This window comes from Pseudonocardia broussonetiae (genome assembly GCF_013155125.1).
In the GTDB taxonomy this organism is placed as follows: Bacteria; Actinomycetota; Actinomycetes; order Mycobacteriales; family Pseudonocardiaceae; genus Pseudonocardia; species Pseudonocardia broussonetiae.
This window is the reverse complement of sequence record NZ_CP053564.1, coordinates 3775499-3833169: the sequence shown is the minus strand read 5'-3', so window position 1 is coordinate 3833169 and position 57671 is coordinate 3775499. Positions and strand designations below refer to the sequence as shown.

The 57671-nt window shown below is 76.3% G+C and carries 50 protein-coding genes and 2 riboswitches (2 of these 52 running past the window's edge); of the genes, 21 read left to right on the top strand and 29 right to left on the bottom strand.

What is annotated here, in order from left to right; translation table 11 throughout:
* Both HOP40_RS18885 and HOP40_RS18880 read right to left on the bottom strand, forming a co-directional pair.
* Window positions 1–247 carry the 5' portion of a HesB/IscA family protein gene (locus HOP40_RS18885; protein ID WP_172160404.1) on the bottom strand. The gene continues 116 nt to the left of window position 1, outside the view, so 247 of the gene's 363 nt are visible here — the first part of the coding sequence; it begins with the start codon at window positions 245–247; the stop codon falls past the left edge of the window.
* Window positions 248–349: 102 nt separating this feature from the next.
* On the bottom strand, window positions 350–1444 hold the full coding sequence (locus HOP40_RS18880; RefSeq protein ID WP_172160402.1) for a glycerate kinase family protein: 1095 nt from the start codon (window positions 1442–1444) through the stop codon (window positions 350–352).
* A gap of 33 nt (window positions 1445–1477) precedes the next feature.
* Here HOP40_RS18880 and HOP40_RS18875 point away from each other — a divergent pair, with 33 nt between their 5' ends.
* Window positions 1478–2107, top strand: a complete 630-nt coding sequence (locus HOP40_RS18875) for a DUF3043 domain-containing protein (RefSeq protein WP_172160400.1) — start codon at window positions 1478–1480, stop codon at window positions 2105–2107.
* A gap of 16 nt (window positions 2108–2123) precedes the next feature.
* Here HOP40_RS18875 and HOP40_RS18870 read toward each other — a convergent pair whose 3' ends face one another.
* Entirely contained in the window at window positions 2124–2321 is a 198-nt protein-coding gene (locus HOP40_RS18870; RefSeq protein WP_172160398.1) for a hypothetical protein, read from the bottom strand.
* A 17-nt stretch (window positions 2322–2338) separates the two neighbouring features.
* On the opposite strand from HOP40_RS18870, the gene HOP40_RS18865 reads away from it, so the two are divergent.
* From HOP40_RS18865 to HOP40_RS18855, 3 genes are all read left to right on the top strand, one after another.
* Window positions 2339–2860: a bifunctional adenosylcobinamide kinase/adenosylcobinamide-phosphate guanylyltransferase gene (locus HOP40_RS18865; RefSeq protein WP_338053019.1), complete on the top strand. Its 522-nt coding sequence runs from the start codon at window positions 2339–2341 to the stop codon at window positions 2858–2860.
* A gap of 946 nt (window positions 2861–3806) precedes the next feature.
* Window positions 3807–4820 carry a nicotinate-nucleotide--dimethylbenzimidazole phosphoribosyltransferase gene (locus HOP40_RS18860; protein WP_172160394.1) on the top strand — a complete coding sequence of 338 codons (1014 nt, stop codon included), beginning with the start codon at window positions 3807–3809 and terminating at the stop codon, window positions 4818–4820.
* Entirely contained in the window at window positions 4817–5545 is a 729-nt protein-coding gene (locus HOP40_RS18855) for an adenosylcobinamide-GDP ribazoletransferase (protein WP_172160392.1), read from the top strand. The genes HOP40_RS18860 and HOP40_RS18855 overlap by 4 nt, the downstream gene beginning before the upstream one ends.
* Before the next feature lie 66 nt (window positions 5546–5611).
* On the opposite strand, the gene HOP40_RS18850 is transcribed toward HOP40_RS18855, so the two are convergent.
* The 3 genes from HOP40_RS18850 to HOP40_RS18840 are packed head-to-tail and all read right to left on the bottom strand — an operon-like array spanning window position 5612 to window position 9079.
* Window positions 5612–6709: a branched-chain amino acid aminotransferase gene (locus HOP40_RS18850; RefSeq protein ID WP_172160390.1), complete on the bottom strand. Its 1098-nt coding sequence runs from the start codon at window positions 6707–6709 to the stop codon at window positions 5612–5614.
* Window positions 6710–6729: 20 nt separating this feature from the next.
* A complete protein-coding gene (gene gcvT, locus HOP40_RS18845) occupies window positions 6730–7806 on the bottom strand; it encodes a glycine cleavage system aminomethyltransferase GcvT (protein WP_172160388.1) in 1077 nt (358 codons plus the stop codon).
* 10 nt (window positions 7807–7816) lie between these two features.
* Window positions 7817–9079 (bottom strand): APC family permease, encoded by a 1263-nt coding sequence (locus HOP40_RS18840; RefSeq protein WP_240157142.1) that lies wholly within the window; start codon window positions 9077–9079, stop codon window positions 7817–7819.
* 81 nt (window positions 9080–9160) lie between these two features.
* On the opposite strand from HOP40_RS18840, the gene HOP40_RS18835 reads away from it, so the two are divergent.
* The 7 genes from HOP40_RS18835 (at window position 9161) to lipB (ending at window position 18109) form a co-directional block, all read left to right on the top strand.
* Entirely contained in the window at window positions 9161–10666 is a 1506-nt protein-coding gene (locus tag HOP40_RS18835; RefSeq protein ID WP_172160386.1) for a leucyl aminopeptidase, read from the top strand.
* 167 nt (window positions 10667–10833) lie between these two features.
* On the top strand, window positions 10834–12216 hold the full coding sequence (gene lpdA / locus HOP40_RS18830; RefSeq protein WP_172160384.1) for a dihydrolipoyl dehydrogenase: 1383 nt from the start codon (window positions 10834–10836) through the stop codon (window positions 12214–12216).
* 41 nt (window positions 12217–12257) lie between these two features.
* Window positions 12258–14132, top strand: coding sequence for a 2-oxoglutarate dehydrogenase, E2 component, dihydrolipoamide succinyltransferase (sucB, locus tag HOP40_RS18825; protein WP_172160382.1), 1875 nt, complete (start codon window positions 12258–12260; stop codon window positions 14130–14132).
* Between the two features lie 79 nt (window positions 14133–14211).
* Complete coding sequence (locus HOP40_RS18820; protein WP_172160381.1) at window positions 14212–15102, top strand: TIGR01777 family oxidoreductase; 891 nt, start codon at window positions 14212–14214, stop codon at window positions 15100–15102.
* Window positions 15099–16340, top strand: coding sequence for an NAD(P)/FAD-dependent oxidoreductase (locus HOP40_RS18815; protein ID WP_172160379.1), 1242 nt, complete (start codon window positions 15099–15101; stop codon window positions 16338–16340). The genes HOP40_RS18820 and HOP40_RS18815 overlap by 4 nt, the downstream gene beginning before the upstream one ends.
* A 20-nt stretch (window positions 16341–16360) precedes the next feature.
* Window positions 16361–17332, top strand: a complete 972-nt coding sequence (locus HOP40_RS18810) for an ABC transporter substrate-binding protein (RefSeq protein WP_172160377.1) — start codon at window positions 16361–16363, stop codon at window positions 17330–17332.
* Between the two features lie 33 nt (window positions 17333–17365).
* On the top strand, window positions 17366–18109 hold the full coding sequence (lipB, locus tag HOP40_RS18805) for a lipoyl(octanoyl) transferase LipB (protein WP_172160375.1): 744 nt from the start codon (window positions 17366–17368) through the stop codon (window positions 18107–18109).
* A gap of 51 nt (window positions 18110–18160) precedes the next feature.
* Here lipB and HOP40_RS18800 read toward each other — a convergent pair whose 3' ends face one another.
* Entirely contained in the window at window positions 18161–19096 is a 936-nt protein-coding gene (locus HOP40_RS18800; RefSeq protein WP_172160373.1) for an LLM class F420-dependent oxidoreductase, read from the bottom strand.
* Between the two features lie 30 nt (window positions 19097–19126).
* On the opposite strand from HOP40_RS18800, the gene HOP40_RS18795 reads away from it, so the two are divergent.
* Window positions 19127–20044, top strand: coding sequence for an oxidoreductase (locus HOP40_RS18795; RefSeq protein ID WP_172160371.1), 918 nt, complete (start codon window positions 19127–19129; stop codon window positions 20042–20044).
* 10 nt (window positions 20045–20054) lie between these two features.
* Window positions 20055–21059, top strand: a complete 1005-nt coding sequence (gene lipA / locus HOP40_RS18790; protein WP_172160369.1) for a lipoyl synthase — start codon at window positions 20055–20057, stop codon at window positions 21057–21059.
* Here lipA and HOP40_RS18785 read toward each other — a convergent pair whose 3' ends face one another.
* From HOP40_RS18785 to HOP40_RS18770, 4 genes are all read right to left on the bottom strand, one after another.
* Window positions 21060–21812: an MBL fold metallo-hydrolase gene (locus HOP40_RS18785; protein ID WP_172160367.1), complete on the bottom strand. Its 753-nt coding sequence runs from the start codon at window positions 21810–21812 to the stop codon at window positions 21060–21062.
* Window positions 21813–21920: 108 nt separating this feature from the next.
* Window positions 21921–23030, bottom strand: a complete 1110-nt coding sequence (locus HOP40_RS18780) for a lyase family protein (protein WP_240157140.1) — start codon at window positions 23028–23030, stop codon at window positions 21921–21923.
* An 89-nt stretch (window positions 23031–23119) separates the two neighbouring features.
* Window positions 23120–24334, bottom strand: coding sequence for a cytochrome P450 family protein (locus tag HOP40_RS18775; RefSeq protein ID WP_172160363.1), 1215 nt, complete (start codon window positions 24332–24334; stop codon window positions 23120–23122).
* A 25-nt stretch (window positions 24335–24359) separates the two neighbouring features.
* Window positions 24360–25469 carry an NAD(P)/FAD-dependent oxidoreductase gene (locus HOP40_RS18770; protein WP_172160361.1) on the bottom strand — a complete coding sequence of 370 codons (1110 nt, stop codon included), beginning with the start codon at window positions 25467–25469 and terminating at the stop codon, window positions 24360–24362.
* 202 nt (window positions 25470–25671) lie between these two features.
* On the opposite strand from HOP40_RS18770, the gene HOP40_RS18765 reads away from it, so the two are divergent.
* The 3 genes from HOP40_RS18765 to HOP40_RS18755 all read left to right on the top strand — a co-directional run bounded on the left by HOP40_RS18765 (window position 25672) and on the right by HOP40_RS18755 (window position 27916).
* The gene (locus HOP40_RS18765; RefSeq protein WP_172160359.1) at window positions 25672–25839 is read left to right on the top strand and encodes a hypothetical protein; all 168 of its coding nucleotides are present in this window, start codon (window positions 25672–25674) and stop codon (window positions 25837–25839) included.
* Window positions 25840–25949: 110 nt separating this feature from the next.
* Window positions 25950–26600 (top strand): 4'-phosphopantetheinyl transferase family protein, encoded by a 651-nt coding sequence (locus tag HOP40_RS18760; RefSeq protein WP_240157139.1) that lies wholly within the window; start codon window positions 25950–25952, stop codon window positions 26598–26600.
* Window positions 26597–27916 (top strand): DNA polymerase IV, encoded by a 1320-nt coding sequence (locus HOP40_RS18755; protein ID WP_275691299.1) that lies wholly within the window; start codon window positions 26597–26599, stop codon window positions 27914–27916. Before HOP40_RS18760 ends, HOP40_RS18755 begins: the two co-directional genes overlap by 4 nt.
* Window positions 27917–27926: 10 nt before the next feature.
* Here HOP40_RS18755 and nhaA read toward each other — a convergent pair whose 3' ends face one another.
* Window positions 27927–29267, bottom strand: coding sequence for a Na+/H+ antiporter NhaA (nhaA, locus tag HOP40_RS18750; RefSeq protein ID WP_172160355.1), 1341 nt, complete (start codon window positions 29265–29267; stop codon window positions 27927–27929).
* Window positions 29268–29287: 20 nt separating this feature from the next.
* On the opposite strand from nhaA, the gene HOP40_RS18745 reads away from it, so the two are divergent.
* Window positions 29288–29830, top strand: a complete 543-nt coding sequence (locus tag HOP40_RS18745) for a DsbA family protein (protein ID WP_275691371.1) — start codon at window positions 29288–29290, stop codon at window positions 29828–29830.
* A 33-nt stretch (window positions 29831–29863) separates the two neighbouring features.
* On the opposite strand, the gene cobT is transcribed toward HOP40_RS18745, so the two are convergent.
* The 3 genes from cobT to cobN all read right to left on the bottom strand — a co-directional run bounded on the left by cobT (window position 29864) and on the right by cobN (window position 35596).
* Window positions 29864–30934, bottom strand: coding sequence for a nicotinate-nucleotide--dimethylbenzimidazole phosphoribosyltransferase (gene cobT, locus HOP40_RS18740; protein WP_172160353.1), 1071 nt, complete (start codon window positions 30932–30934; stop codon window positions 29864–29866).
* A gap of 211 nt (window positions 30935–31145) precedes the next feature.
* Window positions 31146–31880, bottom strand: coding sequence for a precorrin-2 C(20)-methyltransferase (cobI, locus tag HOP40_RS18735; protein WP_172160351.1), 735 nt, complete (start codon window positions 31878–31880; stop codon window positions 31146–31148).
* Window positions 31877–35596, bottom strand: coding sequence for a cobaltochelatase subunit CobN (cobN, locus tag HOP40_RS18730; protein ID WP_172160349.1), 3720 nt, complete (start codon window positions 35594–35596; stop codon window positions 31877–31879). Before cobN ends, cobI begins: the two co-directional genes overlap by 4 nt.
* Window positions 35597–35654: 58 nt before the next feature.
* Window positions 35655–35780: riboswitch (cobalamin riboswitch) on the bottom strand.
* 153 nt (window positions 35781–35933) lie between these two features.
* Here cobN and HOP40_RS18725 point away from each other — a divergent pair.
* The 3 genes from HOP40_RS18725 to HOP40_RS18715 are packed head-to-tail and all read left to right on the top strand — an operon-like array spanning window position 35934 to window position 39862.
* Complete coding sequence (locus tag HOP40_RS18725) at window positions 35934–36530, top strand: hypothetical protein (protein WP_205346815.1); 597 nt, start codon at window positions 35934–35936, stop codon at window positions 36528–36530.
* Window positions 36527–38143: a hypothetical protein gene (locus HOP40_RS18720; RefSeq protein ID WP_172160347.1), complete on the top strand. Its 1617-nt coding sequence runs from the start codon at window positions 36527–36529 to the stop codon at window positions 38141–38143. Before HOP40_RS18725 ends, HOP40_RS18720 begins: the two co-directional genes overlap by 4 nt.
* 57 nt (window positions 38144–38200) lie before the next feature.
* Entirely contained in the window at window positions 38201–39862 is a 1662-nt protein-coding gene (locus tag HOP40_RS18715; protein ID WP_172160345.1) for a serine/threonine-protein kinase, read from the top strand.
* Here HOP40_RS18715 and cobA read toward each other — a convergent pair.
* The 13 genes from cobA to HOP40_RS18650 form a co-directional block, all read right to left on the bottom strand.
* Window positions 39837–41066 (bottom strand): uroporphyrinogen-III C-methyltransferase, encoded by a 1230-nt coding sequence (gene cobA / locus HOP40_RS18710; protein WP_172168560.1) that lies wholly within the window; start codon window positions 41064–41066, stop codon window positions 39837–39839. The genes HOP40_RS18715 and cobA overlap by 26 nt on opposite strands.
* The gene (locus tag HOP40_RS18705; RefSeq protein WP_205346814.1) at window positions 41066–41962 is read right to left on the bottom strand and encodes a sirohydrochlorin chelatase; all 897 of its coding nucleotides are present in this window, start codon (window positions 41960–41962) and stop codon (window positions 41066–41068) included. Before HOP40_RS18705 ends, cobA begins: the two co-directional genes overlap by 1 nt.
* On the bottom strand, window positions 41959–42540 hold the full coding sequence (locus HOP40_RS18700) for a precorrin-8X methylmutase (protein WP_172160343.1): 582 nt from the start codon (window positions 42538–42540) through the stop codon (window positions 41959–41961). Before HOP40_RS18700 ends, HOP40_RS18705 begins: the two co-directional genes overlap by 4 nt.
* Before the next feature lie 60 nt (window positions 42541–42600).
* Window positions 42601–42660, bottom strand: a riboswitch (cobalamin riboswitch).
* Between the two features lie 99 nt (window positions 42661–42759).
* The gene (cobJ, locus tag HOP40_RS18695; RefSeq protein ID WP_240157137.1) at window positions 42760–44439 is read right to left on the bottom strand and encodes a precorrin-3B C(17)-methyltransferase; all 1680 of its coding nucleotides are present in this window, start codon (window positions 44437–44439) and stop codon (window positions 42760–42762) included.
* Window positions 44436–45599: a precorrin-6y C5,15-methyltransferase (decarboxylating) subunit CbiE gene (cbiE, locus tag HOP40_RS18690; protein ID WP_172160341.1), complete on the bottom strand. Its 1164-nt coding sequence runs from the start codon at window positions 45597–45599 to the stop codon at window positions 44436–44438. The genes cobJ and cbiE overlap by 4 nt, the downstream gene beginning before the upstream one ends.
* An 88-nt stretch (window positions 45600–45687) precedes the next feature.
* Complete coding sequence (gene cobM, locus HOP40_RS18685; RefSeq protein ID WP_240157136.1) at window positions 45688–46488, bottom strand: precorrin-4 C(11)-methyltransferase; 801 nt, start codon at window positions 46486–46488, stop codon at window positions 45688–45690.
* A 574-nt stretch (window positions 46489–47062) separates the two neighbouring features.
* A complete protein-coding gene (locus tag HOP40_RS18680; RefSeq protein WP_172160337.1) occupies window positions 47063–48061 on the bottom strand; it encodes a patatin-like phospholipase family protein in 999 nt (332 codons plus the stop codon).
* Entirely contained in the window at window positions 48061–49437 is a 1377-nt protein-coding gene (locus HOP40_RS18675; RefSeq protein WP_172160335.1) for a WS/DGAT/MGAT family O-acyltransferase, read from the bottom strand. The genes HOP40_RS18680 and HOP40_RS18675 overlap by 1 nt, the downstream gene beginning before the upstream one ends.
* Window positions 49438–49458: 21 nt before the next feature.
* Window positions 49459–50811 carry a cobyrinic acid a,c-diamide synthase CobB gene (locus HOP40_RS18670; RefSeq protein WP_172160333.1) on the bottom strand — a complete coding sequence of 451 codons (1353 nt, stop codon included), beginning with the start codon at window positions 50809–50811 and terminating at the stop codon, window positions 49459–49461.
* Window positions 50808–51779 carry an aldo/keto reductase gene (locus tag HOP40_RS18665; protein ID WP_172160331.1) on the bottom strand — a complete coding sequence of 324 codons (972 nt, stop codon included), beginning with the start codon at window positions 51777–51779 and terminating at the stop codon, window positions 50808–50810. The genes HOP40_RS18670 and HOP40_RS18665 overlap by 4 nt, the downstream gene beginning before the upstream one ends.
* Window positions 51779–52393: a cob(I)yrinic acid a,c-diamide adenosyltransferase gene (cobO, locus tag HOP40_RS18660; RefSeq protein WP_172160329.1), complete on the bottom strand. Its 615-nt coding sequence runs from the start codon at window positions 52391–52393 to the stop codon at window positions 51779–51781. The genes HOP40_RS18665 and cobO overlap by 1 nt, the downstream gene beginning before the upstream one ends.
* 72 nt (window positions 52394–52465) lie before the next feature.
* Window positions 52466–54619 (bottom strand): putative cobaltochelatase, encoded by a 2154-nt coding sequence (locus HOP40_RS18655; RefSeq protein ID WP_172160327.1) that lies wholly within the window; start codon window positions 54617–54619, stop codon window positions 52466–52468.
* On the bottom strand, window positions 54616–56121 hold the full coding sequence (locus HOP40_RS18650; protein WP_172160325.1) for a cobyric acid synthase: 1506 nt from the start codon (window positions 56119–56121) through the stop codon (window positions 54616–54618). Before HOP40_RS18650 ends, HOP40_RS18655 begins: the two co-directional genes overlap by 4 nt.
* Window positions 56122–56139: 18 nt before the next feature.
* Here HOP40_RS18650 and HOP40_RS18645 point away from each other — a divergent pair, with 18 nt between their 5' ends.
* Window positions 56140–56940: an SURF1 family cytochrome oxidase biogenesis protein gene (locus HOP40_RS18645; RefSeq protein ID WP_172160323.1), complete on the top strand. Its 801-nt coding sequence runs from the start codon at window positions 56140–56142 to the stop codon at window positions 56938–56940.
* Window positions 56941–56947: 7 nt separating this feature from the next.
* Here the strand turns inward: HOP40_RS18645 and HOP40_RS18640 are convergent, their stop codons facing one another.
* On the bottom strand, window positions 56948–57671 hold the 3' portion of the coding sequence (locus HOP40_RS18640) for a cobalamin biosynthesis protein (RefSeq protein ID WP_172160321.1). The gene runs 206 nt beyond the window's last position; 724 of the gene's 930 nt are visible here — the last part of the coding sequence; its start codon lies beyond the right edge, outside the window — the gene reads right to left on this strand; it ends in the stop codon at window positions 56948–56950.

Here is a 57671-nt window from a genome sequence, read left to right as displayed (position 1 = left end):
CGCTCATCCGGTCGACCCCGACCTTGAGGCCGTGGTAGTCGCGGAACAGGTCGCCGTCCAGCGAGCGGTCGTCGAAGAACAGCTGGTAGCGCAGGCCGGCGCAGCCACCGGGCTGCACGGCGATGCGGAGGTGCATGTCGTCGCGACCCTCCTGCTCCAGCAGCGTGCGGGCCTTCAGGGCGGCGGCGTCGGTGAGCTCGACGGCGTGAGTCTCGGTCGCCGGTGTGACGGTGTTCTCGACGGTCATGGCTCTCCCAACAACGAACGGTGCGGTGCGCATTCCAGTGTAGGCCCACCTTGCGCCGAGATGCTCGCAGTGACGACCCTCACCTGGATCTTCACCGGCTCCTCATCCGCTCCACTGGCGCGCCACCCGCGCGGCGAGGGCGGACAGGGTGCCGGCGGGGTCGGCCATCGACGCCGCCACGCCGCCCGCGTCCTCGGCCACGGAGTAGGCGGAGTCGACGCCGGCCGCGCCCGCCTCGCGCCGCCCGACCGACACCTGCCCGGCCAGCACCAGGCACGGGATCCCGCGGTCGGCGGCGCCCCGGGCGACGGTGGTGACGAGCTTGCCGCGCAGCGACTGCCAGTCGAAGCTGCCCTCGCCGGTGACCGCGAGGTCGGCCGCGTCGAGCGCCGCGTCGAGCCCGACCAGCTCGCGCACCAGCCCCGCCCCCGACACCCGCCGCGCGCCCAGCGCCAGCAGCGCCGCGCCGAGCCCGCCCGCGGCGCCCGCGCCCGGCTCGTCGCGGACGTCGCGCGGGAGGAGGTCGGCGAAGGCCGCGAGCACGGCGTCGAGCTCGGCGACGGCCGCGTCGTCGGCGCCCTTCTGCGGGCCGAACACCGCGGCGGCGCCGTGCGGGCCGAGCAGGGGGTTGTCGACGTCGGCGGCCGCGACGAGCGCGATCCCGCCCAGGTCCGGTGCACCGGTGAGCCGGACCGCCCCGGCGGGCGCACCGTCGGGCAGCGGCTCCCCCGCGGCGTCCAGGGCGACGGCCCCGAGCGCGGCGAGCATGCCCGCGCCGCCGTCGGTGGTGGCCGAGCCGCCCAGCCCGACGACGACCTCCGTGACGCCGGCGTCCCGCGCGTCCGCGATGAGCTCGCCTACGCCGCGGGTGCTCGCGCGGCGCGCCGTGGCGGGCGTCCGGTCGGTCACCAGGTGCAGCCCGCAGGCCGCGGCCGACTCCACGTAGGCGGTGCCGTCGAGCTCCAGCCAGCGCGCGTCGACGGGGTCGCCGAGCGGACCGGTGACCGTCCGCGCGTGCCAGGTGCCGCCGCGCGCGGCGTGCAGGACGTCGACGAAGCCGGTGCCGCCGTCGGCGAGCGGGAGCAGCGTCAGCTCGTCGGCGGGCGCGGCCGTGCGCCAGCCCGCCTCGATCGCCCGGGCCGCGGCCGTGGCGCTGAGCGTTCCGCCGAAGGAATCCGGAGCCACGACCACCCGCACGACGGCGACACTAGTGGGCCGTAGGCTGGACCTGTGAGGTTCCTCCGCTCCAAGCCGGCCGACGACGCCACCGACGACGCGTCCTCCGGCGCGCCCACGACCGGGCCGGAGACGGTCCGCGTCGGCGGCAAGGGACGCCCCACGCCCAAGCGGCGCGAGGCCGAGACCAAGCGCCGCGGCCCGGCCCCGCCCCCGCCGCGCACCCAGCGCGAGGCCGCGAAGCTCGCCCGGGCCAACCGCCCGGACAAGTCCGTGCGCCGCGCCGAGGCCGCCGAGCGCCGCGAGCGCATGGCCGCGGGCGACGAGAAGTTCCTCATGCCGCGCGACCGCGGGCCGGTCAAGGCGTTCGTCCGCGACGTCGTCGACTCCCGGCCGCACCTCATGGGCCTGTTCATGCCACTGGCCATCATCGTGGTGCTCTCGCTGCTGGTGCCGATCCCGCAGGTGCAGTCCTACCTCAGCCTGTTCAGCCTCATCGCGCTCACCACGATGATCATCGAGGGCATCTTCCTCGGCGCCACGATCACGAAGAAGGCACGCGCCCGGTTCCCGGACGAGAAGATCAGCGGCCTGGGCACGGGCTGGTACGCCTTCACCCGCGCGTCGCAGCTGCGGCGGCTGCGGATCCCGAAGCCGCGGGTGGAGCGGGGCGCGAACCCCTAGCGTTCCTGCGGGAGCATCAGCCCTCCTGCAGGCTCATCGGGCCGTAGACCTCGGCGTCGCCGTCGAGGAGCACCACCGCGTCGACACCCGACGCGCGCAGCTCCTCCCACGTCGAGCCGAACCAGTCCTCGGCCTCCTGCTGGTCGGCGAACTCCTCGTCGGGTCCGTCGATCTCCGCCGCCTGCGCGTCCAGGTACCTCCACCGGAATGCCACGGGCCTATCGTGCACCGGTGATCACGCTGGTGCTCGGCGGCACGCGGTCGGGCAAGTCCGGGTACGCGGAGCACCTGCTCCCCGCCGATGCCCCCGTCCGCTACCTCGCCACCGCCGCCCGTCGCCCGGGCGACGCCGAGTGGGACGCCCGCCTCGACGCCCACCGGGCCCGCCGCCCGCCGGCGTGGGAGACGGTGGAGGCGCCCGACGTCCCCGCGCTCGTGCGGGCCGGCGGTGGCCCGCTGCTCGTCGACGACCTCGCCACCTGGCTCACGGGCGTCCTCGACGACACCGGCGCCTGGGACTCCCCCACCGTCCCCCCGGCCGTCGCCGAGCGGGTCGCGGCGCTGGTCGACGCGGTCGCGGCCGCCCCGGGCCGGGTGGTGCTGGTGTCGGCCGAGGTGGGACTGGGCGTGGTGCCGGCCACCCGGTCGGGCCGGGTGTTCCGCGACGAGTTGGGGGCCCTGAACGCGGCCCTGGCGGCGGTGGCGGACGAGGTCGTCCTGCTGGTGGCGGGGTTGACGGTGCGGCTGAAGTAGGCCCTCGGGCCCGCCACGCACCACGGCACTCGTTCACCGGTCCGAACTGCGCAGTTGGCCGCCGCACCCGCGCGCCCCTTCCCCGGATCCTCCGGTCGGTGATCACCGGCCGCGCTGCCCGACCACTTCACGTTGATCGCCGAGACCGCACCACCACCGCCCCCACCACGACCCCCACGTCACACTCCTGACGATCACCGCGCGCGGCACCCGACCGATCGGCCTTGATCGCCGGGACCGCACCACCACGGCCCCCGCCGCGACCCTCACTGCACACTCCTGACGATCACCGTCGAGAGGCACCACGCCGTCGCGACCTGCGCACCTCCTGGTCTCCCGCCGCCCACCCGCCGCACCATCCCCGCCGTACCTCCCCCCACCACCCCGCAGCACCACCGACCGCCGTCCACCGCCGGACCGGACTGCGCACCTGATCGCGTCTCGCGAACGTCCGGACGTGCGCGGGAGACCAGGAGCTGCGCAGTTGGCCGCGGACCCTTGCGTCCCCTCCCTCGGATCCTCCGCTCGACGACCATCGGGCCGCGTCGCCCACCACCCCACCTTGATCGCCGAGACCGCACCACCACGGCCCTCGCCGCGACCGTGACGTCACACTTTCGACGATCACCGGGTCGCCCGGCCTGACCAATCGGCCTTGATCGCCGAGACCGCACCACCACGGCCTCCGCCGCGACCCGCACGTCACACTCCCGACGATCACCGGGCCGCGGCGCCCGCCGAGACCGCACCACCACGGCCCCCACCACCACGGCCCCACCGCCGCGACCCTCGCCTCACACTCTCGGCGCCCCCCGGCCGCGGCCCCACTCCCGACGCCCCCCAGCCGCGCCCTCACCCCACCGGTGACCCGCCCCAGAACCACCCGCGCGCAGCCCGAACCCACCCCCACCCGCACCCCCCACGACCCGACCACTAGGAAGACGTCGTGGACTTCCCCGCGATCACCCCGCCCGACGCCGAGGCCCAGCGGGCCGCCGTCGCCCGGCACGCCGAGCTCGCCGTGCCGCTGGGCGGGCTGGGCCGGCTCGCCGAGCTCGGCTGCTGGCTCGCCGCCGCGCAGGGCACCTGCCCGCCGCTCCCGCCCGCGCGGCCCCGGTTGCTGGTGGTCGCGGCCGACCACGGCATCGCCGCGGCCGGTGTCTCGCGCTTCTACCCGGGCGCGACGCCCGCGCAGGTGCGGTCCGTGCGCGAGCACACCGCGCCCGTGTCGGTGCTGGCGCCGGTGAGCGGGGCGTCGATCCGGGTCGTCGACGTCGGCCTCGACCACGAGTCCACCGACCCGCACCACGTCCGCCGCGGCTCGGGCCGCATCGACTTCGAGGACGCCCTCACCGCCGAGGAGGCCGAGCGGGCGCTGGAGGCGGGACGGGCGGTCGTCGACGAGGAGGTCGACGCCGGGGCGGATCTGCTCATCCCCGCCGCGCTCGGAGTGGGGGCCACGACGCCCGCGTCGGCGCTGGTCAGCGCGCTGACCGGAGTGGAGCCGGTCGCGGTGATCGGCCGCGGCAGCGGGATCGACGACCACGGCTGGATGCGCAAGGCCGCCGCCGTCCGCGACGCCCTGCGCCGCGCCCGCCCGCACGTCCGCGAACCGCTGGTGCTGCTGCGGACCGCCGGCGGCGCCGACCTCGCCGCGCTGACCGGGATCCTGGTGCAGGCCGCGGTGCGCCGGACGCCGGTGCTCGTCGACGGGCTCGTCGTGGGCGCGGCGGCGATGGTCGCCGACGAGCTCGCGCCCGGCGCGCGCGACTGGTGGCTGGTGGCGCAGGGCTCCCCCGAACCCGCGATGGCGCTGGTCCTGGAGCACCTCAAGCTCCAGCCCGTGGCCGACCTCGGCATGCGCACCGTCGACGGCACGGGCGCCGTCACCGTCCTCCCGCTCCTGCAGATGGCGGCCCGGCTGCTGGCCGAGACCGCCACCGTCACCGACCTGGCGTGAGGGGCCTGGCCCTCGCGCTGAGCTGGCTGACGGTCCTGCCGGTCCGCACCGGCGCCCCCGACGCGCGCACCGCCGCGGCGGCGATCCGCTGGGCGCCGCTGGTCGGCGGGCTGCTCGGCGCCGCGGCGGGCGGGATCGTGCTCGGGCTGACGGCCCTCGGCGTCGTGCCGCTCGTCGCGGGCCTGCTCGCCGTCGGGTTCCTGGCGCTCGCCACCCGCGGCATGCACCTCGACGGCCTGGCCGACACCGCCGACGGCCTCGGCTGCTACGGCCCGCCCGAGCGCGCGCTCGCCGTGATGCGCGACGGCGGGGCGGGGCCGTTCGGCGTGGTCGCGCTCGTCGTCGTGCTGGGCGTGCAGGCCGCCGCGCTGGCGACGGTGCCCGACCCGCTCCTGGTCGCGCTGGCCGCCGCCGCGGGTCGCGCCGGGTTCGCCTGGGTGTGCCGGCGGGGCGTGCCCGCCGCGCGCCCGGGCGGGCTGGGCGCGACGGTCGCCGGCTCGCAGCCGTGGTGGGTGCCGGCACTCTGGTGGACGGCGCTGGCCGGGGCCGGGTTCGCGCTCGCCGGCGTCCGCGGGGTGCTGGCGGTGGTGCTCGGCGCGGGGCTGGTGGCCCTGCTGTCGTGGCACACGGCCCGCCGCTTCGGCGGCATGACCGGCGACGTGCTCGGCGCCGCCACCGAACTGGCGACGACCGTCGCGCTCGTCCTGCTCACGACCGGGCGCTGACGTGCCCTCGTGAGTGGCGATCGTGGCTGGGGCCACGGTTGCCACTCACGGGCGCGGCAGCGCAGGTCAGCGCACCAGCGTGCGCATCCAGCTGTGGGTGTCGGGCGCGGTGCCGCGCTGGATCCGGGTGAGCAGGTCGCGCAGCTTCATCGTGACCGGCCCGGGGTTGCCCCCGCCGACCACGACCTCGCCGTCGTTGTGCTTGACCATCCCGACCGGCGTGATCACCGCCGCCGTGCCGCACGCGAAGACCTCGCTGATCGCCCCGCTCGCGCAGCCGGTGAGCCACTCCTCGGCGGAGATCCTGCGCTCGGTGACCTCGCAGCCCAGCTCCTTGGCCAGCACGAGCAGGGAGTCGCGGGTGATGCCGGGCAGGATCGAGCCGCTCAGCTCGGGCGTGACGACCTCGACCGACTCGCCGGTGCCGAACACGTAGAACAGGTTCATCCCGCCCATCTCCTCGACCCACCGGTGCTCGGCGGCGTCGAGGTAGGCGACCTGCGCGCACCCGTGCTCGGTGGCCTGGGCCTGCGGCAGCAGCGACGCGGCGTAGTTGCCGCCGCACTTCGCCATGCCGGTGCCGCCCACGGCCGCGCGCGTGTAGTCGGTGCACAGCCAGACGTTGACGGGCTGCACGCCGCCCGGGAAGTACGCGCCCGCGGGCGAGGCGATGAGGACGTAGAGGTACTCCGCCGACGGCCGGACGCCGAGCCCGACCTCCGTGGCCAGCATGAACGGCCGCAGGTACACCGACTCCTCGCCGCCCGCGGGCGGCACCCAGGCCCGGTCGGCCGACAGCAGCTCGCTGAGCGAGGCGAGGAACAGCTCGTCGGGTAGCTCCGCCATCGCCAGCCGCGACGCCGACGCCCGGAAGCGCGCCGCGTTGGCCTCGGGCCGGAACGAGGCCACCGAGCCGTCGGGCTGCTGGTAGGCCTTGAGCCCCTCGAAGATCTCCTGCCCGTAGTGCAGCACCATCGACGCCGGGTCGAGGAGCAGCGGCCCGTAGGGCACGACCGACGGCGTGTGCCAGCCCTTCTCGGCGGTCCACGGGATCGTCACCATGTGGTCGGTGAAGTGCCGCCCGAAACCGGGGTCGGCGACGATGGCGGCGCGCCGCTCCTCCGGCACCGGTGACGGGTGGGGGGTGCGGGAGAACTCGGTCATGGCCGAGACGGTAGCAAGACTCAGCGCACGTGTGACGCGACGAACGGCGGCTTGACGACGGTGCACTCGAGCGCCCGGCCGCGGACGTCGACGGCCACGGTGTCGTCGAGCCCGACGCCCGACGCGGTGTCGATCAGCGCGAGCGCGATCCCGCACTTCAGCGTGGGCGAGAACGTGCCCGACGTGGTGACGCCGACGCGCTCCCCGTCGCGCAGGACGTCCATCCCCGCGCGGGGCACACCGCGCCCGGTGGCGCGCAGGCCGCGCAGCCGCCGCGCCGGCCCGGCCGCCTTCTCCGCCACGAGCGCGTCCCGGCCGCGGAACGCCGCCTTGTCCCAGCCGACGGCCCAGCCGCTGCCCGCCTGCACCGGGGAGATGTCGACGGACAGGTCCTGCCCGTGCAGCGGGTAGCCCATCTCGGTGCGCAGCGTGTCGCGCGCGCCGAGCCCGCACGGCCGGGCGCCCGCGGCGACGAGCGAGTCCCACACCGCGCCCGCGCCGTCGGCCGGCACGAGGAGCTCGTAGCCGCGCTCGCCGGTGTAGCCGGTGCGGCAGACGCGCACGTCGTCGACGTCGGTGAAGGCCATGTAGTCGAGCGCCGGCACGTCGGGCAGCACGGCGGGCAGCACCGCGTCCACGCCGGGACCCTGCACCGCGAGCACGGCGAGGTCGCGGTGCCGGTCGGTGACGGTGACGCCGGCCGGCGCGTCGGCGCGCAGGATCTCCGCCACGGCGGCGGCGTTGGCCGCGTTCGGCACGGCCAGCACCTCCTCGGGCCCGACCAGGTAGACGATGACGTCGTCGACGACCCCGCCGTCCTCGGTGCAGCACAGCGTGTACTGCGCCTGCCCCGGCCCGATCCTCCCCAGGTCGGCGCTGAACGTGCGGTTCACCAGCTCGGCCGCGCCCGGGCCGGTGATCGCGAGCTTGCCGAGGTGGCAGACGTCGAAGACCCCGACGGCCTCGCGCACCGCGGTGTGCTCGGCGACGGTGCCGTCGGCGTAGGACAGCGGCATCGACCACCCGCCGAACGCGCCGAGGGTGGCGCCGAGGGCGAGGTGGCGGTCGTGCAGCGGGCTGGTGAGGAGGTCGTCCACTCCCGCGACGCTACCGGGAGCGCTCGCCGCCCAGCACCGTGACGAGCATCCAGCCGATGGCCAGCACCACGACCGTCATCAGGACCTGCAGCACGGGCAGCAGCGCGGCGAGGGCCAGGCACAGTACGAAGCCGGTCCAGGACGTCCACATCGGCCAGCGCCGCTCGTCGGGGCGCAGGCGCAGCGCGGCGAGGTTGATCACCGCGTAGTAGACGAGGACCGAGCACGCCGACAGCGCGATGGCCGCGGCCGGACCGGCGAGCACGGCGATGACGGCGGCGACGGCGCCGCCCGCGAGGTCGGCCCGCCACGGGGTGCCGCGGCGCCCGATCACGGCCAGCGCGGCGGGCAGCTCGTCGCGCCGGGCCATCGCCAGGCCCGTGCGGCTGACCCCGACCAGCACCGACAGGAGCGCCGACCCCGCCGCCACGGCCGCGCCGACGCGCACGAGCACGCCCAGCGAGGGCGAGGGGCCGGTGTCGACGAGCGTCACCAGCGGCGTGGTCTCGGTGGCGAGCCGGTCGATGCCCAGGCCGACGATCAGCGAGATCCCGACCAGCAGGTAGGTCACCAGCGCGATCGCCAGCGCGACCTCGATGGCGCGGCGCAGCGTGCGCGAGGGGTCGCGGACCTCCTCCCCCAGCGTCGCGATGCGGGCGTACCCGGCGAAGGCGAAGAACAGCAGCCCGGCCGCGGTGAACGCCCCCAGCGGCCCGCCCGCCACCGGTTCGGGCATCTCCTCGGTGGGCACCGCGGCCACGACCGCGGTGTCGTCGCCCGCGCCGAGCAGCCCGCTGACGACGACCAGCGCGAGCACCGCCAGCGTGCCGCCGACCAGGGCGTACGCGCTGGTGGCCGTCCACCGCACGCCGGCGGTGTTCAGCCCCGTGACGACCAGGATGACGACGACCGCGGCCACCACCGGCTGCGACGGCAGCACGTAGCTGCCGAACACCCCCGCCGCCGCGGCGGCCGAGGACGTCTTCCCCGCGAGGAACGCCACCCCCGCCAGCCGCCCGGCACCGGGCGCCAGGCGCTCCCGCCCGTAGACGTACCCGCCGCCGCTCTCGGGGTGCGCGACGGCGAGGTCGGAGGTGGACCCGGCGTTGCAGGCGGCGACCACCGCGGCGAGGCCGACGGCCACCAGCAGCCACGGTCCCGCCGCGGCCGCCGCGGGCCCCCAGACGGCGAAGACCCCCGTGCCGAGCATCGCCGCGAGGCCGAGGACCACCGCGTCGGCGGTCCCCAGCCGTCTCTGCACACTTCCGGGCACCGCGACACGATGTCATCCGCCCCTGCCGACCGGACGACCGCGGCGGTGTCATTAGCATCTCGAAGAGGTCTCACCCGGCCCATGATCGAGAGGAACCCCGTGCCCACGGAACTGCAGCTCGGCAGCGGCGACCCCGCCTCCGCCACCGTCGACGCCGTCGTGATCGGCGTGCTGGCCGGCGACGGGACCCCGGTCCTCGCCCCCGGCGCCGCGGAGATCGACTCGGCCTTCGACGGCGGGCTCGCGGAGCTGCTCGCGGTGGCCGGCGCGTCCGGCAAGGCCGAGGAGGTCGTGCGCGTCCCGACCCGCGGCACGATCACCGCGCCGCTGCTCGTGGCCGTCGGCCTGGGCCCGCTCGACGACGGCGCCGAGCCCGACGCCGACGCCGTCCGCCGCGCCTCCGGGGCGGCCGCCCGCGCGCTGGCCGGCACCGGTCACGCCCTGTCGACGCTGGGCCGCCTCGACCTCGCCGCGGCCGCCGAGGGCACCCTGCTCGGCGCGTACTCCTTCACCGAGTACCGCAGCAACGGCGGCGGGAAGCCCCCGGTCGGGCGGGTCTACCTCCTCTCCGACGCCGACGGGGCCGACGACGCGCTGCGCGTCGCCACCGCGGTGGCCACGGCCGTCACCACGGCGCGCGACCTCGTCAACACCCCGCCCAACGACCTCTACCCCGCCTCGTTCGCCGACCGGGCCGTGGCGCTGGCCGAGGCGGCGGGCGTCGAGGTCGAGGTGCTCGACGAGACCGCGCTCGCCGAGGGCGGCTACGGCGGCGTGCTCGGCGTCGGCCAGGGCTCCTCGCGCAAGCCGCGCCTGGTGCGCCTGCGCTGGTCGGGCGGGGAGTCGCCGCGCGCGACGGTCGCGCTCGTCGGCAAGGGCATCACGTTCGACACCGGCGGCATCTCGATCAAGCCGGCCGCGAACATGGACCAGATGACCTCCGACATGGGCGGGGCCGCCGCCGTCATCGCGACGACGGTGCTGGCCGCGCAGCTCGGGCTGCCTGTCGCGGTCACGGCGACCGTGCCGATGGCCGAGAACATGCCGTCCGACACCGCGTACCGGCCGGGCGACGTGCTGCGGATGTACGGCGGCACGACCGTCGAGGTGCTCAACACCGACGCCGAGGGCCGGCTGATCCTGGCCGACGCGATCGCGCGCGCCGCCGAGGACGGGCCGGACTACCTCGTCGAGACCTCCACGCTGACCGGCGCGCAGCAGGTGGCGCTCGGGATGCGCACCGCGGGCGTCATGGGCAGCGAGGAGCTGCGCGACCGCGTCGCCGGGCACGCGCAGGCCACCGGCGAGGGCGGCTGGGCCATGCCGCTGCCCGAGCACCTGCGCGCCGACCTCGACTCCCGCGTCGCCGATCTCGCCAACGTCTCCGGCACCCGCTGGGGCGGCATGCTCGTGGCCGGGGTGTTCCTCTCGGAGTTCGTGCCCGAGGGCCTGCCGTGGGCGCACATCGACATCGCCGGCCCGAGCTTCCACTCCGGCGGCCCGTACGGCTACACGGCCAAGGGCGGCACCGGCGTGCCGGTCCGCACCCTGTTCGCGCTGCTCAGCGACATCGCCGAGAACGGCTGACGCCACCCGGCGAGTCCGCCGCCCTGCCCGGCACCCCCGACGCGCGGGGGTGCCGCTTCTCTCCCCGCCCGATCGGACCAGGCCCCACACGGGTGCGCCCCGGATGACAAGATGGGAAGCAGGCGGCGTGACATGCCGCGATACCTGACTTCGATAGGGAGTGTTTCGTGCCCGAGCACAACGCGGACCTGGTGATCCTCGGCGGCGGGTCGGGCGGTTACGCCTGCGCGCTGCGCGCTGCGGAGCTGGGGATGTCGGTGGTGCTGATCGAGAAGGACAAGCTCGGCGGGACCTGCCTGCACTACGGCTGCATCCCCACCAAGGCCCTGCTGCACGCGGCCGAGGTCGCCGACTCCGCCCGCGAGGGCGAGCGCATCGGCGTGCGCAGCACCTTCGACGGCATCGACATGGCGGGCGTCAACTCCTACAAGGACGGCGTGATCGCCAAGCTCTACAAGGGACTGCAGGGGCTCGTGAAGTCCCGCAAGATCACCCTCGTCGACGGCACGGGCCGCTTCGAGGGCCCGAACGCGGTCGTCGTGGGCGACGACCGGTACGTCGGCAAGAAGGTCGTGCTGGCCACCGGCAGCTACGCCAAGTCGCTCCCCGGTCTCGACATCGGCGGCCGCATCCTCACCTCCTACGAGGCGATCCACCTCGACGAGGCCCCCAAGCGGGTCGTGGTGCTCGGCGGCGGCGTCATCGGCGTCGAGTTCGCCAGCGTCTTCAAGAGCTTCGGCGCCGACGTCACCATCGTCGAGGCGCTGCCCCACCTGGTGCCCAACGAGGACGAGTTCGCGTCCAAGGCCCTGGAGCGCGCGTACCGCAAGCGCAAGATCACCTTCAAGACCGGTGTGAAGTTCACCGGCGCCAAGCAGACCGACGAGGCCGTCACGGTGTCGCTCGAGTCGGGCGAGGAGATCGAGGCCGACCTGCTGCTCGTCGCGATCGGCCGCGGCCCGAACACCGCCAACGCCGGCTACGAGGAGGCGGGCGTGACGATGGAGCGCGGCTTCGTCCTCACCGACGAGCGGCTGCGCACCAACCTGGAGAACGTCTACGCGCTGGGCGACATCGTCCCCGGCCTGCAGCTCGCGCACCGCGGCTTCGCCCAGGGGATCTTCCTCGCCGAGGACATCGCGGGCCTCAACCCGCCGGTGCTCGACGAGGCCGGCATCCCGCGCGTCACCTACTGCGAGCCCGAGGTGGCGTCGGTCGGCCTCACCGAGGCGCAGGCCAAGGAGAAGTACGGGGAGGTCGAGACGCTGGTCTACGACCTCGCCGGCAACGGCAAGTCGCAGATCCTGCAGACCCAGGGCGCCATCAAGCTGGTGAAGGCGGGCGGCAAGGGCACCGAGGGCCCGGTCGTCGGCATCCACATGGTCGGCGCCCGCGTCGGCGAGCTCATCGGCGAGGCCCAGCTGGTCTACAACTGGGACGCCCAGGCCGAGGACGTCGCTGCGCTGGTCCACGCGCACCCCACCCAGAACGAGGCCTTCGGCGAGGCGTTCCTCGCGCTCGCCGGCAAGCCCCTGCACAGCCACTCCTGACCGCTCCCCCGAACCGCGTAGAAGAAGGAGCCCCGAGAGCCATGGCGTTCTCCGTCCAGATGCCCGCGCTCGGTGAGAGCGTCACCGAGGGCACCGTCACCCGCTGGCTCAAGCAGGAGGGTGACCGGGTCGAGGTCGACGAGCCGTTGCTCGAGGTCTCCACCGACAAGGTCGACACCGAGATCCCGTCCCCCGCCGCGGGCGTGCTGCAGCGCATCGTCGCCGGCGAGGACGAGACCGTCGAGGTCGGCGGTGAGCTGGCCGTGATCGGCGACGGCGACGAGCCCGCGTCCGACGACGGCGGCGACACCCCGGCCGAGTCGGCCGTCGAGGCGCCCGCGGAGGAGGAGCCGGCCGAGGACGAGCCCGCCTCGCCGCCGAACCAGGCCGAGGAGCCGGCGGAGAAGCCGCAGGCCTCGACCAAGCCGAGCGGCTCGGGCGGCGGCACGGCGATCACGATGCCGGAGCTGGGCGAGAGCGTCACCGAGGGCACCGTCACGCGGTGGCTCAAGGAGGTCGGCGACGAGGTCGCGGTCGACGAGCCGCTGCTCGAGGTCTCCACCGACAAGGTCGACACCGAGATCCCCTCCCCGATCGCCGGCACGCTGCTGGAGATCACCGCGGCCGAGGACGAGACCGTCGAGGTCGGCGGGCAGCTCGCCCTCATCGGCGACGCGTCGGCGGCGCCGGCCGAGGAGTCGGCGCCCGAGCCGGAGCCCGAGCAGGAGCAGCCCAAGCAGGAGCAGCCCAAGCAGGAGCAGCCCGAGCAGGAGCAGCCCGAGCAGCCGGAGCCGGCCGAGGCCCCGAAGGCCGAGGCCCCGAAGTCGGGCACCGACGGCGGCCCGGCGCAGGTCGAGGAGAAGGCCGAGCGTGAGGAGGTCGCCTCCGAGCTGCCCTCGCGGCCCGACTCCGGCAGCGCCAGCACCAACGGCAGCGGCGACGCCCCCACCGGTGCGCCGTACGTGACGCCGCTGGTCCGCAAGCTGGCCGCCGAGCACGACGTCGACCTCTCGACGATCACCGGCTCGGGCGTCGGCGGGCGCATCCGCAAGCAGGACGTCCTGGCCGCCGCCGAGGCGGCCGCACCGGAGCCGGAGCCCGCCGCCCCGGCCCCCGCCGCCGCTGCGTCCTCCGGCTCGGGCGGCGCGCCCAGCGCCCCGACCACGATCCCCAAGGCCGCGGCGAACGCGCCGGAGCCGGGCACCACGGTGAAGCTGCCGCGCCTGCGCCAGGTCATCGCGAAGCGGATGAGCGAGTCGCTGGCGGTGTCGGCGCAGCTCACGACGGTGCAGCAGGTCGACGTCACCCGCATCGCGAAGCTGCGGGCGAAGGCGAAGGCCGAGTTCGAGCGCCGCGAGGGCGTCAAGCTCACCTACCTGCCGTTCTTCGCGAAGGCCACCGTGGAGGCGCTGAAGGCGTTCCCCCAGGTCAACGCGTCGATCAGCGAGGACGGCAAGGAGGTGACCTACCACGGCGGCGTGCACCTGGCCATCGCGGTCGACACCCCGCGCGGCCTGCTCGTGCCGGTCATCAAGAACGCCGAGGACCTCAACCTCGCCGGTCTCGCGCGCAAGATCGCCGACGTGGCGGCCCGCACGCGCGACAACAAGATCGGCCCGGACGAGCTCTCGGGCGGCACGTTCACCATCACCAACATCGGCAGCGCCGGTGCGCTCTTCGACACACCGATCATCAACCAGCCGCAGGTCGCCATCCTCGGCACGGGCGTGATCACGAAGCAGCCGATGGTGATCACCGGCACCGACGGCGACGACGTCATCGCGGTCCGGTCGGTCTGCTACCTGCCGATGACCTACGACCACCGCCTGGTCGACGGCGCCGACGCCGGCCGCTTCGTCTCCGCGATCAAGGCGCGGCTCGAGGAGGGGGCGTTCGAGGCCGACCTGGGTCTCTGACGGCCGATCACACGGAGGGCGCGCGACGACGGGACACCCCGGGTCGCGCGCCCTCCGGCGTTCGGCGAGTATTCACCGCGTGCGCGTCCTCATCGCCGGTTCGTCCGGTCTGATCGGAACAGCCCTCGTCTCCCACCTGCGCGAGACCGGCCACGACGTCCTGCGGCTGGTCCGCCGGACGCCGGCCGCCCCCGACGAGCGGGGCTGGGACCCACCTGCGGGCCGGATCGACGACGGCACGTTCGAGGGCGTCGACGCCGTGATCAACCTCGGCGGCGTCGGCATCGCCGACCGCCCGTGGACCGGGGCGCGCCGCCAGGAGATCCGCGACAGCCGGATCGTCCCCACCGAGGTCCTCGCCGCCGCGGTCGCCGAGCACGGGGTGCCGGCGTTCCTGTCCGGCTCGGCCACGGGCTACTACGGCGACACCGGCGGCGTGGCCGTCGACGAGGCGGCGCCGCACGGGCGGGGCTTCCTCGCCGAGGTGTGCGCCGACTGGGAGGCCGCGACGGGCGCGGCGCGGGACGCGGGCGCCCGGGTGGTGCCGCTGCGCACCGGCCTCGTGCTCTCCCCCGCCGGTGGCCTGCTGGGCCTGCTGCGGCCGCTGTTCAAGGCGTTCCTGGGCGGGCGACTGGGCCCGGGCACGCAGTACATGCCCTGGGTGTCGCTCGACGACGAGGTGGGCGGCATCCGGTTCGCGCTGGAGACGCCGTCGATCACCGGCCCGGTCAACCTGGTCGGGCCCACGCCCGCCACCAACGCCGAGCTGACGAAGGCGCTGGCCGCCGCGGTCGGCCGGCCGACGTCGATCCCGGTGCCCGCGGTCGTCATCCGGACGGTGCTGGGCTCGATGGGCGAGGAACTGCTGCTGTTCGGGCAGCGGGTCGTGCCGGCGGCGCTGGAGTCCTCGGGCTACCAGTTCCGCCACCACGCGGTCGGCGAGGCGCTCTCGGCGGCCGTCGGCTCGTGAGCACGCATGACGTGATCGTGGTCGGCGCCGGCCTGGCGGGGCTGCGCGCCGCGCGGCTGCTCGGCCGCCGGGGGCTCAACGTGCGGGTGCTCGACGCCGCCGACCGCCCCGGCGGGCGGATGGCCACCGACGTCGTCGACGGCTTCCGCTGCGACCGCGGGTTCCAGGTCCTCAACACCTCCTACCCCGCGCTGCGCGCCGCCGCGAACCTCCCCGCGCTCGACCTGCGCGCGTTCGAGCCCGGCGCCGCCGTCCGCGGCGCCGACGGGCGGCTGCACCGGTTCGCGAACCCCGCGCGGCGCCCGTCGCAGGCGTTCGCGACGGCGTTCGACGGGCTGTTCGGCGTCCGCGACAAGGCGAAGCTGGTGGCCTGGACGGCCCGCGTGCTGGGCGCCCCGCCCTCGCGGACCGCCCGCCTCATCGACCGCTCCGCCGCGCATGACCTCGCCGCGGCCGGGCTGGACGGGCCGGTCGTCGAGCGGTTCCTGCGCCCGTTCCTGTCCGGCGTGCTGGGCGAGTCGGCGCTGACGACGTCGGCGGCGTTCGTCCGGCTGGTGTGGCGCAGCTTCGCGCTCGGCACCGTCGCCGTGCCCGCCGAGGGCATGGGCGCGCTGCCCGCGCAGCTCGCCGCGTCCCTGCCCGACGGCGTGCTGGAGCTGGGGCAGCGGGTCACGACGGTCCGCCCGGGCGTCGTGCACACCGCCGACGGGGAGCGCACCGCGCGGGCCGTGCTCGTCGCCGTCGACCCGGTCACCGCGGGCACCCTGCTCCCCGGCCTCGACGTGGCCCCGATGCACGCCCTGACCACCTACTACCACGTCACCGACGCCCCGCCGGCCGAGCTGCCGCTGCTGCACCTCGACGCCACGCGCGGGCCCGTCGCCAACACCGTGGTGCTCACCCGCGCCGCCCCCGGCTACTCCCCCGACCACCGCGCCCTGATCTCCTCGACCGTCGTCGGCTCCCCGATCCCCGAGCCCGACGTGCGCCGGGAGCTCGCGCGGATCTACGGCCGGTCGGCCGCCGACTGGTCGTACCTGCACACCGCCGAGGTGCGGGCCGCCCTCCCGGCGTTCCGGCCGGGCAACCCGGTGCAGCGCGAGGTCGCGCTGGGCGACGGGCTGTTCGTCGCGGGCGACCACCGCGACACCCCGTCGACGCAGGGCGCGCTGGTGAGCGGCCGGCGGGCCGCGGAGGCGGTGCTCGCCCACCTCGGCACCCTTGCCGAAGTCAGGTAAGGCTTGCTTTACTGCCGGGCATGTCACCGTCCCTGTCCCGGCGCACCCTGCTCGGCGGCCTCGCCGCCGCCGGGCTGCTGACCGCCTGCTCCCCGGGCGCCGCCGCCCCCGCACCGACCGCCACCCGCAGCGTCACCCATCCCCTGGGCGTCAGCGAGGTGCCGGCGCAGCCGGCGCGGGTGCTGGCGCTGGACCGGCGATCGACGCTGCCGCACCTGCTCGCGCTGGGCGTCACCCCGGTCGGCGCGCTGACGCACGCGGGGATCATCGGCTCCGACTTCCCGTCGGTGCTGGCGGGCGCGGTCGACGGCGTCACCGTCGTGCCCGTCACCGACGGGTCCGACGTGCCGGCGCTGGAGGCCGTCGCGGCGCTGCAGCCCGACCTGATCGTGGGCTGGGCGCGCGGCCTGGAGGAGGTGCACCCGCAGCTCGCCGAGATCGCCCCGACGGTCGGGGTCGACATCGACTTCTCCGACGCGTCGGTGGCGCTGCGCAGCATCGCCGCCGCGCTGGGCCGGGAGGCGCAGGCCGACGAGGTGATCGCCGGGTTCGACGCGCGCCTCGCCGAGGCCGCGGCGGCCGTCGGCGACCCCGGGCCGGTCACGGTGCTGCTGGGCGTGGGCGGCGGGCAGTTCCGCGTGTACCGGCCGGGCTCGGTCACGGTCGCCCGCTGGGTCGCCGACTTCGGCGGGGAGGTCGTGCCCGACCCGACGACGCTGCCCGGCGACGTCACCGACGACTTCACGACGATCAGCCCGGAGAACCTCTCGCTGATCACCGGCGAGACGATCGTGCTGCTGGCCAACACCGGCGCCGACGGCGAGGCCGCCGTGCGGGAGATCGAGACGTCGCCGCTGTGGCCGACGCTGCCGGCCGTCGCGGCCGGGCGCGTGGTGCGGGTGGAGTCGCAGTCGGCCGTCGGCAACTTCGGGTTCCAGGGCTACGAGGCCGTCCTGCGCACCCTCACCGCGCAGTGGGCGGCGTTCGCCTGATGCGACCGGCGACCCGCCGCGTAGCGTGAGGCCATGGCCTCCCGTGCGAGCTGCCGGCGCAGCACCGACCCCGTCCGCATCGACCGCATCGGCGTCATCGAGTACGTCGCCGCCTGGGACACCCAGCGCGCGAACGCCGGGGCGCGGCGGGCGGGCACCGGCCCCGACGTGCTCATGCTGCTGGAGCACCACTCCGTCTACACCGCGGGCAAGCGGACGCGGCCCGAGGACCGCCCGACCGACGGCAGCCCCGTCGTCGACGTCGACCGCGGCGGCCGCATCACCTGGCACGGCCCCGGTCAGCTCGTCGGCTACCCGATCATCGGGCTGGCCGAGCCGCTGGACGTCGTCGACTTCGTCCGGCGGCTGGAGGAGGCCCTGATCCACGTCGTGCACGGCCTCGGGCTCACCGCGGCCGGGCGCATCGACGGCCGCAGCGGCGTGTGGCTGCCCGCCGACGACCGCGGTCCCGAGCGCAAGGTGGCCGCGATCGGCGTGCGGGTGCAGGGCGGGGTCACGCTGCACGGGTTCTCGATCAACTGCGACCCCGACCTCACCGAGTTCGACCGGATCGTCCCCTGCGGCATCGTCGACGCCGGCGTGAGCTCGCTGAGCCGGGAGCTCGGACGCCCGGTGCCGATCGACGCGGTGATCGACGACGTCACGGTCGCCGTGCTGGACGCCCTCGACGGGCGGCTGCCGGTGGCCGAGCACCCCGTGGCCCGCGTCGCCGCGCCCGCCGGGCTCGACCTGCGCCTGCACCCCTCGCTGCAGTAGCCGACCGCCGCGGCTCACCGCGGCCGCCGACGTGGCGGGGCAGCTCGGCAGCTAGCGCAGCTGCGGCACGACGTCGGAGGCGATGAGGTCGACCTGGTCGAGGTCGGCGAGGTCGAGGAGCTGGCAGTAGACCCGCGACACGCCGGCCCGCTCCCGCCAGGTCCCGAGCCGGTCGACGACCTGCGTGGGCGACCCGGCCAGCCCCTCGGACCGCAGCTCGTCGACGTCGCGGCCGAGCGTGAGCGCGCGGCGGGCGACCTCGGCGTCGTCACGCCCGACGCAGACGACCTGCGCGACCGAGCGCACCAGCTCCGACGGGTCGCGCCCGACGGACTCGCACGCCGCACCGACGCGCTCGAACTGCTCCGCCGCCGCGTCGACGCCGGAGAACGGCACGTTGAACTCCGCGGCGTACCGGGCGGCCAGCTCGGGCGTCCGCTTCTTGCCCCGGCCCCCGACGACGATCGGCGGCCGCGGCTGCTGCACGGGCTTGGGCAGCGCGGGCGAGTCGGTGACGGTGTAGTGCGCGCCGTCGAAGGAGTAGCGCTCGCCCGGCAGCGTCCCCCAGAGGCCCGTGATGATCTCCAGCTGCTCGGTCAGGCGGTCGAAGCGCTCGCCCAGCGGCGGGAACGGGATGCCGTAGGCGGCGTGCTCGGCGTCGAACCAGCCCGAGCCGAGCCCGAGCTCGACGCGCCCGCCCGACATCCGGTCGACCTGCGCCACCGACACCGCGAGCGGGCCGGGCAGCCGGAACGTGGCCGAGGAGACGAGCGTGCCCAGGCGGATGCGGGAGGTCTCGCGGGCGAGGCCGGCGAGCGTCAGCCAGGCGTCGGTCGGGCCGGGCTCGCCGGAGGCCTCCCCCATGGCCAGGTAGTGGTCGGAGCGGAAGAAGGCGTCGTAGCCGGCCGCCTCGGCGGCCTGGGCGACCCGGAGCAGGTCGTCGTAGTCGGCGCCCTGCTGGGGCTCGGTGAAGATCCGGAAGTCCACGGGCCCGAACCTACTGGCACCATCGTGATCATGCCGTGGACGCTGCGCGACCTGGACGACCAGACCGGCCGCACGGTGCTCGTCACCGGCGCCACGTCCGGGCTCGGGCTCGCCTCCGCCGCCGCGCTGGCCGGCGCCGGGGCCCGCGTGCTGCTGGGCGCGCGCGACCCGGAGCGCGGGCGCCGCGCGCTGGAGCGGGAGCCCGGCGGCGAGGTCGTCACGCTCGACCTGGCCGACCTGGAGTCGGTCCGCCGCGCCGCCGCCGACGTCCGCGAGCGCACCGGCGACGCCCTGCACGTCCTCATGAACAACGCCGGCGTGATGGGACTGCCGCCCGGGATCACCGTCGACGGCTTCGAGTCCCAGATCGGCACCAACCACCTCGGGCACGCGGCCCTGACGTGGCTGCTCATGCCGGCGCTGCGCGGGGCGGGGGCCGCCCGGGTGGTGACGCTGTCGAGCCTCGCGCACCGCGGGCCGGGCCTCGACGTCGACGACCTGCACTTCGCCCGCCGCGCCTACACCGGCGCGCGGGCCTACAGCCAGAGCAAGCTCGCCAACCTGCTGTTCGCCCGCGAGCTCGACCGGCGGCTGCGCGCGGCGGGCGAGGACGTGATCTCCGTCGCCGCGCACCCCGGCCTGACCGACACCGCGCTGCTGTCGTCGTCGGTGCGGGCGCGCAGCGGGGCGTGGCTGGTGCTGCCGCTGGCGCGGGTCGTCAACGCCGTCACGACGCAGCGGGTGTCGCGCGGGATGCTGCCCCAGCTCTACGCGGCGACGTCGTCGCAGGTCAGGGGCGGTGACTACGTCGGCCCGGGTGGGCTCGGCGAGACGCGCGGGCTCCCCGCCCCGGCCCGGGCGTCCGCGGCGGCGCGCGACGAGGGCCTGGCCGCGCGGCTGTGGGACGCCACCGCCGCCGAGACGGGCGTGGCGCCCGACCCGGCGTAGCCTGGGCGGCGTGACGATCGCACCCGAAGGTCGCAAGCTCCTGCGTCTGGAGGTCCGCAACAGCGAGACCCCCATCGAGCGCAAGCCCGCGTGGATCCGGACCAAGGCGAAGACCGGACCCCAGTACACCGAGCTCAAGGCGCTGGTGCGCTCCGGTGGGCTGCACACCGTGTGCGAGGAGGCGGGCTGTCCCAACATCTACGAGTGCTGGGAGGACCGCGAGGCCACCTTCCTCATCGGCGGTGAGCAGTGCACCCGGCGCTGCGACTTCTGCCAGATCGACACCGGCCGCCCCGCCGACCTCGACCGCGACGAACCCCGCCGGGTCGCCGAGTCCGTGGCCCAGATGGGGCTGCGCTACTCCACCGTCACCGGGGTGGCCCGCGACGACCAGCCCGACGGCGGGGCCTGGCTCTACGCCGAGACCGTCCGGCTGATCCACGAGCTCAACCCCGGCACCGGCGTCGAGCTGCTGATCCCGGACTTCAACTCGATCGACGCCCAGCTCGACGAGGTCTTCGCCTCCCGCCCCGAGGTCCTGGCCCACAACCTGGAGACCGTGCCGCGGATCTTCAAGCGGATCCGCCCGGCGTTCCGCTACGACCGCTCCCTCGAGGTGATCACCAAGGCCCGCGCGGCCGGGCTGGTGACCAAGTCCAACCTGATCCTGGGCATGGGCGAGACGCCCGAGGAGGTCGTGTCCGCGCTGCGCGACCTGCACGAGGCCGGCTGCGAGATCATCACCATCACCCAGTACCTGCGCCCCTCCGCCCGCCACCACCCGGTCGAGCGCTGGGTCAAGCCCGAGGAGTTCGTCGAGCACTCCGAGGCCGCCAAGGAGATGGGCTTCGCCGGGGTCATGGCCGGCCCGCTGGTGCGCTCCTCCTACCGCGCCGGGCGCCTCTACGCCCAGACCAAGGCCGCCCGCGGCGAGGAGCTCAGCCCCGAGCTGGCCCACCTCGCGGCGGAGGGCACGGCGGCCCAGGAGGCCGGCAGCCTGCTGGCCCGCAGCTAGCTAGCGCCGCGCCTGCTCCCGGTTCGCCCCGTGCGGGCCGGCGAGCCAGTCGGCGGCGGCCAGGCGCGCGTCGGCCGGTTCCTCCCCGCGCCGCAGCGCGTCGACGTAGGCGCGGTCGGCGGCGAGGCGGGCCGCCACCTCCGGGCCCCGCGCGACCGCGCCGTGGCCCGGCACGACGACGTCGACCCGGCGTGCGGCGTCGGCGAGCCGGTCGAGCGCCTCCTCGTAGGCGCCGACCTGGTCGTCCTGGGTGACGTCGAACAGCGGGATGAGGAGGTCGGAGAGCATGTCGCCCGCGAGCAGGACGCCGCGGTCGGCGAGGAGCAGCGCGGCGTGGCCGAGGGCGTGCGCCCGGTGCTCGACGACCTCGCCCGGTACCGGCCCGCCGTCCGCCGGGAGCGGGGTGAGGAGCGCGACCAGCTCGAGGGGCACGCCCGTCGCGCTCTCGGTCGCCATGGCCTGCGCCCGCTCCCGGCGCTCCCCGGCCAGGCGCGCGCAGGCGTCGGTGGCGTAGCGCGGAACGTCGCCGAGGCGGGGGTGCCAGAGCAGGTGGTCCCAGTGCGGGTGGGTGGAGAAGCCCGCGACCACCGGGACGCCGAGCCGGTCCAGGTCGTCGGCCAGGCCGTCCATCTCCGCGCCGTGGATGCCGGGATCGACCACGACCAGCCCGGCGTCGCCCCGCACCACGACCGAGTTGGTCCACACCCACTCGCTCTGCCGGACCCAGACGCCGTCGGCCACCTGCGTCAGCACCGGCCCACCCCGTCGTGCGCGTCCATGTCCGCTCCCCTCGCTCGTGCGCGGTGCCGTCACCGCACTCCGGTGGGACCGGGACCGGCGGCGGAAGTCATCGGTCGGGGCTCAGGGGCGGGCGGCCAGCGCGGCGTCCACCAGCTCCCCCGCCCGGCCCGTCCCCGCACCGTCGGGCACCGACGCCGCCATGCGCTCGGGGTGCACCGTGAGCCCCTCCAGGCTGGTGCGCAGCCGCGAGGCGGCCCCGCCGGTGGCGCGCAGCAGGTCGGCGAGGGTCTCCCACTCGCTGTGCCACGCGCCCGCCGCGCGCTGGTGCTCCCCGTCCATCGCCGCGAGCAGGACGGCGACGAGGCCGGGGGCGCGCCGCGCCGAGGCCCGGGCGGTGACGGCGGCGATCGGGTTGCGCTTGTGCGGCATCGACGACGAGTCGCCGGGCGCGGCCTCGCTGACCTCGCCCAGCTCGGTGCCCGCGAGCAGCACGACGTCGGTGGCCGGTTTGGCGCACGCCCCGCCCGCGACGCCCAGGGCCCCGGCGAGCTCGCCGATCCGGGTGCGCTCGGTGTGCCACGGGACGCCCGGGTCGGCCAGGCCCAGCCGCGCGGCCAGGTCGGCGGCGACCGGCAGCGGCAGGCGGTCGAGCGTGCCCGCCGGGCCCCCGAGCTGCGCCGGCAGCCCGCTCAGGACCGCGGCGAGGCGCGTGCGGGCGCGGTCGAGGCCGGTGCACCAGCCCGCGGCCACGAGGCCGAACGTGGTCGGCAGCGCCTGCTGGCCCAGCGTGCGGGCCATCGTCGGGGTGCCGCGGTGGGCGGCGGCGAGGCGGGCGGCGGCGTCGGCGGCGCCGCGCAGGTCGTCGAGCAGGACCTCCCCGGCCCAGCCGGTGAGCAGCACCGCGGCAGTGTCCATGACGTCCTGGCTGGTGGCGCCGGGATGCACCGACGGCCCGACCTCGGGACCGACGGCCGCGCGCAGCGCGCGGACCAGCGGGATCACCGGGTTGCCGCCCTCGACGGCGGCGGCGCCGAGCGCGGCCGGGTCGACGTCGAGGTCGACGGCGGCGATCGCCTCGGCGTGCTCCGCCGGGATCACGCCGTGGGCGGCCGCGGCCTGCGCGAGCGCCACCTCCACGGCGACGAGTGCGGCCACCCAGGCGGCGTCGTCGAGGCGGGCGGCGACGCGGTCACCGCCGAACAGCGGGTCGAACAACGCTCCGCGCGCCACACGCACCTCCCGGTCGGGTGTGCGAACGGCCCGCTCGCACGTGCTCATTGTGCGAACGGGCCGTTCGGCCGGGACGGGTGGGTGCTGCGTCAGGCCGCCGGGCCGGGCGTCACCGGCATCGTCCGCAGGCCGCGCACCAGGGTGCTGCGCCGGTAGACCAGCTCGGCCGGGTCGACGGCCAGGGCCAGCTCGGGCCGCCGGGCCATCAGGCGCCCGATCGCCTCCTGCCCCTCGATCCGCGCGAGCTGCGCGCCCAGGCAGTGGTGCAGGCCGTGGCCGAAGGCGACGTGGCCGCCGGCGTCCCGGTCGATCTTGAGCTCGGCGGCGTCGGGCAGGCGGGCGTCGTCGCGGTTGGCCGAGGCCAGCGAGAGCGACACGACCGCGCCGGCCGGGATCGTCACGCCCGAGTACTCGACGTCCTCGGCCGCGAAGCGCGCGGGCGCGCTGTGCACCGGGGAGTCCCAGCGCAGGAACTCCTCGACCGCCGACGCGATCAGCTCCGGCCGCTCCGCCAGCAGCGCACGCTGCTCGGGGTGGGTGAGCAGCGCGAGGACGCCGTTGCCGATCAGGTTGACGGTGGTCTCGTGCCCGGCGATGAGCAGCAGCATCGCCATGGCGACGAGCTCCTCCTGCGACAGCACGTCGCCCTCGTCGGCCACCTCGATGAGCCCGCTGATCAGGGCGTCGTCGGGGTTGTCGCGCTTGGCGTCGATGAGCGTCGAGAGGTAGGCGTGCAGCTTCGTCGACGCCTCCATCGCCTGGTCCTGGGTCGACTCGTCGACCATCACGTTGGACCAGGAGGCGAAGTCGTCGCGGTCCTCGGCGGGCACGCCGAGCAGCTCGCAGATGACGAACACGGGCAGGAGGAACGCGTAGCGGGCCATGAGGTCGACGGGGCCGTCCTCGGGCAGCTCGGCGAGCAGCCCGTCGGCGAACTCGGCGATGCGCGGGCGCAGCTCCTCCATCCGGCGCACGGTGAAGGCGCGCGAGACGAGCTTGCGCAGCCGGGTGTGCTCCGGCGGGTCCATGAGGATCATCATCGGGATCGGCGTGGCCGGCTGGCCCGCGCGCTGGTCGGCCGGCAGCGTGTAGCGCCAGTCCTTGCTCAGCCGCGGGTCGGTGAGCGCGGCGCGGACGTCGGCGTGGTCGAACATCATCCAGACCGACCCGCCGGGCTGCTTCACCTCGCGCACCGGGCTGTCGTCGCGCTGCACGCCGTAGACCGGGTACGGGTCGTTCCAGAATGCGCCCTCGAACAGGGCCGGGTCGTCGTGTGTTGCCTGATCATCGTGTGTGGTGGTCACGGTGCTCCCATCGGCGATGTAAGCGTCAGCTTACGTGAAGTCGGGCGGGGGCCAGGGCGGCCGGCGCGGCGGCCCCCCGGACGACGGAGGCGGCCAGTGCCGCGAGCGCGGGCGCGGACTCGATGCCCGAGCCGCCCTGGCCCGCGACGAACCAGAAGCCGGGGTGGTCGGGCCAGGCCCCGACGACGGGACGCCGGTCGGGGGCGAACGAGCGCAGCCCGGCCCAGCTCGTGCGCACCGAGCGCAGGCCCAGCGCGGTGACGGCCTCGACGCGTTCCAGCGCGAGGGCCACGTCGACGTCGTCGGGGCGGGCGTCGCCGGGCGCGGCGGGCGTCTCGTCGGCGCGGGAGACCAGCAGGTCGGGGCCGTCGGACTTGAAGTAGAAGCGCTCGGCGGCGTCGATCACCATCGGGCGGGAGAGCCGGGCGGGGTCGGGCACGCGGGCGACCGCGATGGTGCGCCGCAGCGGGGCGAGCCCGACGCGCGGGACGCCCGCCAGCGCGGCGACCTCGTCGGCCCACGCCCCGGCGGCGTCGACGACCGCTCCCGCGACGACCAGCTCCCCGCCCGCGGTGATCCGCCAGCCGTCGCCGTCGCGGGTGATCGCGGTGGTCCGGGCGCCACTGCGGACGGTGCCGCCGCGCGCCCGCAGGCCGCGGACGTAGCCCTGGTGCAGGGCGTCGGTGTCGATGTCGGCCGCGCCCGCCGTCAGGGCGGCGACGCGCACGGCGCCCGGGGCGAGGGTCGGGCTGCGGCGCTGCGCCTCGGCGGCGTCGATGGCGACCGGGGCGCCCGGCTCCCCCGCGCGCTCGGCGAGGACCTCGGCCAGCGCGCGCTCCCCCTCGTCGTCGCAGCCGACCCACAGCACCGGGCGGGGGTCCAGCAGCGGCGGCGTGCCGAGCTCGTCGGCCAGCGCGGCGAACCGGGGGCCGCTGTCCTCGATCAGCGCGCGGACGACGTCGGCGCCGTGGCCGGGCACGTAGATCGCGGCGGAGCGGGCCGTGGAGTGCCGGCCCAGCACGTCCTCGGCCTCCAGCAGCAGCACCGAGCGGTCGGCCGCCAGCTCGTAGGCCACGGACGCCCCGGCGATGCCGCCCCCGACCACCACCACGTCGGCCACCACCACGTCGGTCACACCGACCACGGTAGGGATATTCGGTGGCGCCGCCGTCCGGGCCGCCGTTACCGTCCTCACATGCGCTACTGAGACGCCGCCGCGCTCGCCGCGGCCCCGCGGCCGGTCGACCCCTCGGTCCCCGCCGCCGGTCATCCCGTTCGGCCCTGTCCACCGGCCGGTCCGGCCGTGCCCGGCCCCGTGCTGCCCTCAGGAGACCCGCATGCGTGCTGTCACCCCGTCCACCCCGTCCACCCCGCCCGCCAACCGCGCCGCCCGGCGCGGGAAGCAGACCGAACCCGTGCCCCCGGCCGCCCGCTACCGCGGTCCGGCGGTACCCGCCCGGCCCGCACAGGGCCGCCGGATCGCCCCGATACGCCGCTCGGGCTGATCCGGTCCCCACCCCGGCGCCGCCGGTCCCGCGTCCACGGGACCGGCGGCGCCCGGCCTCTCCTCGCCGTCCGCCCGGGGCTGTCGGTGCCCCGAACTAGGATCGGCGGCGTGGGTACCTGCACGGTGTGGTGGGCCGCGCCGGTGGCTCCGTCCGGTGCGCCCGGGCTCGTCGGCCTGCTCGACGCCCACGAGCGCGAGCGGCTCGCCCGCTTCCGCCGCGAGGGCGACGCCGCCCGCTACCTCGCCGCCCACGCGCTCACGCGCCGCGCGCTCGGTGAGCGCCTCGACGCCGACCCCGCCGCGCTCGTGTTCGACCGCACCTGCCGGTGCGGGGAGCAGCACGGGAAGCCGCGCCTCGCGCAGGGTCCGGGGTTCTCCTTCACCCACGCCGGCGACGTCGTGGGCCTCGCCGTCCACGACGGCCCGGTCGGCCTCGACGTCGAGCAGGCGCGCCCGCTCACCGACCTCGCCGGTATGGCCGAGCATGCTTGCGCCCCCGACGAGCGCGTCACCGACACCGGCGAGTTCTTCCGGCTGTGGACGCGCAAGGAGGCGCTGCTCAAGTCCACCGGCGAGGGCCTGTCGACGCCGATGGCCGACATCTCGATCGCCGCCGACGGCGCGGTCCGGTGGGGTGGCCGCGCGGTGTGGCTGCTCGACCTGTCCCCCGCCCCCGGCTACCCGGCCGCGCTCGCCGGCCCCGGCCCCGCCCCGCCCGCCGTCATCGAGGCGGACGGGCACGCGCTGCTGCGGCCGTGAGCGGCGCCGGGCGCTGGGTCCTGCACCTGGACATGGACGCCTTCTTCGCCTCCGCCGAGCAGCTCACGCGCCCGACGCTGGCCGGGCGCCCGGTGCTGGTCGGCGGGTTGGGGCCGCGGGCGGTGGTGGCCGGCGCGAGCTACGAGTCGCGCGTGTTCGGCGTCCGCTCGGCCATGCCGATGGGCCAGGCGCGGCGCCGCTGCCCGCACGCGGTCACCGTGCCGCCGCGGTTCGTGCTCTACCAGTCGCTGTCCGAGCAGGTCATGGGCGTGCTGGCGGAGGCGGCGCCGGTGCTGGAGCCGGTGTCGGTCGACGAGGCCTACCTGGAGCCGCCCGCGCTGGCCGGCGCCGACGCGGCCGAGGTCGAGCGGTTCGCCGTCGACCTGCGGGCCGCGGTGCGCGCGGCCACCGGGCTGCCGGCGTCGGTCGGCGCCGGGTCGGGCAAGCAGCTCGCCAAGATCGCCTCCGAGCTGGCGAAGCCCGACGGGCTGCGGGTCGTCACGCCGGCCGAGCAGGAGGCGGTGCTCGCGCCGCTGCCGGTGCGGGCGCTCTCGGGCGTCGGGCCGGTGGCCGAGACGGGGCTGCACCGCCTGGGCATCCGCACGGTCGGCGCGATCGCCGCGATGGACCTGCGCGAGCTCACCGGGCTCCTCGGCACGGCCGTCGGCACCGAGCTGCACCGCCTGGCCCGCGGCGTCGACGAGCGCCCGGTCGCCCCGCGCGGCGCGGCCAAGCAGATCAGCGCCGAGACCACCTTCGACGCCGACCTCACCGCGATGCGCGCCGTCCACGAGGCCGTCGCGCGGATCACCGGGGCGGCGCACCGCAGGCTCGTCGCGTCCGGACGGGCGGCGCGGACGGTCACCGTGAAGGTCCGCAGCGCCGACTTCACCACCCACACCCGCTCGGAGACCTCCGCCGTCGCGAGCACCGACCTGGGCGCGCTCACCGCGGTCGCGCAGCGGCTCGCGCGCACCGCGGTGCCCGAGGGCGGCGTCCGGCTGATCGGGGTGTCGCTGGCCGGCCTGGGCGACGACCCGCCGCCCGCGCTGTTCGAGCCGCCCCGCGAGCCCGACCTCGTCCTCGACGCCGAGCCGGAGAGCACGGCGCAGGAGGAGCCCGACGTCGCGCGCCCCTGGCGCCCCGGCGACGACGTGCGCCACGACGAGCACGGCCACGGCTGGGTGCAGGGCGCCGGGCACGGGCGCGTCACGGTGCGGTTCGAGACGCGCACCACCGGCCCCGGCCGCGCCCGCACCTTCCCCGCCGACGACCCGGCGCTGGTCCGCGCCGACCCGCTGGGCAGCCTGGCCTGAGCGGTCGCGATCAGTCCGGCGGCCGCCACGGCCGGGGCGGCAGCACCGGCAGGCCGCTCGGCGCGCACTGCCCGCCCCGCTCGCCGGCCACCCGGAAGATCGTCCAGCCGATCACGCCCGCGAGGATCGAGCCGGCCAGGATGCCGATCTTGGCCTGGTTGACCAGCGCCTCCTCGTCCAGCGCCAGGTCGGTGACGAACAGGGCCACGGTGAAACCGATGCCGGCGAGCCCGGCCCCGCCGACCAGCTGGCCCCAGCGCAGCGTGTCCGGCACGCGGCCGATCCCGGTGCGCAGCGCCAGCCAGGTGCCCGCCGTGACGCCGATGAGCTTGCCGACGGTGAGCCCGGCGATGATGCCGAGCGTGATCGTCGACGTGAGTGCGGCGGCGATCGTCTCCCCGCTGAGCAGGACACCCGCGTTGGCCAGCACGAACAGCGGCACGATGACGTAGCCGGTCCAGGGCTGGACGCGCATCTGCAGGCGCTCGTTGGGCGACACCGCCTCGGTGACGGCGGCCTGCGCCACCATCGCCCGCTGCGCGCTCGGGTCGACGAGGAAGCTGCGGCCCGCCGTCTGCACCCGCTGGATGTCCTCGGGGCGCGGTGCGTAGGCGTTGACGAGCAGGCCCATCGCCACCCCGACGACGCTGGGGTGCACGCCCGAGCGCAGCGTCGCCCACCACATGAGCACGCCGATCACGACGTAGAGCGGCGTGCGCCAGATCCGGGCGAAGCGCAGGGCGAGCAGCGCGAGGAACAGCGCGCCGGCGAGCAGCAGCGCGACCACGTCGACGTCGTCGGTGTAGAAGACCGCGATCGCCGCGACCGCGCCGATGTCGTCGACGATGGCCAGGGCCAGCAGGAACACCCGCAGCTGGTCGGGGCAGCGGGGCCCGACCAGCGCCAGCACGCCGATCACCACCGCGGTGTCGGTGGAGATCGCGATGCCCCACGCGCCCGCGCCCGGACCGCCCGCGTTGAGCAGCAGGTAGATCCCGGCGGGGACGACGAGCCCGCCGATCGCGGCGATGGTGGGCGCGGCCAGCGCGCGGATCCCGCGCAGCTCGCCCAGCACCATCTCCCGCGAGATCTCCAGCCCGACGGAGAAGAAGAACAGCACCATCAGGCCGTCGTTGACCCAGTGGCGCAGGTCGAGCGTGAGGTCGGCACCGCCGACGCTGAACGCCACCGGGGTGTGCCAGAAGTCCTCGTACCCGCCGACGAGGTTGGCCCAGAGCAGGGCGGCGACGGCGGCGACGAGCAGCAGCACCGCGGACCCGGACTCGGTCGCCAGGAAGGAGCGCGCGGCGCGGCTGAGCTCACCGCGCTCGGTTAGGGTCGTGACGGCCACCGGCACGATCTTGCCACCGACTGCCCGTCGATCACTGCGAGGCGACCATTCCCACGCTCGACCCGCCCATCGGGCCGTACGACCACCTGCAGGGAGTGCTCGGGGCGGAGGTCGACCTCGTCGAGTACGGCGACTTCGAGTGCCCCTACTGCCGGGCCGCCGCGCCCGTCATCGAGGAGGTCCGGCACCGGCTGGGCGACCGTCTCGTCTTCGCGTTCCGGCACTTCCCCCTCGCCGAGCTGCACCCGTACGCGCTGTCGGCCGCGGTCGCGGCGGAGGCCGCCGGGCTCGCCGGGCAGTTCTGGCCGATGCACGCGCTGCTCTACTCCGGCGAGGAGCCCACCCTCACCCAGGCCGACCTGCGCCGCTACGCCGAGACCATCGGCGTCGACCCGGCGACGGTGCTGTGGCCGGCCACCCGGGCGGTCGAGGACCGGGTGGAGGCCGACTTCAACAGCGGCGTGCGCTCCGGGGTGCTCGGCACCCCGCAGCTGTTCGTGCGCGGGGAGCCCTACCGCGGCCCGATCAGCGTCTCCGCGCTGCTCGAGGCGTTCGAGGACTGAGCGCCCGAGGACTGGACGTTCGAGGACTGGGCGTCAGACCTGCTCGCCGGCGTCGGCGGTCGCCGCGTCGGTGACCCCGGCATCGCCGAACGTGGCGACGTCGTGCAGCGCCCGCACCGCCGCCCGCAGCAGGGGCAGGGCCAGCACCGCGCCGGTGCCCTCCCCCAGGCGCAGGCCCAGGTCGAGCAGCGGGTCGAGACCCAGGTGGCCCAGCGCGAGGCGGTGCCCGGGCTCGGCCGAGCGGTGCCCGGCGACGCAGTACGCCACCGACCGCGGCGACAGCGCGGCCGCGACGAGCGCCGCGGCGCCCGCGCTGACGCCGTCGAGCAGCACCGGGATCCGCCGGGCCGCCGCGCCGAGGACGAGCCCGGCGATGGCCGCGTGCTCCAGGCCACCGAACGCGGCGAGGACGCCGATCGGGTCGGAGGGGTCGGGCCGATGGCGGGCCAGCGCGTCGCGGACGACGCCGGTCTTGCGGGCGAGCGTGGCGTCGTCGATGCCGGTGCCGCGGCCGGTCGCCCGATCGGGATCGGCGCCGGTGAACGCGCAGATCAGGAGCGCGGCGGCGGTGGTGTTGGCGATGCCCATGTCGCCGGTGAGGACGCACCCGCGCTCGGGCACGGCCGCGATCCCCGCCTCGACCGCGGCCACGACCTGCTCCCGGGTCAGGGCTGGGCCCACGGCCAGGTCGGCGGTGCCGTCGGCCACGCGGCGGTCGAGCACACCGTCGAGCGCGGGCAACGGCGCGGCGACGCCCACGTCGAGCACCGTCACCCGCACGTCCGCGGCCCGGGCGAACGCGTTGACCACGGCCCCGCCCGCCGCGAAGTTGGCCACCATCTGCCCGGTGACCTCCTGCGGCCACGGCGTGACGCCCTGCGCGTGGACGCCGTGGTCACCGGCGCACACCATGACCACGGCCGGGTCGGGCAGCGGCGGCGGGCAGGTGCCGGCGATGCCGGCGAGGGTGACGGCGAGGTCCTCGATCCGCCCGAGCGAGCCGGGCGGCTTGGTCATCCGGTCGAGCCGGTCGGCCGCGGCGGCGCGGGCGGTGGCCGACGGCGGGGTGATGGCGGCGAGGGTGGCGGAGAGCAGCGAGCTCACTGGGCACCTCCGCGGCGGGTGCGGGCGGGGGTGGTGCCGGCGGGGGCGGTGCCGGCGGGGCCCACCGTCTGCCCTGAGCGAACGGCACTTTCACCCAACGGGACTGGGCGAAAGTGCCGTTCGGACGAGGCGGGGGGGTGGGGAGGGGGGCCGAGCGCGGGGTGGGGGAGGGGGGCAGAGCGCGGGGTGAGGGTGGGGTGCGGGGTGGGGGTCACAGGGCTCCTCCTCGGCCGGTGCGGGCCGGGGGCACGATCAGCGTCGAGAGGTAGGGGCCGGGGGCGTCCGGGTCGAGCTCCGACGCGGGCCGGACGTCCTCCTCGGGCAGGCCGAGCCCCGAGCCGTACACCGCGCCGTCGAGGCGCCCGGTCTCGCGGAGCACCGCGAGGGTCTCGGGCAGCATCCGGCCGAACTTGTAGGCGACGACGGAGTCGCCGCGGCCCAGCGCCTCGCGGAAGCGCTCGGCGCCCGCCGTCATCGGGAACAGCGACAGCACCTCCCGCCCCTCGACGAGCGGGGTGCCGCTGCGCGCGGCGAGGTCCTGCATGGCGGTGATGCCGGGGATGAGCTCGACGGCCAGGTCGCCGACCAGGCCGCGCACGGTGGCGGCGAGGTAGGTGAAGGTGGAGTAGACGCACGGGTCGCCGATCGTGGCGAACGCCGCGGTCCCCCCCGGGTGCTCGGCGAACCAGCGCGCGACCTGCGCCGCGGCGTCGTCCCAGGCCCGCTCGCGGCGGGCGGTGTGCTCGCGGTCGTGCAGTGCGAACACCACCCGCTCGACGCGCCAGGCCTCGGCGTAGAACAGGACGGTCTGCTCGGCGCGCCCGGTCTCGCCGGAGTCGGCGACCGGCACGAACACGACGTCGGCCTTGGCGAGCAGGTTGGCGGCCTTGACCGTGACGAGGTCCGGGTCGCCGGGGCCCACGCCGACCCCCACGAGCGTGCTCATGCGTCGCCCTCCAGGTCGCCCTCGAGCTCCAGGTAGGTCTGCCGCAGCCGGTCGAGCACGGTGTCGTCGGGCTTGGCCCACATCCCGCGCTCGGCCGCCTCCAGCAGCCGCTCGGTGATGCCGCGCAGCGCCCACGGGTTCGACTTCTCCATGAACGCGCGGTTGGTGCCGTCGAACACGTAGCTCTCGGCGAGCTGGGCGTACATCCAGTCGTCGACGACGCCGGCGGTGGCGTCGTAGCCGAAGAGGTAGTCGACGGTGGCGGCGAGCTCGAACGCGCCCTTGTAGCCGTGGCGCTGCATCGCCGCGATCCACTTCGGGTTGACCACGCGCGCCCGGAACACCCGCTTGGTCTCCTCGGCCAGCGTGCGGGTGCGCACGGCGTCGGTGACGGCGGAGTCGCCGACGTAGGCCGCGGGCGTGCGGCCGGTGAGCGCGCGGACCGTGGCGACCATGCCGCCGTGGTACTGGAAGTAGTCGTCGGAGTCGACGATGTCGTGCTCGCGGGTGTCCTGGTTCTTCGCCGCGACCGAGATCCGCCGGAAGGACTGCTCCATGTCGGCGCGGGCCTCGCGCCCGTCGAGGCCGCGGCCGTAGGCGTAGCCGCCCCACACCGCGTAGACCTCGGCGAGGTCGGCGTCGCTGCGCCAGTTGCGGGCGTCGATGAGCGGGAGCAGGCCGGCCCCGTAGGCACCGGGCTTCGAGCCGAAGATGCGGGCGGTGGCGCGGCGGCGGTCGCCGTGCTCGGCGACGTCGGCCTCGACGTGCTCGCGCAGGTAGTTGTCGGGCTCGTCGACCTCGGCCACGGCGGCGAACGCGTCGTCGAGCAGCGTGATGACGTGCGGGAACGCGTCGCGGAAGAAGCCGGAGATGCGGACGGTGACGTCGATGCGCGGCCGCCCCAGCTCCTCGCGCGGCACGATCTCGAAGCCGGTGACGCGCCGCGAGGCCTCGTCCCAGACCGGGCGGGTGCCGATGAGGGCGAGGATCTCGGCGAGGTCGTCGCCCTGGGTGCGCATGGCGCTGGTGCCCCAGACCGTGAGGCCGACGCTGCGCGGGTGCTCGCCGGTGTCGGCCAGGTGCCGGGCGATGAGCGAGTCGGCGAGCATCAACCCGATCTCCCACGCGCTGCGCGACGGGATGGCCTTGGGGTCGACGGAGTAGAAGTTGCGGCCCGTCGGCAGGACGTTGACCAGCCCGCGGGTGGGCGAGCCCGACGGTCCGGCCGGGACGTGCCCGCCGTCGAGGGCGTGCAGGACGCCGGTGACCTCGTCGGTGGTGCGGGCCAGGCGCGGCACGACCTCGGCGCAGCCGAACTCCAGCACTGCGACGACGTCGGCGACGGGTTCCCCGAGCAGCTCGGTGACGACCGCGGCGGCGTCGGACCAGCCGCGCTCCTGCAGGGCGGTCACGAGCTGCCGGGCGACGGACTCGAGGACGTCGACGAGGTCGGCGCCGGTGCGGGAGGGGCCGCCCGCGAGCCGGACCACCCGCTCCCGCGCGGTGTCCTCTCGCGCTTCCCTTTGCTCTGAGCACCCGGACGCACCACCCGGGTGGTGCGTATCGGTGTCCAGAGCAAAGGGGGCGACCGACGCCCCCGGCTCGGCCAGCAGCGCCTGCTCGTCCAGCCCCGCCCACGCCGCCAGCGCCGCCCGCAACCCCGGCAGCGCCCGCTTCCCGCCCCACACCTGGGTGGCCCGCAGGATGCTCAGCACCAGGTTGACCTGCGCCTCGTCCGCCGGCACCCCGCCCAGGACGTGCAGCCCGTCGCGGATCTGGACGTCCTTCACCTCGCACAGGTAGCCGTCGATGTGCAGCACGAAGTCGTCGAAGTCGTCCTCGCCGGGCGCGGTGTCGACGTGCAGGTCGTGGTGCAGCTGCGCGGCCTGCACGACCTCCCAGATCCGGGCGCGCAGGGCGGGCGTCTTGGCCGGGTCCATCGCCTGGACCGTCGCGTACTCGTCGAGCAGCTGCTCCAGCTTCGCCATCTCGCCGTAGGTGTCGGCGCGGGCCATCGGCGGGACGAGGTGGTCGACGACCACGGCGTGCCCGCGCCGCTTGGCCTGCGTCCCCTCCCCCGGGTCGTTGACGATGAACGGGTAGACCAGCGGCAGCTCGCCCAGCACGGCGTCGGGCGCGCACTCCGCCGAGAGCCCGAGCCCCTTGCCCGGCAGCCACTCCAGCGTGCCGTGCTTGCCCAGGTGCACGACCGCGTGCGCGCCGAAGGAGTGCTCCAGCCAGCGGTACGCGGCCAGGTAGTGGTGCGAGGGCGGCAGGTCCGGGTCGTGGTAGATCGCGATCGGGTTCTCCCCGAACCCCCGCGGCGGCTGGATCATCAGCACGACGTTGCCGAAGGTCAGCGAGGCCAGGACGACGTCGGTCCCGTCGACGTAGAGCGACCCGGGCGCCTCGCCCCAGTGCTGGCGGATCCCGTCGGTCAGCGCGGCCGGCAGGGCGTCGAACCAGCGGCGGTAGTCCTCCAGCGGCACCCGCGACGGGGCCGCGGCGAGCTGCTCCTCGGTGAGCCACTCGACGTCGTGCCCGCCCGCGGCGATCAGGGTGTGGATGAGCTCGTCGGAGTCCTCGGGGAAGTCGCCGACGGTGTAGCCCGCGTCGCGCAGGGCGGTGAGCAGCACGACCGCCGACGCCGGGGTGTCGAGACCCACCGCGTTGCCGACCCGCGAGTGCTTGGTCGGGTAGGACGACAGCACGACCGCGAGCTTCCGCTCGGCCACCGGGGTGCGGCGCAGCGAGGCGTGACGCACGGCGAGCCCGGCCAGGCGGGCGGCGCGCTCGGGGTCGGCGCGGTAGACCGGCAGGTCGTCGCCCGGCTCCGTCTCCTTGAACGAGAACGGCACGGTGATCAGCCGGCCGTCGAACTCGGGGATCGCGACCTGCATCGCCGCGTCCATCGGCGACAGGGCCGCGTCGGAGGCCTCCCAGACCGCGCGCGAGGTCGTGAGCGAGAGCCCTTGCAGGACGGGGACGTCGAGCGCGGCGAGCGCACCAGGGTCCCATGCGTCCTCCTCGCCCCCGGCCGACGCCGACGACGCGACGGTCCCGCCCGCGGCGAGCACCGTCGTGACCAGCGCGTCGACGCCCGACAGCAGCGCCATCAGCTCGTCGTCCGCCCGGCGCAGCGAGCCGCAGAACACCGGCAGGGCGTTGGCGCCGCGGGCCTCGACCTGCTCGCACAGCGTCTCGACGAACGCGGTGTTCCCCGACAGCGCGTGCGCCCGGTAGAACACGACGCCGACGGTCGGCCGCTCCGGGTCGTGGGGGCGGTCGCCCAGCACGCCGAACTCGGGGGTCGGTGCCGGCGCCGCGAACCCCTCGCCGGTGAGCAGGACGGTGTCGGAGAGGAAGCGGTGCAGCTCGCGCAGGTTGGCGGTGCCGCCGGCGGCCAGGTAGGCCAGCGCCTCCGACGCCACGCCCGCGGGCACCGTGGAAGCGGCCATCAGCTCGGCGTCGGGGGCGGCCTCCCCGCCCAGCAGCACGACCGGGCGCCCGCTCGCGACCAGCGCGTCGACGCCCTCGGGCCAGGCCCGGCGGCCGCCGAGCAGCCGGAGCACGACGACGTCGACGCCGTCGAGCAGCGCCGGCAGCCCCTCCGGTTCGACGCGGGCGGGGTTGGCGGTGCGGTACACCGCGTCCGACCCGCGGGCGGCGAGCAGCTCGGTGTCGGCGGTGGACAGCAGCAGGACGACGGGCGCCATCGGTGGCTCCTCCTCCGAGGGTCCGCGCCCTCGACTCGGGGTGACGACGACGGCAGCGAGTCTCCTGGCTCCCGGATCGGCACGGGGCGCCCGACCTTCCCGCCTCACGGCAGTGGTCTCGACGGCTGGGCGCCCGCTCCCCGGTGACAGTGGCGGGACCGCGTCGGACTCGCACCGACTTCCTCCACTGCCGTCCGGGGAACCTGACCACACCCCGGGCGCGGGGGTCAACGAGAAGTGACCCAGCGGGGAGGTTTGGCGCGGAGTCCGCTTCGGGAACCACCTGGGAACGGTTCACTCGATCGAGTGTGTCGTCCGCCACACAGAGAGGTGCCCGGTGGAACCCACTGTGATCGTCCTGATCGTCGTCGTCGTGGTGCTCGTCATCGCCCTCGGCGTCGCCGGTGTCCTGCTGTCCCGCCGCCGCCGTTCCGAGCGCCTCCAGGAGCGCTACGGCCCGGAGTACGACCGCACCCTCGCGGAGACGGGCGACCCCCGCGAGGCCGAGTCCCGCCTCGTGGAGCGCGAGAAGCGCCACCGCTCGCTCGACGTCCGCGACCTGCGCCCCGAGGAGCGTGACCGCTTCGGCGCCTCGTGGGCGGAGATCCAGCGCGGCTTCGTCGACGACCCGGTGCAGTCGCTGCGCCGCGCCGACGGCCTCGTCGTGGAGATCATGCGCACCCGCGGCTACCCGGTGGACGACTTCGAGCGCCGCGCCGAGGACATCTCCGTGGAGCACCCGCAGGTCGTCGCGCACTACCGCGAGGCCCGCGCTGTCCGCGACGCCACCGAGCACGGCGCCGTCGACACCGAGCAGCAGCGCCACGCCGTCACGTCCTACCGGTCGCTGGTGGAGGCCCTGCTCGGACACGACGTGCGCCAGGACGCCACGCAGAACGGCCGCCACCACAGCACCGAGGAGCAGACGCGATGACCACTCCCGACCGCCACGACGACCGGAACGCCGACCGCCCCCGCGGCGGGGTCCGCGGGGTCATCGACGACCTGCTGGGCCGCAACGACGACGACGGGCGCCACGGTGAGGCGCGGCAGGAGGACGGCCGCGCACCCGACGGCTCCGAGGACCTGACCCGCCCGGTCCCCTCGGGCCAGGCGCAGGGCACGACGGCCGGCCAGGCCCCGCCGCCCGGGTACGGCCCGAGCGCGGGCACCCCCATCCCGGGTGCGCCGGGCGCCCAGGGCGGTGGGCCCCAGGGCGGTGGGCCCCAGGGCGGGGCTCCCCAGGGCGGGGCTCCCCAGGGCGGGATGTCCCAGGGCGGGATGCCGCAGGGCGGGATGCCGCAGGCCGGCGCCCCGCAGGGCGGGATGCCGCAGGCCGCCCCGCCGCAGGGCGGGATGGCGCAGACGGCCGCGCAGGGTGCCGCGCACCAGACCGCGGGCCAGCAGATAAGCGGGCAGCAGGTCGGCGGCCAGCAGGTGGGCGGCCAGCAGGTGGGCGGCCAGCAGGGCGGTGTCGCCGGCGGTTCCGCGGCCCCCGGCGACCGGTTCGGCGCGCCGCAGAACCAGGCCGCACCGACCACCCCGGCCCCGACGACCCCGATGGGCACCCCGGCCCCGACCACGCCGATGGGCACCGAGCCGGACGCGCACGGCGCCTCGGCCGGGCACGACGACCAGGGACGCGGCGAGGAGCGCGGGCGCGGCCCGGGCGCCGGCGCGATGGCGGCCGGAGCCGCAGCGGCGGCCGGGGTCGCGGGTGCGGCGGTCGCCGCCCACCAGCGGACCGACGACCGGCGGACCGACGACCGGCGGACCGACGACCGGCGGACCGACGACCGGCGGACCGACGACCGAACCGGCACCGCGACCGGGTACGACACCGGCCGCACCGACCCGGGGCGCCGCGACGCCGGGCAGTCGGGCACCGGCCTGACGGGCTCCGGCATGACGGGCTCGGACGGCTCCGACCGGACCGGCACCGACCGCACGGACACCGACCGCACGGACACCGACCGCGGCGACCGCGGCGGGCTGGCCGGGGCCGCGGGTGCGAGCGCCGCCGGGGCCACCGTCGGAGCGACCGCGGGCCGGCACGACGCCGACCAGCGGGGCGAGGACCAGCGCGGCCAGGACCGGTACGGGCAGGACCGGTCCGACCAGGACCGGCGCGGCGCCGACCAGGACGGGATCGGCCAGCACCAGGGCCAACACCAGTCCCGGTCCCAGGGCGGCCACGACGCGAGCACCACGACCGGAGGCACCGCGACCGGAGGCACCGCGACCGCCGGCAGCGCCTCCCTGGGCGACGACGCCAGCGGCCGGGAGCGCCTGTTCCCGGCCTCCCGCGCCGAGGAGTACGGGGCGCGCTGGGACGCCGTGAAGGGCGCGTTCGTCGACGAGCCGCGCCAGGCCGTCCGCCAGGCCGACGCGCTCGTGGGCGAGGTGCTCGACGAGCTCGAGCGGCTGTTCCGCGAGCAGCGCAGCGGACTGGAGCACGGCCTCGACACCGACGACACCTCCACCGAGGACCTGCGCCTGGCCCTGCGCCGCTACCGCAGCTTCTTCGACCGGCTGCTGTCGCTGTAGCTCGGAACCGGTAGTCGTACCGACGTCGGGCTCCGCAGGCGGTTCTACACTCCGCCCGTGGAGCCCGACCGTCCCGACCTCGGGATCCCCGGCCTCACCGACGCGCGCGTGCTGGGCCGCGGCGGGTTCGGCACCGTCTTCGCGGCGCACGAGGCGGAGTTCGGCCGGGACGTCGCCGTCAAGATCCTGCGCGAGCGCCTCGACGACGAATCCGTCCGCCGCGCGTTCGCCCGCGAGTGCCAGGCGATGGGGGCGCTGTCGGGGCACCCGCACATCGTCACCGTGCACCGCGGCGGCACCACCGCCCACGGGCAGCCCTACATCGTCATGGACCTCATGTCGGGCGGGTCGCTCGCCGAGCGGGTCGAGCGCGCACCGCTGCCCTGGCCCGAGGTGCTCGACGTCGGCGTCCTGCTCGGCGGGGCCCTGGAGACCGCGCACCGCCGCGGCATCCTGCACCTGGACCTCAAGCCCGCGAACGTCCTCGTCTCCCGCTACGGCGAGCCCAAGCTCGGCGACTTCGGCATCGCCCGCCTCCCGGGGATCGCCGAGACCACCGGCGGCGTCCGCGTCAGCCCGGCCTACGCCGCGCCGGAGCGCCTCGCCGAGGGCACCAGCACCGTCCGCACCGACCTGTACGGCTTCGGCGCGACCCTGTTCACCCTGCTCACGGGCACGTCCGCGTTCGGCCGGGACACCCCGGAGGAGCTGCTGGTGATGCTCGCCCGGATCATCCGCGACCCGGTGCCCGACCTGCGGCCGCGTGGGGTCCCGGACGCGGTGTGCCGGGTCGTGGAGCGGTTGATGGCGAAGGCGCCCGAGGACCGGTTCGCCTCGGCGGCCGACGCCGTCGCCGCGCTGCAGCACGCGCAGCGCGCCACCGGCCAGCCCGTCACGCGGGCGGTCGTCGAGGGGGCGGCGACGGCGGCGCAGGAGTCGGCGGCCCCGACCAGCCTCGCCCTGGAACCCCCGCCCACGGCCTCCTTCCCCCACCCCGCGCCGCGGCCGCCGCAGCCGCCGTCGCGGCAGGACGTGCCACGGCAGGATGTGCCGCGGTACGCGCCGCAGTACGCCGCGCCTCGGCCGCAGCCGGCCACCTGGCCCCGTCCGGGCGGTCCCACCGGCCCGCCGCCCGCCCGGCCCGCGCGCCGCGGCCTGCTGCTCGGCCTGGTCGCGGTGCTGGTCGTGGCCGCCCTGGCCGTCGGGGGCGTGCTCCTGAGCCGCGGCCTCGGCGGAGGCACTCCCACGCCCACGACGACGACGCCGGCCCCGACACCGCAGACGCCGCCGCCCACGGCTACCGGGACGACCACGGCCCCGCCGGACGCGGCCGTCGCCCTCGCCGCGGGCGTCACCGGCGCCGAGGTCCCCGCCGCCCTCGCGACGATGGACGCCTACGTGGGCTCGATCAACGACGAGCGCTACGCCGACACGTTCGGCCTGTTCAGCCCGGACTCACGGGTCGTGCAGAACGGGCTGCAGGCGTGGCTCGACCAGCAGCGCCCCCGCGAGATCACCGACGCCGAGATCACCTCGGTCCGCGCGGGCCAGGACGGCGACGTGCAGGTCGTCATGACCTTCACCAGCCGCCAGGCCGCCGCCGACGGACCGGGCGGTGACCAGGCGTGCACCGAGTGGGAGCAGTCCTACGTGCTGACCGGCCCGGAGCGGCTGATCCGCAGCAGCGAGACGTTCACGTCGCGGGCCTGCCCGTCGTGACCGCCTCGCCGAGCCCGGCGACGGGCCCGACGACCACCACCGCGGGCGGGCTGATGCCCTCGGCCCGCACGACGTCGGCGACCGTGGCGAGCGTGGCCCGGACCGAGCGCTGGATGCGCATGGTGCCGTCCTGCACGACCGCGACGGGCGTGTCGGCGGGCCGGCCCCCGTCGATCAGGGCCGTGGCGAACGCCCCCACCCGCTCGACGGCCATGAGCAGCACGACCGTGCCGCGCAGCCGCCCGAGGGCGGGCCAGTCGACGAGGCTGCGGGGGTCGTCGGGCGCGACGTGCCCGGAGACGACGACGATCTCGTGCGCGACCCCGCGGTGGCTCACCGGCACGTCCGCCACGGCCGGGGCGGCGAACGCGCTGGTCACGCCGGGGACGACGGTGACGGGCACGCCCGCCTCCGCGCACGCGAGCGCCTCCTCGAAGCCGCGGCCGAAGACGTAGGGGTCGCCGCCCTTGAGCCGCACGACGAACCGGCCGGCGCGCGCGTGCTCGATGAGCAGGTCGTTGATCGTGGCCTGGTTCATCGCGCGCCCGTAGGGGATCTTCGACGCGTCGACGACCTCGACGTGCGGGGCGAGCGAGTCGAGCAGGTCGCGCGGGCCGAGCCGGTCGGTGACGACGACGTCGGCGCGCGCGAGCAGCCGCCGCCCGCGCACGGTGATCAGCTCGGGGTCGCCGGGGCCCCCTCCGACGAGCGCGACGCCCGGCGTCACGGGGTCGGCGGTGTCGTCGACGAGCCCGGTCTGCAGCGCCTCGACGAGCGCGGTGCGCACAGCGGCCGAGCGGCGGGGGCGGCGCCCGGCCAGCACGCCGACGGTCAGTCCGTCGTGCTGCCCGACGGCCGGGGTGACGGCGCTGCCGCCCTCGGCGTCGTCGGCGCGGACGCAGAAGGTCCGCGCCGCCTCTGCCTCGGCGGCGACGGCGGCGTTGACCTCGGCGGAGTCGGTGCAGGCCACGACGTACCAGGCGCCGTCGAGGTCGCCGGGCGCGTACGCGCGGGGTTCCCACGTCAGCTCGCGGGCGGTCGCCATGCCCTCGACGGCCGGGGTCGCCGCGGGCGCGACGACGAGCACGTCGGCCCCGGCGGCGAGCAGCCCGGTGATCCGGCGCTGCGCCACGGTGCCGGCGCCGACGACGACGACGCGGCGCCCGGCGAGGTCCAGGCCGACCAGGTAGGGGTCCACGGTGATCACCCCGCGTGCCCGTGGGCGTGGCCGTGCCCGTGGCCGTGACCGCCTGCGGGGTCGTCCGGGTGGTGGTGCGGGGTCTGCGGCGCGCCGAGCTTGTCCTCGAACCCGGGCAGGAGCACGCGGTAGGCGCAGGTGTCGCAGTTCATCCGGATGTCGCCGTGCAGGGCCTCGCGGTAGCGCTCGACGACCAGGCCGGCGAGCTCGTCGCAGTCGCCCAGGTAGCCGGCGACGCGGACGTCGACGTCGTCGTGCTCGGCGCCGAAGCCCTCCGCCTGCGCGACGACGCGCCGCGGCAGCACCCCGTCGAACAGGAAGTACGGGGCGACGACGACCCGGCGCGCGCCCAGCGCCCGGCAGCGCGCGAGCCCGGTGACGACGTCGGGCTTCGCGAGCGAGACGAACGCGGTCTCGACGAACTCGTAGCCGCGTCCCTCCTGCAGCAGGCGGGCGACCTTGCAGACCTCGGCGTTCGCGTCGGGGTCGGTCGCGCCGCGCCCGACCAGCAGCACGGCCGTGCCCTCGGGCTCGGCGACCGCCGCGATCCGCTGGGCGAGGATGTCGAGCAGCACCGGGTGCGGTCCGAGCGGGCGGCCGAAGACGTAGCTGGTGCCGGGCTCGCGGCGCACCTCGCGCTCCAGCGCGGCGGGGATGTCGCCCTTCGCGTGGCCCGCGCCGACGAGCACCATCGGCACGGCGGCGCGGTGGGTGTGGCCGCGGCCGGTGAGCCGCTCCCACGCCTCGTGCACGGTGGGCTGCGACAGCTCGATGAACCCGCCGTCGACGTCGACGTCCTCGGCGGCCAGCAGGCGGCGCAGGCGGTCGGTGAAGGAGACGAACTCCGCCACCCCCGCGGCGTCGACCGTGCCGTGGCCGGCCAGCATCAGGGGCGTGTTCACGAGGGGTCCTCTCCATCGGCGTAGAGCAGGGCGTTGACGGCGGCGGCCGCGGCGGCGGCTCCCCCGCGCTCGGAGCGGTTGGACACCGACGGCCAGCCTGCCGCCCGCAGCGCCGCCTTGGCCGCGACCGACCCGACGAACCCGACGGGCAGCCCGATCACGAGCGGGCTCCGCACGCCGGTGCGCAGCAGCTCGTCGAGCGCGGTGGGGGCGTTGCCGATCACCCACACCGCGCCGTCCGGGTACTGCGCCGCGGCGGCGCGGATGCCGGTGGCCGAGCGGGTGAGCCCGGGCGCGGCGACGGGGGCCAGGTCCAGCGCGACGACCGACGGCCGCGCGGTGACCCCGACCGCGACCATCCGCACGTCGGTGACCAGCGGCGCCCCCGCCAGCAGGGCCGCGCGGCCGGCGCGCAGGGCGCCCTCGTCGCAGACCAGGTCGCCCGCCCAGGACGGGTCGGCGGTGGTGTGCACGACCCGCTCGACCACGGCGCGGGTGAGCGGCGGCAGGTCGGCGGTGTCGAGGCGGGTGCGCAGGATCGCGTAGGACTCGGTCTCGATGGGGTGCACGGTGCGCACGGCTGCTCCTCCCCGGGTGTTCCTCGCCCGGTGCGGCGGTGGTGGTGGCGACGTGCGCGAGGTCTGGCTCCCCCGGAGGGACACAGTGGCGGGACCGCCCCGGAGTCGCACCGGGTTCCCACGCAGTCGGATCGCGGCGAGCATAACCCGGGGGTGCGGGCCCGGCCGCCGACCGTGAGGGGGCCGACAGGATCGGACGCCGCCGATCAGATCCGGGACTCACCGCCAGCGGTAGCCCCGCGGCGTCACCATCCGCCCCGCCACCATCCGGGTCGTGCTCGACCCGACGACGACCGTGGTGAACATGTCGACCTCGGCCGGGTCGAACTCCGCGATCGGGGCGGTCCACACCCGCTGCCCGGGGCGCCCGGCCTGCCGCACGGCGCCCACGGGCGTCGACGGCGGGCGGTGGGCCCGGAAGACCTCCAGCGCCGCGCCGAGCTGCCAGTGCCGGTCGCGGCTGCGGGGGTTGTAGAAGCAGGTGACGAGGTCGGCCGCGGCCGCCGCGGCCACGCGCTGCTCGATCACCGGGTACGGGGTGTGCAGGTCCGACAGCGAGATGAGGACGTGGTCGTGGCCGAGCGGGGCGCCCAGCAGCGCGGCGGAGGCGAGCGCGGCGGTCACGCCCGGCACGCCGACGACGTCGATGTCGGCACCCGCGCCTTCCAGCGCCGGGCTGGCCATGGCGTAGATGCCGGCGTCGCCGGACCCGATGAGCGCGACCGCGAGGCCCTTGCCCGCGAGCGCGACGGCGTCGGCGGCGCGCTGCTCCTCGTCGCCCAGGCCGCTGGCGCGGACCTCGGTGCCCGGGCGCAGCAGGTGCCGGACCTGGTCGACGTACTGGTCGAGCCCCACCACGACCGACGCCCGGCGCAGCTCGGCGTCGGCGCGCGGGACGCGCAGGTCGGCGGCCCCCGGGCCGAGGCCGACGATCGCGAGCCGCCCGCGCGCGCGGACCCGCGCCACGGCCACCGTCACGTTGTCGCCCTTGACCTTCTCGACGACGAGCTCCGCGCCCGGCCCCGCGTGGTGCAGCGCCGCGGCCTCGGCGACGCTGGGCGTGCCGACCTCGGCGCGCACCACCTCGCTGGGGTTGGGCACCGCGACGCGCGCCAGCACCTCGGCCGGGTAGGTGTGCAGCGGGTGCGGGGCGATCGCGGCGAGGATGCCGGCCTCGTCGGCCTTGAGGTCGACCGACGCGACGGCCCGCACGGCGCGCAGGTCGAAGCCCAGCTCGTCCTCGACGCGGCGCAGCGTCTGCGCGACGGCGGCGGGGGTCACGCCGCGCGCGCTGCCGATGCCCACGACCAGCGTCCTGGGCACCAGCACCGTCCACGCCGGGGCGGCGCCGGGGGCCGCGCGGTCGCTGATCGTGATGGTGTGGCGCGGCTCGCCGACCAGCGGCGGGAGCGGGGGCAGCGGCAGACCGAGCGGGTTCTCCACGCGGGCGGCGCCGTCGAGCAGCGCGGTGCCGGCCGCGGCGGCGTCGCCGTCGACCTCGGCGTCCAGGAGCGCGGCGAGCTCGTCGAGCCCGGTGGACCCGGCCGCGTCGGAGGCCGTCGTGATGACCGGCTCGGCGCCGAGCAGGGCCGCCACGCGGGTCGCGAGCGCGTTGGCCCCGCCCTCGTGCCCGCCGGTGAGCGCGACGGCGAAGCGGCGGGCCTCGTCGACGCAGACCACGCCGGGGTCGGTGCGCTTGTCGGACAGCAGCGGCGCGATCAGCCGCACGGTGGCGCCGGTGGCCAGGCAGAACACGGCGGCGTCGAGGGCGGGCCACAGCGCCGGGAGCTCGTCGAGCGCCCGGACCTCCGCGCCGAGGGCGGGCGCCAGCTCGGCGGCGGCGCGGCGGCCGGCGTCGGTGACGGCGAACAGCGCGATCCCCGTTGTCGGTCGGTTCACAGTTCTCCCCAGAGCAGCAGGATCGGGTTGGTGGCGGCGAGGCGGACGCTGCCGCCGGGCAGGTCGGCCAGCCGCGACGCCGCGAGCTGGACGCCCTCGACGCGGTAGGCGTGCAGGGCGTCGCGGGTCGGGGCGAGGCGGTCGAGCGCGGCGAGGGCGACGACGACGCGCGGCGCCCCGGTGGCCGCCGCGGCCGCGACGACGTCGGGGCCTCCCCCGCCGACGAACACGGCGTCGGGCTGCGGCAGCCCGGCCAGCGCGGCCGGGGCCCCGCCCTCCACCACCCGCACGTCGACGCCGTGCGCGGCGGCGTTCTCGCGGACGCGGGCGGCGTCGTCGGGGCGGCGCTCGACGGCGACCACGGCCGCGCCGAGCCGCGCGCACTCGACGCCGACCGAGCCGGAGCCCGCGCCGACGTCCCACACGAGCACGCCCGGCGCGGGGGCGAGTCGGGCCAGCGCGAGCGCGCGGACCTCGGCCTTGGTGACCATGCCGGCGCGGTGGGCGAAGGCGTCGTCGGGCAGCGCCCATCCGCCGGGGCGCGGCGGGCCGCCGGCGATCCAGGCGGGGTCGGGCACGGCGTCGGGGTCGCGCAGGCAGAGCACGACGTTCGGGTCGCGCCAGGTGCGGGCGGCGGCCTCGTCCGGGGTCACGGTGCTGACCCGCTCGTGCGGGCCGTCCAGGTCCTCGGCGACGACGAGCGTGCGCTCCCACCCGTGCAGCGCCGCGCCGATCTCGGCGGGACCGGCGCCGGGGGCGGTGAGCACGGCGGTCGCGGGGCGCGCGCGGCAGACGTTGACGGCGGGGCCCAGCGCGCGTCCGTGCGCGCTGACCACGGCGACGTCGTCCCAGGGCCGCCCGATCCGCGCGAACGCCCGCTGCACCGACGAGCGGGCCGGCAGCACGACCGGGTCGTGCCCGCGGGCGCGCAGGAGCCGGACGATGCCGAAGAAGCCGGGGTCGCCGCTGGCCAGGACGACGCCGCGGCGGCCGTCGAGCGCGTCGAGGGCGGCGTCGACCGGCCCCATCGCGACCCGCTCGGCGCCCGCGGGTGCGAGGTGCAGGTAGCGCGCGGCCCCGGCGACGACCTCGGCCTGCGCGAGCGCCGCCGAGGCGGCGGGGGGCAGCGGGGAGCCGTCGACGCCGACGACGGTCAGCACGACGCGACCTCGCACAGCGGGTGGCGACCTCGCACACCGTCGGCGGTGTGCGAGGTGCGCAGCGGGTGTGCGAGGTGGCGGGGCTCCGTCACGGGGTGGCGGCGCGGGCGGCGCGCAGCGCGCGCCGGGCCTCGGCGTCGGGCTTGCGGAAGGTGTGGAAGTGGCCCGCGTGGTAGAGGTGGCTGCGGGTGCCCTTCGCGCCGAGCGCCGCGCCCACCAGGAACAGCGTCTGGCGCCAGAGCTTGCGCTCCTTGCACACGCCCACGACCTCGTCGAGGCGGCAGCGGATCGTCAGCTCGTCGGGCCAGGTGGTGCGGTAGGCGACCACGACCGGGGTGTCGTCGGGGTAGCCGCCCTCGCGCAGCTCCTCGACCATCTGCGACGTCCGCGCCGCCGACAGGAAGATCGCCATCGTGGTGCCGTGGCGGGCGAACTCGCGCAGCTTCTCGCGCTCGGGCATCGGGGTCTTGCCGCCCTCGAGCCGGCACAGCACCACCGACTGCGCGACCTCGGGGATCGTCAGCTCCCGCCCCGCCGCCGCGGCCGCCGCGCCGAACGCCGACACCCCGGGCACGATCTCGACCGACAGCCCCATCTCGACGGCCGCGTCGTACTGCTCCTGCACCGCGCCCCACAGCGAGGGGTCGCCCGAGTGCACCCGCGCGACGGCGAGCCCCTCGGCGGCGGCGCGGCGGTAGAGCGCGAGGACGTCGTCGTGGGCGATCTGGGAGGAGTCGACGAGCTCGGCGTCGGCCCGCGCGTGCTCGGTGACGCACTCCTCCATCACCAGCGACGCCGCCCAGACGACCACGTCGGCCTCGGCGATGCGCCGCGCGCCGCGCAGCGTGATGAGATCGGCCGCTCCGGGCCCGGCTCCGACGAAGGTCACGCTTCCCTGCTTCACCGCGCCAGTGTCGCCCACCGTGCGGACGATCGGACTGCTCGGGGGCACGAGCCGGGAGTCGAGCGGCTGGGCGGTCCGCACCCCGCGCGGCTGCTGCTGGCGTCGGTCGACGTCGCCGGGATCGAGGAGCTCCAGCTCACCGGCGGACCGGGAGCGCGCGGGGGCCGAGCTCGCCGCCGTCGCGCGTTCGCTGCAGGACGGGGGCGCCGACCTGCTGGTCCTGTGCCCCGACACGATGCACCTGGTGGCGGACGTGATCGCCGCCGCCCGTCGACATCGGAGGTGCTGCGCAGCGCCGACGTCACCGCCGCCGCCGTCCGCGCCGCCGTCCTGAGGCACGTCGGGCTGCCGGGCACGGCCTCCACGCTGGAGCAGCCCTGCCTGGAGGAGCGACTGACGTCACACGGCCAGGAGGTGAGGGTCCGGGCGACGAGGACACGCCCTGGCCCCGCAGGACGCTCGGGCCGCGGGATGCGGCCGGAAACCCGCGGATCAAGGACGGATGGTCGCTAGTGGATCACTCGCCGCGAGCGGTCGCGGGCAGGGCGCAACCGCCGGGTCAGGCCGCTGTGGTCCCCGTCTCCGGCCGCACCAGCGCCGCCGCCGACGTCCGCAGCGACGTCTCCAGCACCCGCTCCCGGCGCCGGGGGTTCATGAGGTTGCCGCCCATCGCCGCGAGGTCCTCCGGCCCCGGCGTGAGCACGACGACCCGCACCCCCGCCTCCCGCACCGCCCGCACCTCGGCGTCGAGCCAGCGGGTGAAGACCCGGCGCACCCCGCGCTCGGCCGCGGACAGGGGGTCCATCGGGCGGTCGTAGGCGTGGCTGGCCATCGGCGCGAGCACGTAGACCTCGTCGAGCTCCGGCGCGCCGGGCCGGGCCAGCAGGCCCAGCGACGTGCTGGAGGCGACGCCGCCGTCGACGTAGCGCCGCCCGCCGATCACCTGGGGCTGGAACCAGCCGGGGATCGAGCACGAGGCCAGCACCGCCTCCCCCACCGTCGACGGTGGGGCGCCCGCGCGGCCGAAGACCGTGCGGTGGCCGGAGTCGTAGTCGACGGCCGCGATCCACAGCGGCGCGCCCGGCACCCAGCCGTCGGTGGTGACGCCCAGGCGCGTCTGCAGCGCGCCGACCATCGTCACCAGCGAGCCCATCCGCCCGCGCCCGGCCGGCAGCAGCCCCGACGCCGCGACCCACGGGTTGATGCTGAGCGGGTGCGCCACCGCCGAGGCCAGCAGGCGCGGCGACCCGATCCAGGGCAGCGGGATCGGCGGCAGGCCGTCGCCGGACTCCCGCTCCAGCGTGCGCATGTCGGGCAGGTCGCCGTCGAGGCCGGGGTCGATCTCGCGCGGCGCCATGCCGTGCTGGTGGGCCAGCAGCTCGTCGAGCGTCATGCCACAGCGCAGCGCCGCCCCGAGGACGCTGCCCGCGCTCGTGCCCAGCACGAGGTCGAGGTCGCCGAGCGGGCGGTCCAGGCGCGGCGCCAGTGCCGACAGGGCACCGGCCATCCACGCGGAACCCAGGATGCCGCCCGCACCGAGCACGAGTCCCGTCCGCATCACAGCGTCTCCTTCAGCTCCTCGAGCGACTCCCCCATCGACGCTGCGAGCACGTCGACGTCGGGCATCGCGTCGCGATCGGCGTTGAGTCCGTAGAAGACGCCGCCGTCGTAGGAGGTGATACCGATCGACACCGTCTGGCCCTTGGCCAGCGGCACGACCGGGTACATGTCGCGCATCCGCGCGCCCATCGCGTAGAGCGGGAACTGCGGCCCGGGGACGTTCGTGACGATCACGTTGAACACCCGCGCCGACATCGAGTTCGACAGCCGCGCGCCCAGGCTGTGCAGCGTCGGCGGGGTGAGCCCGACCAGGCCGACGAGCGCGCCCGCCGCGACGGCCTGCCCGCTGCGCTTGTGGGCGAGCATCGCGGCGGTGATCCGCTCCAGCCGGGCGACGGGGTCGGCCTCGCCCACCGGGAGGTCGACGAACAGCGCCGAGATCTGGTTGCCGAGCTGCGCACCCGGGGGCCGCACGCTGACCGGCACCATCGCCCGGACTCCTCCGCCGGGGCGGACGTCCTCGCCGCGCGTGGCGAGCCAGCGCCGCAGCCCTCCCGCGACGACCGTCAGCACCACGTCGTTGACGGTGCCGCCGTGGGCCTTGCGGACGGCCTTGTAGTCGTCGAGCGCCCCCGCCGACGTGCCGTAGCGGCGCTGGCGCCCGATGGCGGCGTTGAGGGGGTGCGTCCGCGCGACCTTCGTGGTGGACACGGCCGCGAGCACCGCCCCTGCCGTCTGAGCGACGGCTCCCGCCGCGGTCTGCACGTCGGCGACGGCCCGGCGGGCGGTGCCCAGCGCGTGCTGCGGGCGGCGGAGCTGGTCGAGCACGGCGCCGACGGCCAGCGACACCGACGACGGCTCGCTCGCCGGCGCCCACCCGTCGGGCTCGGACGGGCGCGGTTCCGGGGTGAGGTCGAGCAGGACCGCGCCGATGTCGATCGAGGACAGGCCGTCGACCATCGCGTGGTGGGTCTTGGTGATGATCGCGAACCCGCCGTCCTCCAGGCCCTCGACCAGGTAGATCTCCCAGAGCGGGCGGTCGCGGTCGAGCGGGCGGCCCTGCAGGCGCCCCACCAGCTCGCGCAGCTGCGCGTCCGTGCCCGGGGCGGGCAGCGCGGAGCGGCGGACGTGGTACTCGAGGTCGAAGTCGGGGTCGTCGACCCACACCGGCAGCCCCAGGCGGGCGGGCACCTCGCGGACCTTCTGCCGGTAGCGCGGCACCGCGGCCAGGCGCTCGCCGATCAGGCGGACGAACCCCTGCAGGTCGACGTCGGTGCCGGGCTCGAACGTCATCAGCCCACCGACGTGCATGTGCGTCGTGACGTCCTCCATGAAGAGGAACGACGCGTCCAGCGGAGACAACCGTTCCACCACGTCGCCTCCTCGGTGAGTGACCTACTCCACAGTAGCTCCTGGAGGGGCGCTCCGGGAGATGATCCGCGCGACGGCGCGCGGGTGCCCCGCCGGGTGCGTGTGCAGGAACGACGCGTGCACCCCACCCGCCACGAACCCCTCCGGGTCGGCGTCGCGCCAGGCCCACGCGGGGTCCGCGCCGGCGCCGGGCGTGACGGCGCAGCGGTGGAACTCGTGCCCGGTGACCCGCTCCCCCGCGGCGAACAGGGCGGAGTCGCCGAGCGCCACGGCGTCGCGGTAGCCCAGGGTCAGCCGGGGCGTCATCGCGGCCTGCGCGGGCAGCACCCCGCACATCGGCAGGCCGTCGAGCGACTCGCACAGGTAGAGCAGCCCGGCGCACTCGGCGTGCACCGGTGCGCCCGTCGCCGCGAGCTCCCGGACCGCGGCGCGCAGCGGGGCGTTCGCGCTCAGGGCGTCGGCGTGCTCCTCGGGGAACCCCCCGGGGACGACGAGCGCGGCGGTGCCGGGGGGCAGCCCCGCGTCGCGCAGCGGGTCGACGACGACGACCTCGGCCCCCGCCGCGGCCAGCAGCTCGGCGTGCTCGGCGTAGCCGAACGTGAACGCCGGGCCGCCGAACACCCCCACCACCGGACGGCCGCGGGTCGCGTCGCCGACCTCCTCGGCCGCGTCCCACACCGGCCCCGGGGGCAGCGGCGCGGCCAACGCGACCACCGCGTCGAGGTCGACGTGCGCGGCCACCAGCTCCGCCATCGCGTCGACGGCGGCGAGCGCGGCGGCGCCGTGCTCCGCCGCCGTGACCAGCCCGAGGTGGCGCGAGGGCACCTCCAACGCGTCGCGGCGGGGCAGCGCGCCGAGCACCGGCAGGCCCACCTCGTCGGCCGCGGCCCGCAGGACGTCCTCGTGGCGCGGGCTGCCGACGCGGTTGAGCACCACGCCGGCCACCCGCACGGCCGGGTCGAAGGTCCGGAACCCGTGCAGCAGCGCGGCCAGGCTGCGCGACTGCCCCCGGACGTCGACGACGAGCACCACCGGCGCCCCGAGCAGCCCCGCGACCTGCGCGGTCGACCCGGCCCCGTCGCGCAGCCGGCCGTCGAACAGCCCCATCACGCCCTCGACCACCGCGATCTCCGCGCCCGCGCTCCCATGGCGGGCCAGCGGGAGGATCCGGTCGGGCCCGACGAGGACCGGGTCGAGGTTGCGACCGGGCCGCCCGGCCGCGAGCGCGTGGTAGCCGGGGTCGATGTAGTCGGGGCCGACCTTGAACGGCGCCACCGCCGTGCCGCGCCGGCGCAGCGCCGCGACGAGGCCGGTGGCGACGGTCGTCTTGCCCGACCCCGACGAGGGCGCCCCGACGACCAGCGCCCGGGCCGTCATGCGTGGCCGAGCACCGGGTGCGGGACGTAGGGCGCCTCGAGCGCGGCGATCTCGTCGTCGGTCAGCTCGACGTCGACCGCGGCGACGGCGTCCTCGATGTGGCGGAGCTTCGTGGCCCCCACGATCGGCGCGCTGATCACCGGCTTGTGCAGCATCCACGCCAGCGCCACCTGCGCCATCGGCAGGTCGCGCGCCTTCGCGACCTCGGCCACCGCGCGCACCACGGCGTCGTCGGCCTCGCCGTACATGCGGTCGGCGATCGGGTCGCTCCCCGCGCGCACGGTGGTGTGCTGCTCGGGCAGGCGCGTGAGGCGGCCGCGCGCCAGCGGGCTCCACGGGATGACCCCGACGCCCTGGTCGAGGCACAGCGGGTGCATCTCCCGCTCCTCCTCGCGGTAGACGAGGTTGTAGTGGTCCTGCATGGAGACGAACCGCGTCCAGCCGTGCGCGTCGGCGACGTGCTGCGCCTTCGCGAACTGCCAGGCGAACATGCTCGACGCCCCGATGTAGCGGGCCTTCCCGGCGCGCACGACGTCGTGCAGCGCCTCCATCGTCTCCTCGATCGGCGTGTGGGGGTCCCACCGGTGGATCTGGTAGAGGTCGAGGTGGTCGGTGCCCAGCCGCCGCAGCGACGCGTCGATGCTCGCCATCACGTGCTTGCGCGACAGCCCGCGGTCGTTGGGGCCCTTCCCCGTCGGCATGAAGACCTTGGAGGCGAGCACGTAGTCGTCGCGGCGCGCGAACAGCTCGCGCAGCAGCGTGCCCGACACCTCCTCGCTGGCGCCGTCGGAGTACATGTCCGCCGTGTCGAAGAACGTGATCCCGGCCTCGACGGCGGCGCGCACGAGCGGGCGCGAGGCGTCGAGGTCGAGGACCCACTCGCGCCACTCCGGCGTGCCGAAGCTCATCATCCCGAGGCAGATCCGCGAGACCCGCAGCCCGGTAGCACCCAGTCTGACCTGCTTCATCACCACTCGATTCCCCGCTGGCCCTTCTGGCCGGCGTCCATCGGATGCTTGACCTTGCCCGTCTCCATGACGAGGTCGGCGGCCGCCACGAGCTCCGGCGCCGCGTCCCTCCCGGTGATGATGACGTGCTGGCGCCCCTGCCTCGCGGCCAGCACCTCCACCACCTCCGCGACGTCGACCCAGCCCCACTTCATCGGGTAGGTGAACTCGTCGAGGACGTAGACCTCGTGGGTCTGCGCCTCGATCCGCCGCCGGATCTCCGCCCAGCCCTCCCGCGCGGCCGCGGCGTGGTCCTCCTCGGTGCCGGGCTTGCGCACCCAGGACCAGCCCTCGCCCATCTTGTGCCACTCCACCGGCCCGCCCTCGCCGGTCTGCTCGTGCACGCGGCCCAGGGCCCGGAACGCGGCCTCCTCGCCGACCTTCCACTTCGCCGACTTCACGAACTGGAACACCCCGATCGACCAGCCCTGCGCCCAGCCGCGCAGCGCCAGCCCGAACGCCGCCGTCGACTTGCCCTTCATCGTGCCGGTGTGCACGACGACGAGCGGCCGGTTGCGGCGCTGGCGGGTGGTGAGCCCGTCGTCGGGCACGGTCTCGACCTGTCCCTGCGGCATGCATGCCCTCCTTCGTCGGGCCCGTGAGTGGCAACCGTGGCCCTGGCCACGGTTGCCACTCACGAGCGGCCGTCAGGCCGCCCGGGCGGCGCGGACGACGCCGGTGACGCCGTCGGCCGACAGCGCCCCGATGGTCACGATCTCCCCGCCCGCGGCCGCGGCGACGCGTGCGGCGAGGCCGAGGCGGACGGGTCCGGACTCGCAGTCGACGACCACCGTCGCCACGCCGTCGGCGGCGAGCAGGGCCGCGGCGCGGCAGGCGTCGGTCACGGGGTCGCCCACCCGCCCGGCGCCCGAGCGCCCGACCGTCGCCCGCCCGTCGGTGAGCAGGACGAGCAGGGCGCGGCGGCGGGGATCGCGCAGCCGCTCGACGCGCAGGACCTCGCGGGCGCGGAGCAGGCCGTCGGCGAGCGGGGTGCGCCCCCCGGTGCGCAGCGACGCCATCCGCGCCTGCGCCGCGGGCACGCTCGACGTCGGAGGCAGCACCAGCTCGGCGCCGCGGGCGCGGAAGGTGACGAGGCCGACCTTGTCGCGGCGCTGGTAGGCGTCGCGCAGCAGCGACAGCACCGCCCCGGACACCGCCGACATGCGCGCGCGGGCGGCCATGGAGCCCGACGCGTCGACGGCGAACAGCACGAGGTTGCCCTCGCGGCCCTCGCGGACGGTGGTGCGCAGGTCGCCGTGGCGCAGGACCAGCGCGGGCCCGCTGCGGCCGCGGGCCCGCTGGTGCGGGGCGGCGGCGGTGATCGAGGCGGCGAGGTGGACGTCGGCGGCGCGGCGCGGGACGTCGTCGGCGGCGCGGACCACCCGGCCCGCGTCGGTGCGGGCGCGGGAGCGGCGGCCGGGGGCGCCCTCGCCCAGGCCCGGCACCTCGAGGCGGCGGGCGCGGAAGGTGCCGGTGGGGGTGGGGGCGGGGTCACCGTCCTGGCCCAACGGCCCGTTCGCGCGGTCCGATTGGTCGGACGGCCCGTTCGCTCGGGGGTGGGGGTGGGACTGCGCGCCGTCGGGGCTGCCGTCAGCGCCGTCACCGGGGCCATCGGCGCTGCCGGAGGCGGGGGCGGGGGTCGCGTCCGCCTCCTCCCCCTCCTGGTCGAACGGGCCGTTCGCGTCATCAGGCTGGGCGGACGAGCCGTTCGCGGGGTTGGGGTCGGGGCTCCCGCCACCTCCGGGGCCCCCGTCGTCGTCGGGGCCGTCGTCGTCGGGGCCCTCGTGCTCCGCCGCCTCGCGCAGCGCCTCGTCGAGGGCGCCGTCGTCCATGCCGGGCTCGTCGAACGGGTCGCGGCGGCGGCGGTGCGGCAGGGCCAGCCGGGCGGCCACGCGCACGTCCTCCTCGGTGACGGCCCCCGCGCCGCGCCACGCCGCGTGCGCCACGGCGGCGCGGGCGATGACGAGGTCGGCGCGCATCCCGTCGACGTCGAACGCCGCGCAGACTGCCGCGATCCGGCGCAGCTCGGCGTCGGGCAGGACGACCGCGCCGACGCGCTCGCGGGCCGCGGCGATCCGCTCGGCCGTCGCGCGCTCGTCGTCGGCGTAGCGGGCGGCGAAGGCGGACGGGTCGGCGTCGAAGCCCATCCGCCGCCGCACGACCTCGACGCGCGTGTCGACGTCGCGCGCGGCGCGCACCTCGACGGCGAGGCCGAAGCGGTCGAGCAGCTGCGGGCGCAGCTCCCCCTCCTCCGGGTTCATCGTCCCGACCAGCAGGAACCGGGCGGCGTGCGAGACCGAGACCCCGTCGCGCTCGACGTGGGCGCGGCCCATCGCGGCGGCGTCGAGCAGGAGGTCGACGAGGTGGTCGTGGAGCAGGTTGACCTCGTCGACGTAGAGCACGCCGCGGTGGGCGTCGGCCAGCAGGCCCGGCTGGTAGGCGCGGACGCCCTCGCTCAGCGCGCGCTCCAGGTCGAGCGAGCCGACGAGCCGGTCCTCGGTGGCGCCGACGGGCAGCTCGACCAGCCGCGCCGGGCGCGACTCCCCCGCGGTTCCCGCGTGCGGGCCGTCCGGGCAGCCGGGGTCGGGCGAGGCGGGGTCGCAGCCGAAGCGGCAGCCCGGCACCACCGTCAGCGCCGGCAGCAGCGCGGCCAGCGCGCGCACGGCCGTCGACTTGGCGGTGCCCTTCTCCCCGCGCACCAGCACGCCGCCGACGCCCGGGTGCACGGCGTTGAGCAGCAGGGCGAGGCGGAGGTCGTCGTGGCCGACGACGGCGGAGAACGGGAACTGCACGACGGTCACGAGGGGGACACTGCCAGACCGGACGTCACCACCGGGAGGTCCCGGGGCGCTCCGTGACTGATCACATGGTCGAGTGCGCCGATGTCGAGGTGCTGCTCGACGAGGTCGCCGAGGAGGTCGAGCTGGCGCTCGCGCTCGTCGGCGAAGCAGGTGTCCGGCGCCGCCACGAACCCCGGACGCCCGACGCGCCCGAGCAGCCGCCGCCGGAACCCGTCGTTCTCCAGCAGGCCGTGCCAGTGGGTGCCCCAGACGCGGTCGGTCTCGGAGCCCTCCGCCCCGATGAGCCCCGGGTCGCCCGAGCGGACCACGCGCCCGTGGTGGATCTCGTAGCCGCTCACGGGCTCGCCCCACGCCGTGCCGTGCGGGGTGGCGAGGTGCTTGTCGACGTCGAACGCGATCTCCAGGTCGAGCAGGCCCAGGCCCTCCGCGTCGCCCGACTCCACCCCGTGCGGGTCGGCGATCGTCCGCCCCAGCATCTGGTAGCCGCCGCAGATCCCGAGCACCGGGCGCCCGGCGCGGGCGTGGGCGAGCACGGCGTCGGCGAGGCCGGTTCGGCGCAGCCAGGCTAGGTCGGCGACGGTGGCCTTCGAGCCGGGCAGCACGACGAGGTCGGCGCCGGCCAGGCGCGAGGGCTCGGTCACGTACCGCACGGCGACGCCGGGCTCGCAGGCCAGCGCCTCGGCGTCGGTGGCGTTGGAGATCCGCGGCAGCCGGACGACGGCCACGTTCAGCCACGCGTCGCCACGGGGCGGCGCGGGGCGGCCGAGGACGCCGTCGGAGACGACGGAGAGCGAGTCCTCGGCGTCGAGCCACAGCCCGTCGGCCCACGGCACGACCCCGAGCGTGGGCCGGCCGGTGAGCGTGCGGAGCTGGTCGAGGCCCGGGGCGAGCAGACCGGGGTCGCCGCGGAACTTGTTGATCACGAACCCGGCGATGCGGGCCTGGTCGGCCGCGTCGAGGACGGCGAGGGTGCCGAAGAGGTGGGCGAGGACGCCGCCGCGGTCGATGTCGCCGACGACGACCACGGGCAGGTCGGCGGCCTGCGCGAGCCCCATGTTGGCGATGTCGGAGGCCCGCAGGTTGATCTCCGCGGGCGAGCCGGCGCCCTCGCACACCACCACGTCGTACTGCGCGCGCAGACCGGCGAGGGTGTCGACGACGACGTCGAGCAGCGCCGACTTCCGCTCGTAGTACGAGCGGGCGCTGACCGTGCCGTCGACGCGGCCGAGCACGACGACCTGCGAGCTCCGGTCGCTGCCCGGCTTGAGCAGCACCGGGTTGAACGCGGTGCTGGGCGCGAGGCCGCACGCGTGGGCCTGCATGGCCTGCGCGCGGCCGATCTCGCCGCCGTCGGGCGTCACGACCGAGTTGTTGCTCATGTTCTGCGCCTTGAACGGCGCCACCCGCACCCCCCGCCGGACCAGCACCCGGCAGATGCCGGCGACGAGCGCGCTCTTGCCCGCGTCGGAGGTCGTCCCGGCCACCAGCAGTCCTCCGCGCACGCCGACTACCGTAAGGGCGTGCGGTTCCTCCTGCGTCCGGGCTGGCTGGCCCTCATCGCCGTGGTGCTCGGCTTCGTGGTGGCCTGCTACACGCTGCTCGCGCCGTGGCAGTTCGGCCGCGAGGCCCAGCGGGAGGCGCAGCAGCAGGCGATCGACGCGGCCAACACCACGCCGCCGGTGCCGCTGGCGCAGCTGGTGGAGCCCGGCGCCGGGGTGACGCCGGACGTCGAGTGGCGCCAGGTCGAGGTCACCGGCACCTACCTGCCCGACGACCAGGGCCTGGTGCGGCTGCGGGTCGTCGACGGGCGCCCGGCCGTCGAGGTGCTGACGCCGTTCCGCACGTCCGACGGGCGGCTGCTGACCGTCGACCGCGGGACCGTCGAGACCTCCAGCGGCGCGGTCACGCCCGACGTCGCCGCCCCGCCCGCGGGTGAGGTGACGCTCACCGCGCGCCTGCGCCTCGACCAGACCGACCCCGAGGGCCGAGTGCTCGACGAGGCCGGGTTCCGGCAGCTCTACGTCGCCGACTCCCGCCTGCTCGCCTCGGCCACCGGCCTCGCCCTCGAACCGGGCTGGCTCCAGCTCGCCGCCGACCAGCCCGGCGTCCTGAGCCCCCTGCCGGTGGCCCCGGTGGCGGGCGGGGCGCCGTTCACGAACCTGTCCTACGCGCTGCAGTGGATCACGTTCGGGGTGATCGCCTTGCTGGCCCTGGGCTACTTCATCCGGCTGGAGCTGCTGCAGCGGCGGGGGCGGCCCGACCGGTCGGCCCTGCGCCGGGCGCTGTCGGGCGAGGACGACGAGGCGCCGCTCCCGCACTGAGCCGGGGTCAGCGGGCGGCGAGCGCCGCCAGCACCGCCGACGCCCCGGCCACCAGCCGGGAGAGGCGGGCGGCGCGGTGCAGGTCGGCGGCGACGGGGGCGGGGCCGTCGCCCAGGCGGGGGCGCTCCTCGACCCCGTGGGCGTACACCGTCCGCCCCCCGAGCCCGACGCCCAGCGCCCCGGCGGCGGCCGCCTCCACCGGCCCGGCGTTCGGGGAGGGGTGGGAGCCCGCGTCCCGGCGCCAGGCGGCGAGCGCGGCCGCCGGGGAACCGCCGACGGCCGGGGCGAGGACCACGCACAGGGCCGCGCAGACCCGGGCCGGCAGCAGGTTGGCGGCGTCGTCGAGGCGGGCCGAGGCCCACCCGAACCGCGCGTACCGGGGCGAGCGGTAGCCCACCATCGCGTCGAGCGTGTTCACCGCCCGGTACCCGAGCAGCCCCGGCACCCCGGCCACCGCGCCCCAGAACAGCGGGGCCACCACGGCGTCGGAGGTGTTCTCCGCCAACGACTCCACGCCCGCCCGCGCCATCCCGGCCGCGTCCAGCGACGCCGGGTCGCGCCCGCACAGCGACGGCAGCCGCCGCCGCGCCGCCGCCAGGCCGTCCCCGTCGGACGCGGTGAGCTCCCCCGCCAGCGCCGCTCCGTGCGCCGCCAGCGACGACCCGCCGAGCACCGTCCACGTGGCCAGTGCGGTCAGCGCGACGCCCAGCAGCGGATGCCGCCGCCCGACC

Excerpts from the sequence above, each read along its gene's own strand:
- HOP40_RS18670 (WP_172160333.1), bottom strand. The coding sequence starts at position 50,811 with ATGACGGCCCGGGCGCTGGTCGTCGGGGCGCCCTCGTCGGGGTCGGGC.
- sucB (WP_172160382.1), top strand. The coding sequence starts at position 12,258 with ATGGCGTTCTCCGTCCAGATGCCCGCGCTCGGTGAGAGCGTCACCGAG.
- HOP40_RS18665 (WP_172160331.1), bottom strand. The coding sequence starts at position 51,779 with ATGAAGCAGGTCAGACTGGGTGCTACCGGGCTGCGGGTCTCGCGGATC.
- HOP40_RS18835 (WP_172160386.1), top strand. The coding sequence starts at position 9,161 with ATGATCGAGAGGAACCCCGTGCCCACGGAACTGCAGCTCGGCAGCGGC.
- HOP40_RS18720 (WP_172160347.1), top strand. The coding sequence starts at position 36,527 with ATGACCACTCCCGACCGCCACGACGACCGGAACGCCGACCGCCCCCGC.
- cobN (WP_172160349.1), bottom strand. The coding sequence starts at position 35,596 with ATGGCGCCCGTCGTCCTGCTGCTGTCCACCGCCGACACCGAGCTGCTC.
- HOP40_RS18680 (WP_172160337.1), bottom strand. The coding sequence starts at position 48,061 with ATGCGGACGGGACTCGTGCTCGGTGCGGGCGGCATCCTGGGTTCCGCG.
- lipB (WP_172160375.1), top strand. The coding sequence starts at position 17,366 with ATGGCCTCCCGTGCGAGCTGCCGGCGCAGCACCGACCCCGTCCGCATC.
- HOP40_RS18765 (WP_172160359.1), top strand. The coding sequence starts at position 25,672 with ATGCGTGCTGTCACCCCGTCCACCCCGTCCACCCCGCCCGCCAACCGC.
- cobI (WP_172160351.1), bottom strand. The coding sequence starts at position 31,880 with ATGAGCACGCTCGTGGGGGTCGGCGTGGGCCCCGGCGACCCGGACCTC.
- cobO (WP_172160329.1), bottom strand. The coding sequence starts at position 52,393 with ATGCCGCAGGGACAGGTCGAGACCGTGCCCGACGACGGGCTCACCACC.
- HOP40_RS18810 (WP_172160377.1), top strand. The coding sequence starts at position 16,361 with ATGTCACCGTCCCTGTCCCGGCGCACCCTGCTCGGCGGCCTCGCCGCC.
- HOP40_RS18850 (WP_172160390.1), bottom strand. The coding sequence starts at position 6,709 with ATGACCGAGTTCTCCCGCACCCCCCACCCGTCACCGGTGCCGGAGGAG.
- HOP40_RS18795 (WP_172160371.1), top strand. The coding sequence starts at position 19,127 with ATGCCGTGGACGCTGCGCGACCTGGACGACCAGACCGGCCGCACGGTG.